Origin of the sequence: Pseudomonas sp. FP1740 (assembly GCF_030687165.1) — a bacterium.
Lineage (GTDB): Bacteria > Pseudomonadota > Gammaproteobacteria > Pseudomonadales > Pseudomonadaceae > Aquipseudomonas.
The window spans coordinates 5,348,894-5,406,564 of sequence record NZ_CP117461.1 but is presented as its reverse complement, the minus strand read 5'-3'; the positions used below and the strand labels follow the sequence as shown (position 1 = coordinate 5,406,564).

The window sequence follows — 57,671 nt, the reverse complement described above, 5'->3', positions numbered from 1 at the left end:
TCGCTGTCGAGGAACTCCGCCAGTTTGATCGGCTCACCGAAGTTCACCGCGACCTGACCGAAGCGCTGTTTGAGCGCGCCGATGACTTTGAAGATGTCGAAGATCGATTCTTTCTTCTTGCTCGCGCCACGCAATTCGCCGAGGTAGGTACGGCCTTCCAGCACGCGCTCGTAACCGATGTACACCGGCACGAACACGATCGGCATGCGCGACGAGCGCAGGAAGCTGCGCAGCGTGATCGCGAGCATCCCGGTTTTCGGTTGCAGCATACGCCCGGTGCGCGAACGGCCGCCCTCGACGAAGTACTCGACCGGGAAGCCTTTGGTGAACAGAGTGTGCAGGTATTCGTTGAACACCGAGGTATAGAGCGGGTTGCCCTTGAAGGTGCGGCGCATGAAGAACGCACCGCCGCGACGCAACAGACCGCCGATCCCCGGCATGTTGAGGTTGATCCCGGCGGCGATGTGCGGCGGGGTCAGGCCGTTGCGGAACAGCAGATAGGACAGCAGCAGGTAGTCGATGTGGCTACGGTGGCAGGGGACGTAGATCACTTCGTAACCCGGGGCGACCTTTTGCACGCCTTCGATGTTGTTGACCTTGATCCCGTCGTAGATTTTGTTCCAGAACCAGCTCAGCACCACTTCCATGAAGCGGATCGCGGTGTAGGTGTAGTCGGAGGCGATTTCGTTTCCGTAGCGCAAGGCCTGGGCCTTGGCTTTTTCCGGGGAGATGTTCTCGCGCTCGGCTTCGTCGAGGATCGCTTGCTTGACCAGCGGCTGGTTGAGCAGGCCTTTGACCAGATTGCGCCGGTGGGAAATGTCCGGGCCGATCACTGCGGCTTTCAGATTGCGGAAGTGCACCCGCAGAATCCGCTGGGCCATGCGCACCGTGCGCTCGTGGCCCTTGTTGTGTTCGATCAGTTCGCGCAGATGGATCGGTGCCGAGAACTGCACCCGGGTCTTGCGCCCCAGCACGATGATGCTCAGCAACCGGCGCAACCGTCCGGTGACCGCCCAGCTGTCGGCGAACAGCAGCTTCCATGGGCTCGACTCGCTGTCCGGCGACTGGCCCCAGAACACGCTGACCGGAATGATCTGCGCGTCTTCGGCGGCGTTCTGGCTCAGGGCGCTGACCAGACGGGTCAGGGTCGGCGGCGCACCGCGTTTGTCCTGACGGCCAAGCCAGTCGGGATCCGGTGTCAGGTAAAAGAACGCGGCGGGCTCCACCAGCGCACCCACCGATACCGGCAATACCGGACGGGGCAGGCCGGCCTTGCTGCATTCGGTATCGACCACGGCAAGGTCGGTCAGCGAAGGGTTTTGCAGGACGTAGAACACCGGCCGGCTGCGGTCGAGGTTAAGGGTGAACGACGACTGGTTGATCGTCTCTGAGCGAACCCAGAGGTACAGCAGTCGGCGCAGGGTGCCAAACACAAGACGGCGGAACGGGGAACGGGTCATACGGCTTCTGCGTGAGTGAATAAAACCGAGCGTTTGCTCGGGCGGTCGATAGTGTGCCGGATTCATCGAAAATCGGCAAAAAAGCAGCGAAGTAAACTCCTGTTGAGAGTTTTTGCACCTGTCATATACTCGGCGGTCTGTCGCCGGGGCCCTTCAATGGACGTCGGATGCAGGCTGACGTTCCTCAAGGCTTTCCTGCGAAAAGCCCGATCAATAATAAAAAGGGAGTATGAACAGATGGCAACACGCGAAACCGGCAACGTGAAGTGGTTCAACGACGCCAAGGGTTATGGCTTCATTCAGCGCCAGGACGGGGTGGACGTGTTCGTGCACTACCGCGCGATCCGTGGCGAAGGGCATCGCTCGCTGACTGAAGGTCAGCAGGTTGAATATGCGGTGGTGGAAGGGCAGAAGGGGTTGCAGGCTGAGGATGTTGTAGGTCTGTAAAGCCTAAGATCAAAAGATCGCAGCCTTCGGCAGCTCCTACAGGGGGGCACAAAACTCTGTAGGGGCTGCCGAAGGCTGCGATCTTTTCCGTTTTACGCGGTTTTCCAGGTGATCTCTTCTTCACCATCGACGCTGATGCGAATCCAGCGATCCGCTGACTCTTCACCCTCTTCCTCGACCCAGCTACCCGGCGCACAACGCACTTCGACGTTGAGCGCGGCAAATGCGGCGCGGGCGCAGGCAATGTCGTCTTCCCACGGGGTCTGGTCGCTTTCCAGGTACAGGCTGTTCCATTTGCCGACGGCTTTGGGCAGCCAGGTGACCGGCACGTTGCCGGCCTTGCACTTGTAGGTCTGACCTTTCTGGACCCAGTCGGTGCAGGGGCCTAAAGCCGCGCCGAGCCAGGCCGCGATGGCTTTGTGATCGACGTCGGCGTCTTTCAGGTAAATCTCGATGTCCGGTTGGCGCATGGATGTCCTCACTGCGGGTCTGAAAAATCCATTCGCGGATTTAGCCGGCCTTGAGCCTTTACTCAAGACCAAAAATTAAAGTTGTTCTCTAACTACTACTGCAGAACGAAATAATCGTAGCGCATTGAAACGGTGACCTCGAACGGTTCCACTTGTTCAATGACTGCTGTCCGGCGTTCGGCACTGGCGCGCCAGCCGTGAGGTGTCATCGCCAAGAGGTTCGCGCGATCCTGACCATTGACCAGCGTCAGTTTGAATTCCAGGGTTTCGCTGTGTTGCAACGCCATGCCTTCCGGCACCAGCGCCAGGTGCTTGTCGTCGGTGTACTCGCGCACTTCGTCGTACAGCCGCTCACGCAATTCCATCAGATGGCCGCTGGTCGGCCCGACTTTCATCAAGCCTCCACCGGGGCTGAGCAGACGTTTGGCTTCTTCCCAGTCCAGCGGGCTGAACACGCTGGCCAAAAACTGGCAACTGCCCGAGGCCAACGGCACTCGCGCCATGCTGGCGATCAACCAGGTCAGCGCAGGGTTGCGTTTGCAGGCGCGTTTGACGGCCTCCCGGGAAATGTCCAGGGCATAACCATCGGCGTTGGGCAAGGCTTCGGCGATTTGCGCGGTGTAATAACCCTCGCCACAGCCGATGTCCAGCCAGCGCTGGGGCGCATAACCGGCGGCCAGTTCCGCCAGACGCTTGGCCACCGGCGCGTAATGGCCGGCGTTCAGAAAGTCGCGACGGGCTTCGACCATCGCCTGATTATCCCCAGGGTCACGGCTGTTCTTGTGCTGCACCGGCAGCAGGTTCAGGTAACCCTGCCGTGCGCGGTCGAAACGGTGCCCGGCGGGGCAGGCCACGCCGTTGTCCACCGCGTTCAGCGGTTCGCTGCAGATCGGGCAGGCCAGCATCAGGCGAGCAACTTGATCAGGGTCTGGTAGTAGATTTCGGTCAGCACGTCGAGGTCGGCCGCCAGTACGCGTTCGTTGACCTGGTGGATCGTCGCGTTGACCGGGCCCAGTTCAACCACTTGGGTGCCCATGGTCGCGATGAAGCGCCCATCGGAAGTGCCGCCGCTGGTGGAGGCTTTGGTGTCACGACCGGTGATGTCCTTGATGCTCGACGACACCGCGTCGAGCAGCGCGCCCGGCTCGGTGAGGAATGGCAGGCCGGACAGCGCCCAGTCGATGTGCCAGTCCAGGCCATGCTTGTCGAGGATGTCGGCGACGCGCTTTTGCAGGCCTTCGACGGTGGACTCGGTGGAGAAGCGGAAGTTGAATACCGCCACCAGATCACCCGGAATCACGTTGGTCGCACCGGTGCCGGAATTGACGTTGGAGATCTGGAAACTGGTCGGCGGGAAGAAATCGTTGCCGTGGTCCCAGTGCTCGGCGGCAAGTTCGGCGAGCGCCGGGGCGGCGAGGTGGATCGGGTTCTTCGCCAGGTGCGGATACGCCACGTGGCCCTGCACACCGCGCACGGTCAATTTGGCGCCGAGGGAACCGCGACGGCCGTTCTTGACCACGTCACCCACCAGGCTGGTGCTCGACGGCTCGCCGACGATGCACCAGTCCAGACGCTCCTTGCGGGCGGCAAGGCGTTCGACCACTGCCTTGGTGCCGTGGTGCGCCGGACCTTCTTCGTCGCTGGTGATCAGGAACGCAACCTTGCCCTTGTGATCCGGATAGTCGGCGACGAAACGCTCGGCCGCCACGGTCATGGACGCAAGGCTGCCTTTCATGTCTGCCGCGCCACGGCCGCAGAGCATGCCGTGTTCGTCGATCACCGCGTTGAACGGATCGATCTGCCAGGCAGCCACCGGACCGGTCGGCACCACATCGGTGTGACCGGCGAAGCACAGCACCGGACCGTCATGTTTGCCGTGGGTCGCCCAGAAGTTATCCACATCTTCGATGCGCATCGGCTCCAGCATAAAACCAGCATCGCCCAGGCGCTGCATCATCTGCTTCTGGCAATCGGCGTCGACCGGCGTCACGGATGGACGACGGATCAGGTCGATGGCGAGTTGAAGGGTCGGCGAAAGGTCGGCGTGGGCCGTCATGTAAGAACTCCGAGGTGCGCACGGTAAACATGTAGGGGCTGCCGAAGCCGCTCCTACCGAGTTTGTTGGCATTGAAAAAGGCGATCATTCTAAAGCAAAACGGCGGCCCGAAGGCCGCCGTTTGACGTTATCTAATAACGGATTACGCCGGTACCGGCGCAGCTTCTACCGAAGGTTTAGGCAGCGACGACAGGAACGCCATGATCAGCGCCGCCAGGTACGGCAGCGACTGCACCAGCAACATAGTCACCCAGAAGCGCATGTCGTTGCTTGGTATACCCTGCACCAGGAAGATCCCCAGCGCCGCGCCCCACAGCAGCAGCATGATAAACAGCTCTTCGCGAGCCTCCGAAATCGCCACCCAGAAGCCGTGGTTATCGGCATTTTTCGGGGTACGGAAGAACGGAATGCTGCTGGTGAAGAAGCCGTACAGCACCGCTTTGGCGATGGTGTGCGACAACGCCAGCCCGGCCAGTGCGGCACAGAAGGCGTCCTTCAGGTTGACCCCGACCGCACGACGGTACAGGAAGATGATCTTGCCCACCTTGAACACGAACAGCGCCAATGGCGGGATCGCGAAAATCAGCAGCGGTGGATCGACCCGTTGCGGCACGATGATCATCGCCGCCGACCACAACAGCGCGCCGACGGTGAAAAAGATGTTCATGCCATCCGCCACCCACGGCAGCCAGCCCGCGAGGAAGTGGTAACGCTGGCCACGGGTCAGCTCGGTGTCCTTGCCACGCAGCAGGCTGGCGGTGTGACGCTTGATGATCTGAATCGCGCCATAGGCCCAGCGGAAACGCTGTTTCTTGAAGTCGATAAAGGTATCGGGCATCAGGCCTTTGCCGTAGCTGGTGTGGTAGTACGCCGCCGACAGACCTTTTTCGAACACGCGCAGGCCCAGTTCGGCGTCTTCACAGATACACCAGTCGGCCCAGCCCAGTTCCTCGAGCACCGAACGCCGGGTCATGGTCATGGTGCCGTGCTGGATGATCGCGTCACGGTCGTTGCGGGTGACCATGCCGATGTGGAAGAAGCCTTTGTATTCCGCATAGCAGAGCTTCTTGAAGGTGCTTTCGTTCTGGTCGCGGTAATCCTGCGGTGATTGCACCACGGCGATTTTCGGGTCGGCGAAGTGCGGCACCATGTGCTTGAGCCAGTTCGGGTCGACGCAGTAGTCCGAGTCGATCACCGCAATCACTTCGGCATCTTTGGCGGTATGTGGAATCAGGTAATTCAGTGCGCCACCCTTGAAACCAGCCAACGGTGCGACGTGGAAGAACTTGAAGCGTGGGCCAAGAGTTTCGCAATAATCACGCACCGGTTCCCAGACCGCCGGGTCCTTGGTGTTGTTGTCGATGATCAGGACTTCGAAGTCCGGATAGTCGAGATTGGCCAAGGCATTGAGGGTCTGTTTGACCATCTCCGGCGGCTCGTTGTAGCAAGGAACGTGAATTGACACCTTCGGCCGGTAGTCCGATTCGCCCACGACCGGCAGGAATTCACGCCGGCGTTTGTGGGTCCAGACCGCTTCGGCCAGTTCATGGGCTTCCGTCAGCAGAACGATAAACACCCCGAGTGCACCGAGGGCGAGCAGGAAACCCACCGTCAGGCTGAACCAGGTGCTGTATTGCTGGCTGTAGTCGTAACCGATCCATACCAGCACCGAACCGCAGAGGAACGCGATAAAGGTCAGGAAGGTACGACCACGTTGGCGCAGGGCCGAGCCGTCGATCATCAGCAAGGTCAGGGACAGCAGGGCCAACACGGCCGAGCCGATCGCCAGCACACGCCATTGCGGGATCGCGACCACCGGGCCTTCGAAGTTGAATTTCTGCTGGCGCGCGGCGTTGAACACGCCCCAGTACGCGCCTACCGAGCCTTCGTCAGTGGCCTTCCACGGTTGGTCAAACGCTTCGATCACGAAGTAGTTGAAACCCTGACGGTTGAGCTTGTTGACCAGTGTGCGCAAGTAAATGGCCTGGTCCGCCGGCGACGCATCGGCGCCACCGCGCATACGGCCGTTGCTCGGCCAGCCGACTTCGGAGAGCAGCAACGGTTTTTTCGGGAACATCTTTTTCAGGTCACGGGCGCGGTCGAGAACGAACTGGCCGGCCTTGTCTACAGGGATGAACTCCCAGTAGGGCAGAACGTGAGCTGCGATCAGGTCGACGTGCTTGGCCAGTTCCGGGTGCTCTTCCCAGACGTGCCACTGCTCAGAGGTGGTGACCGGAACCTTAACGGCTGCGCGCACGCGATCCAGGATCACGCTCAGCTCGGCAGCGGTGATTTCCTTACGGAAGATCGCCTCGTTACCGACCACGACGCGAACCACACTGCGGGAGGTGTTGGCCAGTTCGATGGCGCGCAGGATCTCGCGCTCGTTGCGTTCCTGGTCCGGGCTGATCCAGATCCCCAGGGTCACCCTCAGGCCGAATTCTTCCGCCAGTTTGGGGATATCCTCCAGCGTGCCGTCGACCGAGTAGGTCCGGATGTTGTCCGTCAGCTTGCTCATGATCTCCAGGTCGCGACGCATTTCATCGTCGGTCGGATACTGGTCTTTCTGCGGGTACTGGCCTTGTTGAAACGGCGAGTACGAGAAGCCAGAGATCTGTTCAGGCCAGTTGGGGGCGGAGACCGGGCGATTGATCAGCGCCCAGAAGCCGGTAAACAAGGCTGCGATGGCGAGCACCACGACCAGGTTGAGTCCAAATTTACGCGATGACATAGCTTTTTCGGGTTCCAAAGGCTGTGGAACGAAGGAACGGTTGGCGGCCGGCTGCCAGGTGGCAGGGGCGCGCATCCTACACTGGAGGTTCTCTGACCGTACAGCGAACAGGGAAACGCCCGACATTGGGCAATCCAGGTCGACTTAAGTTCTTCGACCGGGATGATGTAGCCCAATTCCAATAAATTTGTAGTCAATTGAAGCCGTCAGTCTGCCGTCCATAGCACCAAAGGTGCTCTTGACCGCCGACAGCCCTATAATGCGCGCCGGTTTTTGGGGTAATGGTCATGAGTACAGAAGATCCACGGTTTGCTGGTATCGCCCGCTTGTATGGCATTGAAGGCATGGAGCGCTTGCGCGCGGCCCATGTGGCGATCGTCGGCATCGGTGGTGTCGGTTCCTGGGCGGCGGAAGCGGTTGCCCGGTGTGGCGTGGGCGAGATATCGCTGTTCGACCTGGACGACGTCTGCGTCAGCAACGTCAACCGTCAGCTGCATGCGTTGGACAGCACCGTCGGCAAGCCCAAGGTCGAGGTGATGGCCGAGCGCCTGCGAGGGATCAACCCGGACTGCACGGTGCATGCGGTGGCGGATTTCGTTACCCGCGAAACCATGGCCGAATACATCACGCCGAACATCGATTGCGTGATCGACTGCATCGACAGCGTCAACGCCAAGGCGGCGCTGATCGCCTGGTGCAAGCGGCGCAAGATTCAGATCATTACCACCGGCGGTGCGGGCGGGCAGATCGACCCGACGCTGATCCAGGTCTGCGACCTGAACCGCACGTTCAACGATCCGCTGGCGTCGAAAGTGCGCTCAACATTGCGCCGCGACTATGGTTTCTCCCGTACCGTGACCCGTCACTACAGCGTGCCGTGCGTGTTTTCCACCGAGCAACTGCGCTACCCGAAACCCGATGGCAGCATTTGCCTGCAGAAGAGTTTTGTCGGGGACGGCGTGAAGCTCGACTGCGCCGGGGGCTTTGGCGCGGTGATGATGGTGACGGCGACGTTTGGCATGGTCGCGGCGACCAAGGCTGTGGATAAGATTGTGGCGGGCGTGCGGCGTCCGGCGGATCGGGTCAAACCTCAGGTTTAATGGTTGTGGTTCGATCGTTCCCACGCTCTGCGTGGGAATGCAGCCGGGACGCTCCGCGTCCCTTCCAGAGCCGAATACGGAGCGTCCGTGGAGGCATTCCCACCCGGAGCGTGGGAACGATCAGTGCGCTAGCTCACGCATCCGCTGCAACACCGCATTCAAGCCATTGCTACGGGATTGGGACAACTGGCGGCCGAGCCCCAACTGATTGAACCAATCCGCCAGATCCACCTGCCGCAACTCCACCGCCGACAACCCATTGACCCGCGCCAACAGCAACGCCACCAACCCGCGAATCAACCGCGCATCGCTGCTGGCGCTGAATTGCCAGTGCCCGTCCTGCAACGTGCCGACCAGCCAGACCTGGCTTTCACAACCATGCACGCGGTTGGCGTCGACTTTATCCACATCGCTCAACGCTGGCAGACGGTCGCCCCACTGCATCAACAGCCGCGCCCGCTGTTCCCAGCTCGCCGCCTGCTGAAACGTGTCCAGCGCTGTAATGGCATCGACGGGCAAGGTCATCGCAATAACTCCAGGGCCTGATCCAGTGCTTCGAAAAAGCGCTCAAGGTCTTCGGAATTGTTGTACAGCGCCAACGACACCCGAATCGCCCCGGCCAGTTCAAAGCTTTTGAGCAACGGCATGGCGCAATGATGACCGGCGCGCACGGCGATGCCCTGTTCAGTCAGCAAATGCGCCAAATCAGAGTTATGCACACCCTCGACAACAAAACTGGCCAGCGCCAGTTGCGGTTTGCCCAGCAGGCGAATGCCGTTGCGCGCTTCCAGGCCTTTGAGTAAATAGTCATGCAGGGCCGCTTCGTGGGCGGACACGGCGTCCTGATCCAGCCCGGCGAGATAGTCCAGCGTCGCGCCCAGACCGATCACACTGGCGATCGGCGGCGTACCGGCCTCGAACCCCAGCGGTGCGGACCGAAAACGAGCATCGTGGTAGTTGGCGTCCAGCACCATTTCGCCGCCGAACTGCCAGGGGCGCAGCTGTTGCAGCGCTTCGTTGCGTCCGAACAGCACGCCCAGGCCATCGGGGCCGTAGAGTTTGTGGCTGGAAAACACGTAGAAGTCGCAGCCCAGTGCCCGCACGTCGTGCCGACCATGAACCACGCCTTGAGCGCCATCGACCACGGTCAGCGCGTTGTGTGCCTTGGCCATCGCCAACAGCGCGGGCAACGGTTGCCAGGCGCCCAGCACGTTGGACAGCTGGCTGACCGCCAGCAAACGGGTTCGCGGACCGATCAACTGCGCGGCGACATCCAGGTCGATCAAACCATCGACATTCAGCGGCAGGATCACCAGCTTCAGGTCGCGACGGTGGGCCAGTTGCTGCCACGGCAACAGGTTGGCGTGGTGCTCCAGAGCGCTGATGACAATTTCATCGCCCGGATTGAAAAGGTGTTCCAGGCCATAGGCCAGGAGGTTCAGCGCGGAAGTCGCACCGTGGGTAAAGATAATCTGTCCGCAATCGCCGGCATTGAGCCATTGCGCAACTTTGCGGCGGCTGTCCTCGAACGCCTGGGTGGCATGGGCGCCGGGCAAGTGTTGCGCCCGATGCACGTTGGCCGCACCGTTGGTGTAGTAATGCGCCAGGGCATCCAGCAGGGCTTGAGGTTTTTGCGTGGTGGCGGCGTTGTCCAGATAGGTCTGGTCTTGCCGTTGCAGTGCGGCGATGGCCGGAAAATCGGCGCGCCAGGGAGAAGGAATCATCATGTTGTTCGGCCCTGGTGACATGGGCGGGTGTACGCCTGACCTTGTAGGAGCGAGCGATGCGGCGCTCCTACAAGGTGATCGTTTGACGCTCTGCTTAGTTGTGAGCGTGCAGCGCTTCGTTCAGTTCGATAGCCGACTTGTGGGTTTTGCACTCCACGGCACCGGTTTCCGAATTGCGGCGGAACAACAGGTCAGGTTGACCGGCCAGTTCACGGGCTTTAACCACTTTGACCAGTTTGTTGTGCTCGTCCAGCAGCGCAACCTTGGTACCGGCTGTCACGTACAGGCCCGACTCAACGGTGTTGCGATCGCCCAACGGGATACCGATACCGGCGTTGGCGCCGATCAGGCAGCCTTCGCCGACCTTGATCACGATGTTGCCGCCGCCCGACAGAGTGCCCATGGTCGAGCAACCGCCGCCCAGGTCCGAACCCTTGCCGACGAACACGCCAGCCGACACGCGGCCTTCGATCATGCCCGGGCCTTCGGTGCCAGCGTTGAAGTTAACGAAACCTTCGTGCATCACGGTGGTGCCTTCGCCCACGTAGGCGCCCAGACGAATACGTGCCGCGTCAGCGATACGCACGCCGGCCGGTACCACGTAGTCGGTCATTTTCGGGAACTTGTCCACCGAGAACACTTCCAGCAGCTCGCCGCGCAGGCGGGCTTCCAGTTGATGCTCAGCCAGTTCGGACAGGTCGATCGCACCCTGGCTGGTCCAGGCCACGTTCGGCAGCAGCGGGAAGATCCCGGCCAGATTCAGGCCATGCGGCTTGACCAGACGGTGGGACAGCAGGTGCAGCTTGAGGTAAGCCTCAGGCGTGGAGCTCAGTTGCGCGTCTTCGGCCAACAGCGTGGCGACCAGCGGCTTGTGGCTCTCGGCCAGACGTGTCAGCAGCGCAGCTTGTGCAGCGTCGACGCTTTTCAGCGCTTCAGCCAGTTGCGACGCCTGAGCAGTGCTGAACGCGATGGCCTGATTGCCTTCGGTGTAGCCCAGAACCGGTGCAATGGCAGCGACCAGTTCGGCCGACGGGTTGAGCAGTGGTTGCGCGTAAAACACTTCCAGCCATGCGCCTTGACGGTTTTGAGTGCCGACACCAAAGGCCAGGCTGAACAGGGTAGTGGACATGTTGATACCTCTAACAAAATGGAACGGGCTGCCTTACTTGAGTGCGGCCGCGTAGATATCTGGCTTGAAGCCAATCAGGGTTCTGTCACCGAGATCGAGCACCGGGCGCTTGATCATCGAGGGTTGTGCGAGCATCAGTTCGATGGCTTTCGGCTGGTCGAGATCGGCTTTGCGTTCGTCGTCGAGCTTGCGAAAGGTCGTGCCTGCACGGTTCAACACCACTTGCCAGCCGTGCTCCTCGCACCATTGGGTCAGGTGTTCACGGTCGATTCCGACCGCTTTGTAATCATGGAAGTCATAGCCGACAGCGTGTTCATCGAGCCAGGTGCGCGCCTTTTTCATGGTGTCGCAGGCTTTGATGCCGAAAAGGTGCAACGTTTTGCTTGAAACGGTCAAGGAATTGCCCCCTTTGCAGGTGCTGAAAATAAAAGGTGACGGATTATGCCATGACCGGACGGTTTCGCGTCGGCTGTGGTCGGGTTTGTCTTTTTGTCTTGGCAATCCACTGTTCTATACGACACAGGTGCAACGGTCAGCCTGCAGTCTAAGCCGCTAATATGGCACTTCAATGCTGTCGATTGCTCGTGAACCGCGCTTTATGCGCGATTTTGAGTGTACGGCCGTTTGCCCACAGCTTTGAGTAGCTGACGAGCGAGCGCTTGCGTCGAGACCTGATGGTTGAAGCAGCGTTGGCTGGGTTTTTATTGACGGTGTGGATGAAGTATAAGGCTCTATAATGTGTGGCTTTATATTGACTGTCAGAGGCAGCTTATCCACCCCTGACAGTGTTTAGGTTTATCTCCCGCTGTAAATTTCTGTCATCAGCTTTACGTCGTTTGCAGATAAGCGATTGTTACGCGCTATCGCTACACCGTCGAGAGTAAGTTCAGCCTGGATAGGGTAGTGCATGATTGAGGTGCGGTCATAAGGCGATGTTCGGGTTTTTGGTTTTTCCAGTTTTTTTAACAGGTTGGAATAGATCTCCTCTCTTGACCATTTTTGTGTTCGGCTCATGAATTCGTAAACGGCAGTTTCGTTCCAGTTAATATTGGCATCTGGATGTTGGTGCTCGTGTTTAAGCCCAAGAGCGTGACCAAACTCATGCAGCACGTTACCGAAGAAAATTTGATCTAGTCCTTGCCATTGCAAATTCATGGTCGGTTCATCTTTCGGTACAATCAGTGCGTCAGTGCCAACAACGGACCAATTCCCTGAATGGAAGTCGTCAGATATCCGGATATCACCCTCTGAACCTTCGACGAAAAGGATGCGAACGTCAAAGACGGCAGGTATCCATTGGTGGATTGCTCCTTGTGTGGCCTCGATGAACCAACGGTTGGTGCTCAGAAAAGCGACTTTTAGTGTCCGACCTTTTTTCCAGAATTTGGTGTGGTCGCCTACAGCACGTTTTTGTCGACCTCCCGGTATTGTCTGGGGCGCGTTCGCTAGGTCTTCATTGATTGCCGCATCATAAGAAGCCTGAATATCATCGGGCTCAATGCACTTGCATAAGTTCATGCTTGTCATCCTTGTGAGTGTGTTGTTTGATGTCTCCGTTATTGGAGATGCATTGGTTTGTTTATCTATGTGATTTTGTTTTGGTCTGATGTTTAGATGGGTTTTATAGTGTGTGTTGCTTAGTGTCGTCAATTGGCGAGCGAAAGCGATATGTAAGTTTGTTTTTGTTGGGGGGGGAGGGTGTTGTTGTGTGTGCTGGGTAGGGGGGGTGTTATTAAATGAATGGCTTGGTTGATGCTGCTCCGCACTACATTGCATAGTGCGGAGCTTTTATGAGTTATTTATTGCGTGTAATAAACGCGCGAATTCGCTCTGCGGCTTCAATGCATTCTGCCAACGGTGCAACCAGCGCCATACGTACTCGGCCTGCTCCGGGGTTTGAGCCGTTCACTTCGCGAGACAGGTAAGACCCTGGTACGACCGTCACGTGTTCCTCGGCAAACAGATCCCGGCAGAACACCGCGTCGTCGCCATTTACGTTTGGCCACAGATAGAAACCGCCATCCGGGCGCTGCACATCCATCACCGGGCTGAGGATTTCCAATACCGCATCGTACTTCTCACGGTACAGCGCACGGTTGGCCCGCACATGCACTTCGTCGTTCCACGCGGCAACGCTGGCCAGTTGCGTTTGAACCGGCATCGCACAGCCGTGGTAAGTGCGATACAGCAGGAAACCCTTGAGGATGTCTGCATCGCCGGCCACAAAGCCCGAACGCAGGCCTGGCAGGTTGGAACGCTTGGACAGGCTATGAAACACCACGCAACGCTTGAAATCTTTGCGGCCTAGTTCAACGCAGGCGCTGAGCAGGCCGGGTGGCGGGGTCTGTTCATCGAAGTACAGTTCGCTGTAGCACTCGTCAGCGGCGATCACGAAATCGTATTCGTCGGCCAGGGCGATCAGTTTTTTCAGGGTTTCAACCGGGATCAACGCGCCGGTCGGGTTGCCCGGCGAGCACAGGAACAGGATCTGGCAACGCTTCCAGATGTCTGGCGAAACAGCGTCGAAATCCGGGTTGAAGCCGTTTTCGTCAAGGCATGGCAGGTAATGCGGCTTGGCTCCGGCCAGGAACGCCGCGCCTTCGTAGATCTGATAGAACGGGTTCGGGCTGACCACCAGCGCGTCTTCACCACGGTTGACCACGGTCTGGGTGAATGCGAACAACGCTTCGCGGGTGCCGTTGACCGGCAGCACGTTGCGCGCGGGGTCGAGCCAGCCATTTGGAACGCTGAAACGGCGTTCGCACCATGCGGCGATCGCTTCACGCAGGGCCGGGATGCCGAGGGTGGTTGGGTATACGGCCATCTGATCCAGATTGCTTGCCAGGGCTTCGGCGACAAAGCTTGGCGAGCGATGCTTCGGTTCGCCGATGGACAGCGCGATGGCGCGTTTGTCCGGGTTTGGCGTGACGCTGCCGAGCAGGGCGCGGAGCTTTTCGAACGGATAGGGCTGCAACTGGTTCAGAGCGTTGTTCATGGAGGCCTCGTTCAATGTGGGAGCGGGCCTGTGTGGCGAGGGAGCTTGCTCCCGTTCGACTGCGCAGCAGTCGCAAGCTTTTGGGGTCGCTTCGCGACCCAGCGGGAGCAAGCTCCCTCGCCACACAAGCCCGCTCCCACAGGGGGATGGGTTGATTCAGATGCTGATGCGCGAATGTTTGATATCGGGTTCCTGGTTGACGCTCAGCTGTTTGACGATTGCATCCTGCAAACGGCTGCACAGCAACGGGTCGGACAGCGGCTGATTGTTGGCGTCGGTGATGAAAAACACGTCTTCCACGCGCTCGCCCAAGGTGGCGATCTTGGCGTTCTGCAGCGACAGGTCGAACTCGAGGAAGATCGTGCCGATCCGCGCCAGCAACCCAGGACGGTCGGGTGCGCTGAGTTCCAGCACGGTCACCGGACGCTGGGCATCGTTGTGGATCGTCACCTGTGGCGCAAAGGCAAAATGTTTGAGCTGACGCGGCACCCGACGCTGGATAATCGTTGGATAGTTGTCCGGATTGCGCAGGGCTTCGGTCAGGCCTTCACGAATCTGCTTGACCCGCGCCGGGTTGTCGCCGATCGAGTCGCCATCGGTGTCGAGCACGATATAGGTGTCGAGGGTGAACTGGCTGCTGGAGGTAATGACCCGGGCGTCGTGAATGTTCAGGTTGAGCTGGTCCATCGCCGCCACGGTCACGGCGAAGAAGTCGTGCTGGTCCGGCGCATAAATGAAGATCTGCGTACCGCCCTCGAACTCGCGCTGGGTGGTTTCCTTGATCAGCACCAGCGGGCCGCCGTCGGCCGGCTGCTGCAAGATTGCATCAGTGTGCCAGGCCACGTCGCCGGCGGTGTGACGCAGGAAGTAGTCATCGCCCAGTTGCGCCCACAGCTGCTCGACATCGTCCGGGTCGGTGCCACCGCGTACCAGAATGTCCAGCGCTGCGCTTTGGGTCTGGCGGATCTGCTCTTCGCGATCCACCGGGTTTTCCAGGCCGCGACGCAAGGCGCGCTTGGTCTCGGTGTAGAGCTGGCGCAACAGGCTCGCGCGCCAGGAGTTCCATAGCGTCGGGTTGGTTGCATTGATGTCGGCAACGGTCAGCACGTACAGATAATCGAGGCGGGTTTCATCACCGACAATCTGCGCGAAATCGTGGATCACATGCGGGTCGGACAAGTCCTTGCGCTGGGCGGTGGTCGACATCACCAGGTGATTCTGCACCAGCCAGACAATCAGTCGGCTGTCCCAGATCGGCAACTGGTGGCGTTGGCAAAAGGCTTCTGCATCCACTGCGCCGATTTCCGAGTGATCGCCATGCCGGCCCTTGCCGATGTCGTGGTACAGGCCGGCCAGGTAAATCAACTCCGGCTTGGGCAGTTTGGCCATGAGCTTGCTGGCCAGCGGGAATTTTTCCGACACCTGGGTGTACTGCAACTTACGCAGGTGCTTAATCAGGTTCAGGGTGTGCGCGTCGACCGTATAGATGTGAAACAGGTCGTGCTGCATCTGCCCGACAATAAAGCCGAACTCCGGCAGATAACGCCCAAGGATCCCGTAACGGTTCATCCGCCGCAGGTTGCGGTGGATACCGATCTTGCACTTGAACAATTCGATGAACAGGCTGGTATTGCGAATATCATTGCGGAAGTCGTCGTCGATCAAATGACGGTTCTCGCGCAGCAGGCGGATGGTGTCGGCGCGTACGCCTTTGATCTCCGGCTGCTGGGCCATCAGCACGAAGATTTCGAGCATGGCGAACGGCGTGCGGCGGAACACATTGTTGTTGCGTGCCTCGATGTAGCCGTCGTGCAGCTGGAATCGCGAGTTGATTGGCTGCGGTGGTGCTTCGTCTTCGGGGGCCAGGATCACTTCTTCGAAGTGCTGGATGATCAAGTCGCTGAGCTGGGCAATGCTCATGACCACCCGGTAGTACTGCTGCATGAAGTTTTCGATGGCGTGCTTGGCGTCATTGCCGACGAAACCCAGCAGCCCGGCAATCGTGCGCTGGTGGTCGAACAGCAGACGGTCTTCGGCGCGGCCGGCGAGCATGTGCAGCGCGTAACGCACTTTCCACAGGAATTCCTGGGACGAAGCCAGCAGGGCGTTCTCGCTCTCCACCAGGAAACCTTCGCCGGCCAGGGCCCGCAGATTGAGGGTGCCGTACTCACGACGGGCAACCCACAGAATCGTCTGGATATCCCGCAGGCCACCGGGCGAGCCCTTGACGTTGGGTTCCAGGTTGTACTCGGTGTCGTTGTACTTATGGTGACGGGCTTTCTGTTCGGCGCGCTTGGCCAGGAAAAACTCCTTGCTGGGCCACATGTGTTCTGTGCTGGTCACGTCCAGCATGCGCTGGCGCAGGCGCTCGGGACCGGCAATGGTGCGGCTTTCCATCAGGTTGGTGATCACCGTCAGGTCGGCGCGGGCTTCCTCGGCGCATTCGTCAACCGAGCGAACGCTCTGGCCGACTTCCAGGCCGATGTCCCACAGCAACGTCAGAAAACGCTCGATTGAATCACGGAAAATTTCGTGGTCGGCGCCGTCCAGCAGGATCAGCAGGTCGATGTCGGAGTAGGGGTGCAACTCGCCACGACCGTAGCCGCCGACCGCGACCAGCGCGATGTCGGCTTCGAAGTTCCAGTTGAATTGCTCCCAGGCCTTTTGCAGGATGTTATCGATGAACCAGGCACGATCCTCGATCAAACGGCGAATCTCCCGGCCGCTGCGAAACCGCTCGTCGAGCACCTCGCGGGCCTGACGGATCGCCTTCTTGAAAGCAGCGATAGGGCTTGCCTTCAGGGCCAGTTCAGCCTGGAACTGGCCGCGGTCGAAGAGTTCGGGATCCACCTGCGGCATCGATTGGCTTTCCTTTCTATAAGGCTGGGAACGGCGCGGGCGGGATCAGGCCGAAACGCGCGGGATGGTATCGTCGCTGCGCAGGGTGAAGATCTCGTAGCCGGTATCGGTCACCAGCAGAGTGTGTTCCCATTGCGCCGACAGCTTGCGGTCCTTGGTGATCGCGGTCCAGCCATCGCCCAGCACCTTGGTGTCGGCCTTGCCCTGGTTGATCATCGGCTCGATGGTGAAGGTCATGCCGGCTTTCAGTTCCATGCCGGTGCCGGCGCGGCCGTAGTGCAGGATCTGCGGTTCTTCGTGGAACACCTTGCCGATGCCGTGGCCGCAGAACTCGCGAACCACCGAGAAACCGTTCTTTTCCGCGTGCTTCTGGATCACTTCACCGATATCGCCCAGGCGGCAGCCGGGTTTGACCAGTTCGATGGCCTTGTACATGCATTCCTGCGTCACCTGGGACAGGCGCTCGGCCCAGACCGGCACGGTGCCGACGTGGAACATGCGGCTGGTATCGCCGTGGTAGCCGTCCTTGATCACCGTGACGTCGATGTTCAGCGTGTCGCCATCCTTCAACGGCTTCTCGTTCGGGATGCCGTGGCAGACCACGTGGTTGATCGAGGTGCAGATCGACTTCGGAAAGCCCTTGTAGTTGAGCGGGGCAGGAATGGCTTTCTGCTCGTTGACGATGTAGTCGTGGCAGATGCGGTCCAGCTCTTCGGTGGTAACGCCCGGCTTGACATAATCGGCAATCATTTCCAGCACATCGGCGGCCAATTTGCCGGCGATCCGCATTTTTGCGATGTCCTCTGGGGTTTTGAGGGTGACGGTCATACAGGCTCTCTCTGCGCTCAATGGCGCCTTCTAAAACGAAATGGGCATTGCGCGAACGATCGTCGCGGCCCTGAAAAACGCAATTCTACCAGACGATCAGGGCAAATCTGAGCTTCTGTGCATCGCTTCTCTCTATAGGATGGCGCATTCTTGGGGGATTCCAAGGGCGGTATCAAAAGCATTCGCCAGGTTTTCAGAATGCGGGTTCCGTTTTTTCCGGCCTTGTGATATAAAATGCGCCGCTTTCCGGGGTACCCTGAAAAGCTTAAATCCACACACGTGTCGACACGATGACCTGGGTGCCTTCAGCTGATGCTGCTGGTTGGTCATTGGGATACGTGGAGGCCAAACCCGACTTATTAAGGAACTATCATGTCCCAAGTCAACATGCGCGATATGCTGAAGGCCGGTGTGCACTTCGGTCACCAAACCCGTTACTGGAATCCGAAAATGGGTAAGTACATTTTCGGCGCGCGTAACAAGATTCACATCATCAACCTTGAAAAAACCCTGCCAATGTTCAACGAAGCTCTGACCTTCGTAGAGCGTCTGGCCCAGGGCAAAAACAAGATTCTGTTCGTCGGCACCAAGCGTTCCGCTGGCAAGATCGTTGCTGAAGAAGCAGCACGTTGCGGTTCCCCGTACGTCGATCACCGCTGGTTGGGCGGCATGCTGACCAACTTCAAAACCATCCGTGCTTCCATCAAGCGTCTGCGTGACCTTGAAGTGCAAGCCGAAGACGGTACTTTCGCCAAGCTGACCAAGAAAGAAGCGCTGATGCGCACTCGCGATCTTGAGAAGCTGGATCGTTCCCTGGGTGGTATCAAGGACATGGGCGGTCTGCCAGACGCTCTGTTCGTTATCGACGTTGATCACGAGCGCATCGCGATCACCGAAGCAAACAAGCTGGGTATCCCGGTTATCGGCGTAGTCGATACCAACAGCAGCCCGGAAGGCGTTGACTACATCATCCCAGGCAACGATGACGCAATCCGCGCTATCCAGCTGTACATGGGTTCGATGGCTGACGCTGTTATCCGTGGTCGCAACAATGTTGCTGGCGGCACTGTAGAATTCGTAGCTGAAGAAACTCAGGCTGCAGCTGAGTAATTGACGCCCTGGCGTTGACTCAGTAAGCAAAAAGGGGGCTTGGCCCCCTTTTTGCCACCTCGAAAACCATTTGTCGGCGCCCACTGCTTTATCTGTAACGTGCGGCAGCTAACAAGGGTGGTTCGGGAAGAATTGATCGCCCGTTCGATCGGGTGGAATGGTTGAAAACCTATCCAAGAGGAATTTGAAAATGGCAGAGATTACTGCAGCGTTGGTCAAAGAACTGCGCGAGCGTACCGGCGAAGGCATGATGGACTGCAAAAAGGCCTTGACCAAGGCTGGCGGCGACATCGAAAAAGCCATTGATGACATGCGCGCTTCGGGCGCCATCAAGGCTGCCAAGAAAGCCGGCAACGTTGCCGCTGAAGGCGCAATCGCTCTCAAGGAAGACGGTAAATCCGCCGTTCTGCTGGAAGTGAACTCGCAGACCGACTTCCTGGCTCTGCAGGACGACTTCAAGGCATTTGTTGCTGCCAGCATTGAAAAAGCGTTCGCTGACAAGCTGACCGATGCTGCTCCGCTGATCGAAGCGCGTGAAGCTGATCGTCTGGTTCTGGTTGGCAAGGTTGGCGAAAACGTCAACATTCGTCGCCTGGCTCGCGTTGAAGGCGATGTTGTTGGTGGCTACCTGCACGGCAACAAGATTGGTGTTGCGGTTGTTCTCAAGGGCGGCGACGTTGAGCTGGCCAAAGACATCGCTATGCACGTAGCGGCTACCAACCCTGAATTCCTGCTGCCGTCGGAAGTTTCCGCTGAAGCGATCGAGCGCGAGAAAGGCGTGTTCCTGACCCTCAACGCTGACAAGATTGCCGGCAAGCCAGAAAACATCGTTGAAAACATGGTCAAAGGCCGTATCAGCAAGTTCCTGGCTGAAGCGAGCCTGGTTGAGCAGGCGTTCGTCAAGAACCCTGAGATCAAGGTCGGCGACCTGGCCAAGAAAGCCGGTGCTGAAATCGTTTCTTTCACCTACTTCAAAGTAGGCGAAGGCATCGAGAAGCCAGTAGACAACTTCGCAGAAGAAGTTGCTGCCCAGCTGGCTGCCAGCAAGCAATAAGACGGTTTTTTAACTGTCGCCCTGAAGAGGCTGCCCGCTTACGCGCGCAGCCTCTTTTCAGATGGGGTTGCCAATTTTATTTGGTTTCCTTTTGGAACTGGCTTACAAAGCCATGTTCCGATGGCGCTGAAGCAGCGCCAAGCTAGAGTGAACGCCAGCTGTAAACAGCTCGCAAAGAATTTTTAAAATACGCCGCAGGAGAGATTCGCAATGGCTCAGCAGGGCAGTGGTTATCAGGCTCGCTATAAACGCATTCTACTCAAGCTTAGCGGCGAGGCCCTGATGGGCTCGGAAGAGTTCGGGATCGATCCGAAAGTTCTGGATCGCATGGCACTGGAAGTTGGCCAACTGGTTGGCATCGGTGTTCAGGTCGGTCTGGTGATCGGCGGGGGTAACCTGTTCCGCGGCGCAGCGCTCAGCGCAGCCGGCATGGATCGGGTCACTGGCGACCACATGGGCATGCTGGCCACTGTGATGAACGCCCTTGCGATGCGCGATGCGCTGGAACGTGCCAATATCTCGGCCATCGTGATGTCGGCCATTTCCATGGTTGGCGTGACCGATCACTATGATCGCCGCAAAGCCATGCGCCACCTGAACTCCAAGGAAGTCGTGATTTTCGCGGCCGGTACTGGCAACCCGTTCTTCACTACGGACTCGGCTGCCTGCCTGCGCGCAATCGAAATCGATGCCGATGTGGTGCTCAAGGCAACGAAGGTTGATGGCGTCTACACCGCTGACCCGTTCAAAGACCCGCATGCCGAGAAGTTCGATCATCTGACCTACGATGAAGTGCTGGATCGCAAGCTGGGTGTGATGGATCTGACGGCCATTTGCCTGTGCCGCGACCACAAGATGCCGCTGCGCGTGTTTAATATGAACAAACCCGGTGCCCTGTTGAATATCGTACATGGCGGCGCTGAAGGAACCCTGATCGAGGAAGTTCAACAATGATCAACGAAATCAAGAAAGACGCTAAAGAGCGCATGCAGAAATCCGTAGAATCGCTGGCGCACAACTTCGGGCGTATCCGTACCGGCCAGGCGCACCCAAGCATTCTGGAGGGCGTGATGGTTCCGTACTACGGCGCCGACACTCCGATCAAACAAGTGGCGAACATCACCGTTAAAGACGCCCGTACCCTGCAAGTCGTTGCCTTCGAGCGCAACATGCTGGGCGCGGTCGACAAGGCTATCGGTAGCGCTGGCCTGAATCTCAACCCGACCAACCTGGGTGAGTTGCTGCTGATCTCCATGCCAGCCCTGACCGAAGAAACCCGCCGGGGTTTCACCAAGCAGGCTCGTGATGTCGCTGAGGATGCCCGTGTTGCCGTGCGCAACATCCGTCGCGATGCAAACAGCTCGCTGAAGGACCTGGTCAAGGAAAAGGAAATCAGCGAAGACGAAGAGCGTCGTGCCACTGGCGAGATCGACGATCTGACCAAGAAATTCGTGGCTGAAATCGACGCTAAGTTGGCGGAGAAAGAAAAAGACCTGATGGCCGTATAAGGGTCGAGTTTCAAATGGACAAGACCAAGCAGACTGCGCCGTCCGCGGTGCCGCGCCATGTCGCGATCATCATGGATGGTAATAATCGTTGGGCGAAAAAACGCTTTATGCCGGGTGTCGCCGGGCATAAAGCGGGTGTGGATGCTGTTCGTGCGGTCATCGAGGTGTGTGCGGAGTCCGGGGTTGAGGTATTGACCCTGTTTGCGTTCTCCAGTGAGAACTGGCAACGCCCGGCCGATGAGGTCAGTGCCTTGATGGATCTGTTCTTCAGGGCGCTGCGTCGCGAGGCCAAGCGCCTGAACGACAACAACATCAGTTTGCGCATCATCGGCGACCGTTCGCGTTTTCATCCGGAGCTTCAAGCTGCCATGCGTGAAGCTGAGGCGATGACTGCCGGCGTCAATCGCTTTATCCTGCAGATCGCCGCCAACTACGGTGGTCAGTGGGACATCGCGCAAGCTGCGCAGCGTCTGGCGCGCGAAGTTCAGGCCGGGCATCTGCGTCCTGAAGACATCACTCCCGAGCTGTTGCAAACCTGTCTGGCGACCGGCGATCTGCCGTTGCCGGACTTGTGCATCCGTACCGGTGGCGAGCATCGCATCAGTAACTTCCTGCTGTGGCAACTGGCTTACGCCGAGTTGTACTTCTCCGACCTGTTCTGGCCGGACTTCAAACACGACGCCATGCGCAATGCGCTGGCTGATTTCGCTTCTCGCCAGCGTCGCTTCGGTAAAACGAGCGAGCAGGTCGAGTCTGGAGCCCGGGTTTAATGCTTAAACAACGAATCATCACGGCACTGATTCTGCTGCCGATTGCCCTGTGCGGGTTTTTCCTGCTTGAAGGGTCCGGTTTTGCACTGTTTATCGGGCTGGTGGTGACGCTGGGGGCATGGGAATGGGCGCGTCTGGCGGGTTTCGCTGGCCAGGCGATCCGTGTTGCTTTTGCAGCTGTGGTCGCGCTGATGCTGTTTGTCATGCACATCCTGCCGGGGCTTGCGCCTTGGGTGCTGGGTGCCTCGGTGCTCTGGTGGGGCGTGGCCACCTATCTGGTGCTGACTTATCCACGGTCCAGCGAACACTGGGCCAGCGCTGCCTGCAAGCTGGCGATCGGTTTGTTGATTCTGTTGCCAGCCTGGCAAGGTCTGATCCTGATCAAGCAGGAGCCCTTGGGCAACTGGCTGATCATGGCCGTGATGGTGCTGGTCTGGGGCGCCGATATCGGTGCGTACTTTTCCGGCCGAGCCTTCGGCAAGCGCAAGCTGGCACCACAGGTCAGCCCTGGCAAGAGCTGGGAAGGCGTGTATGGCGGCTTGCTGCTGAGCCTGGTGATCACGGCAATCGTCGGTTTTGCGCGGGACTGGAGTTTCGCTCAGATGCTGATGGGCCTGTTCGGTGCCGCGATCATCGTGTTCATTTCGGTGGTGGGCGACCTCACCGAAAGTATGTTCAAGCGCCAGTCGGGGATCAAGGACAGCAGTAATCTGCTGCCGGGGCACGGCGGTGTGCTGGACCGCATCGACAGTCTGACAGCGGCGATTCCGGTGTTCGCCGTGCTGCTGTGGATGGCGGCATCGTGAGTCGCCCACAACAGATTACCGTGCTGGGGGCGACCGGCTCGATCGGTCTGAGCACTCTGGACGTCATCGCCCGTCACCCCGAACGCTATCAGGTATTCGCCTTGAGCGGTTTCACTCGTTTGAGTGAGCTGCTGGCGCTTTGCGTGCGTCATGCGCCACGTTTCGCGGTCGTGCCGGAATCAGGCGCTGCCCGGGGCTTGCAGGACGAATTGCAGGCGGCTGGCCTGTCGACCCGTGTTCTGGTGGGAGAGGAGGGCTTGTGTCAGATCGCCTCGGATCCAGAAGTCGATGCGGTAATGGCGGCGATCGTCGGGGCGGCGGGTTTGCGTCCGACCCTGGCGGCGGTCGAGGCCGGCAAAAAGATTCTTTTGGCCAATAAAGAAGCGCTGGTGATGTCCGGTGCGCTGTTCATGCAGGCCGTGCGTAAAAGCGGTTCGGTACTGCTGCCGATCGATAGCGAACACAACGCGATTTTCCAGTGCATGCCGCAGGATTTCTCCCGTGGTTTGGGCGCGGTCGGTGTACGGCGGATTTTACTGACAGCCTCTGGTGGCCCGTTCCGGCAGACGCCCCTGGCCGAACTGGCGCATGTTACCCCTGAACAAGCGTGTGCTCACCCGAATTGGTCCATGGGACGCAAGATTTCGGTGGATTCGGCCAGCATGATGAACAAAGGGCTCGAGCTGATCGAGGCCTGCTGGCTGTTCGACGCTACGCCCTCTCAGGTCGAAGTGGTGATTCACCCGCAAAGCGTGATTCATTCGCTGGTCGACTATATCGATGGTTCGGTGCTGGCGCAGTTGGGTAATCCGGATATGCGCACGCCGATTGCCAATGCCCTGGCCTGGCCAGAGCGGATCGACTCGGGTGTTGCGCCGTTGGACCTGTTCGCCATCGCTCGCCTGGATTTCCAGGCACCCGATGAAGAGCGCTTCCCTTGCCTGCGCCTTGCGCGTCAAGCCGCCGAGGCTGGTAACAGCGCGCCGGCCATGCTCAACGCCGCGAATGAGGTGGCTGTGGCGGCCTTTCTCGACGGACGGGTTCGCTATCTGGAAATCGCGAGTATTATCGAGGAAGTATTGAACCTCGAGCCTGTGGTTGCGGTTGATGATCTCGAGGCAGTGTTTACGGCCGATGCGAAAGCACGGGTACTGGCCGGGCAATGGTTGAGTCGTCACGGCCGATAAGTGCTGCAATACGTTGGCCCATGCAGCACCGATAGGATTGCGGAGAAAGTAGATGAGCGCGCTCTATATGATTGTCGGCACCCTGGTAGCGCTGGGCGTGCTGGTCACCTTCCACGAATTCGGCCATTTCTGGGTCGCACGTCGCTGTGGGGTCAAAGTGCTGCGTTTCTCCGTGGGCTTCGGCATGCCGCTGCTGCGCTGGCACGACAGCAAAGGCACTGAATTCGTGGTTGCCGCCATCCCGCTGGGTGGCTACGTGAAAATGCTCGACGAGCGCGAAGGTGAGGTGCCGGCCGATCAGCTCGATCACGCCTTCAATCGCAAGTCCGTCCGTCAGCGCATTGCTATCGTGGCAGCCGGTCCGATTGCCAACTTTCTATTGGCGATGGTGTTTTTCTGGGCATTGGCAATGCTGGGCAGCGAGCAAGTGCGCCCGGTTATTGGCGCGGTCGAATCCGGCAGTATCGCCTCCAGGGCAGGTTTGAGCCCGGGGCAGGAAATTATTGCCATCGATGGCGAGCCCACTTCCGGCTGGGCTGCGGTGAACCTGCAACTGGTCCGCCGCCTGGGCGAGAGCGGTTCCCTGCAAATGCTGGTCCGCGAGCAGGGCTCCACCGTGGATTCGCCTCGTGAGCTGGTGCTGGACAAGTGGCTCAAGGGGGCTAACGAGCCGGATCCCATTCACTCGCTGGGTATTCGCCCCTGGCGTCCGGCATTGCCGCCGGTGCTGGCCGAAATTGATCCAAAAGGGCCAGCAAAGGCCGCGGGTCTGAAGGCCGGTGACCGCCTGTTGGCCCTTGATGGCAAGGCACTGGATGACTGGCAGCAAGTAGTCGACATCGTCCGTTTGCATCCGGATACCAAAATCATGCTGCGCGTTGAGCGCGACGGTGCTCAAATCGACGTCCCTGTGACGCTGGCCGCGCGCGGCGAGAGCAAGGCACCCAGTGGCTATCTTGGCGCAGGGGTGAAAGCGGTCGATTGGCCACCAGAGATGATTCGCGAAGTCAGTTATGGTCCGGTGGCCGCGATTGGGGAGGGTGCCCGACGCACCTGGACCATGAGCGTACTGACCCTCGACTCGCTCAAGAAAATGTTGTTCGGCGAGCTCTCGGTAAAAAACTTGAGTGGACCGATAACCATTGCTAAAGTGGCGGGCGCTTCTGCCCAGTCGGGCATCGCTGATTTCCTGAATTTCCTTGCTTATCTGAGTATTAGCCTGGGTGTTCTGAATTTGCTGCCCATTCCTGTACTGGATGGGGGGCATTTGTTGTTTTATCTGATCGAGTGGGCGCGTGGTCGTCCCTTGTCGGATCGGGTGCAAGGTTGGGGGATACAGATCGGTATCAGTTTGGTGGTCGGGGTGATGTTGCTTGCTCTGGTCAATGATCTGGGTCGACTGTAACGCTTCGCTGAATTGCGAATCTGCCGCATTTTGCGGCAGTTTTTATTGCCAGTTGGAATAAGAAAGGACTTCATGAAACGTCTGCTGCTAACTGCGGTTCTCACCGTATTGATGATCGCCGAAGTTCACGCCGAGTCCTTCACTATCTCTGATATTCGCGTCAATGGCCTCCAGCGGGTCTCCGCGGGTAGTGTCTTTGGTGCCTTGCCGTTGAACGTCGGCGAGCAGGCGGATGATCGTCGCCTGGTGGAATCCACTCGTGCGCTGTTCAAAACCGGGTTCTTTCAAGATATCCAGCTGGGCCGTGAAGGCAACGTCCTGGTCATCACTGTAGTCGAGCGTCCGTCGGTCGCCAGTATCGAGATCGAAGGCAACAAGGCGATCTCCACTGAAGACCTGATGAAGGGCCTCAAACAGTCCGGTCTGGCCGAAGGCGAGATCTTCCAGCGCGCAACCCTCGAAGGTGTGCGTAACGAACTGCAGCGTCAATACGTCGCTCAGGGTCGCTACTCGGCTACCGTCGACACCGAAGTGGTGCCGCAGCCGCGTAACCGCGTTGCCCTGAAGGTCAACATCAACGAAGGCACAGTAGCGGCGATCCAGCACATCAACGTGGTGGGCAACACTGTCTTTCCTGACGAAGACCTGATCGACCTGTTCGAACTCAAGACCAGCAACTGGCTGTCGTTCTTCAAGAACGATGACAAGTACGCCCGTGAAAAACTCTCCGGTGACCTGGAGCGTCTGCGCTCCTATTACCTGGATCGTGGCTATATCAATATGGATATCGCTTCGACCCAGGTGTCCATCACCCCGGACAAGAAACACGTCTATATCACCGTCAACGTCAACGAAGGCGAGAAGTACACCGTTCGTGACGTGAAACTCAGTGGCGACCTGAAAGTGCCTGAAGACCAGGTCAAGTCCCTGCTGCTGGTGCAGAAAGGCCAGGTGTTCTCGCGCAAGCTGATGACCACCACCTCCGAACTGATCACCCGCCGCCTGGGTAACGAGGGTTACACCTTCGCTAACGTCAACGGCGTGCCTCAGCCTCACGATGAAGATCATACGGTCGATATCACGTTCGCTGTCGATCCGGGCAAGCGTGCTTACGTGAATCGCATCAACTTCCGTGGCAACACCAAGTCCGAAGACGAAGTGCTGCGCCGTGAAATGCGTCAGATGGAAGGTGGCTGGGCTTCGACCTACCTGATCGACCAATCCAAGACCCGCCTGGAACGTCTGGGCTTCTTCAAGGAAGTCAACGTTGAAACGCCGGCCGTGCCGGGTGTCGATGATCAGGTTGACGTGAACTACAGCGTTGAAGAGCAGGCGTCCGGTTCGATTACCGCCAGCGTCGGTTTCGCCCAGAGCGCCGGTCTGATCCTTGGTGGTTCGATCACTCAGAACAACTTCCTGGGTACCGGTAACAAGGTCAGCATCGGCTTGACTCGCAGTCAGTATCAAAGCCGTTATAACTTCGGTTATGTCGACCCCTACTGGACAGCTGACGGTGTGAGCCTGGGTTACAACGCTTTCTATCGTACGACCGACTACAAAGACCTCGATGTCAACGTAGCCAGCTACGCCGTAGACAGCCTGGGTGCAGGTGTCAGCGTTGGTTACCCGATCAGCGAGACTTCGCGTCTGACGTTTGGTTTGTCTGCACAACAAGACAAGATCAAGACGGGTCTTTACACCGTCGACGAAATCTTCGACTTCGTTAACAAGGAAGGTGATCAGTACCTCAACTTCAAGGCGTCGGCCGGTTGGTCTGAATCCACCTTGAACAAAGGGGTACTGGCGACCCGTGGTCACTCCCAGAGCTTGACCGCGGAAGCCACGACACCGGGCAGCGACTTGTCGTTCTTCAAGCTCGATTATCGCGGTCAATTGTTCCAGCCGTTGTCTGAAAACTACACCATGCGCCTCCACACCGAGCTGGGTTATGGCGACGGTTATGGTTCGACCGACGGCTTGCCGTTCTATGAAAACTATTACGCCGGTGGTTTCAACTCGGTTCGTGGCTTCAAGGACAGCACTCTGGGGCCTCGTAGTACTCCGAGCCGGGGCGTGAACCCGGGCACCGCAACCGACCCGGACCAGGATCCACTACCGTTTGGTGGTAACGTCCTGATTCAGGGTGGTGTAGAAGTTCTGTTCCCTCTGCCGTTCGTGAAAGATCAGCGTTCCTTGCGCACTTCGGTATTCTGGGATGTGGGTAATGTGTTCGATTCGACTTGCAAGCAGAGCACCAACGCCGATGGTTCCAAGTCCAACACTCAGTGTAACGACGTCAGCCTGAGCAATATGGCCAGTTCGGTGGGTGTCGGTGTGACATGGGTTACCGCCCTTGGTCCGTTGAGCTTCGCCTTGGCGATGCCAGTCAAAAAACCGGACAGCAATGCCGAGACTCAAGTGTTCCAATTCTCCCTCGGCCAGACGTTCTAAGCGTCTGACCCAAGATAATGACAATGGATTTTGTAGGAGTGCATCGTGCGTAAGTTGACTCAATTGGTTCTCCTGGCGACCGTGCTGGTTGCAGGTCCGGCTTTTGCCGACATGAAAATCGCCGTTCTGAACTATCAGATGGCACTGCTGGAATCCGATGCGGCGAAGAAATACGCCGTGGATGCCGAGAAAAAATTCGGCCCACAACTGACCAAGCTCAAGAGCCTGGAAAGCAGCGCCAAGGGTATCCAGGACCGTTTGATGGCCGGTGGCGACAAGATGCAGCAAGGCGAGCGTGAACGTCTGGAGCTCGAGTTCAAGCAAAAGGCCCGTGATTTCCAGTTCCAGTCCAAGGAGCTGAACGAAGCCAAAGCCGTTGCCGACCGTGAAATGCTGAAGCAGCTCAAGCCGAAACTGGACAGCGCTGTGGAAGAAGTCATCAAGAAAGGTGCTTATGACCTGGTCTTCGAGCGTGGCGCAGTGATTGATGTCAAGCCTCAGTACGACATCACTCGCCAGGTTATCGAGCGCATGAATCAGCTGAAGTAACCCATGACAGCGACTATAAAGCTCGGCCAGCTGGCCGAGTTCCTCGGCGCCACCTTACGTGGCGACCCGGAGAAAGAAATTACTGGGCTGGCCACTTTGCAAGAGGCTGGCCCAGCTCAGTTGAGCTTTCTGGCAAATCCTCAATACCGTAAATACCTGGCTGACAGTCAAGCCGCAGCCGTGCTGCTGAAGGCCGCTGACGCTGAAGGTTTTGCCGGTGATGCGTTGGTGGTGGCTGATCCGTATGTGGCTTATGCGCGCATTTCCCATCTGTTCGATCCCAAGCCCAAGGCGCCGGCCGGTATTCATCCGACAGCGGTAGTGGCAGCGGATGCGGTGGTCGATCCGGCGGCGAGCATCGGTGCCTTTGCGGTCATCGAAAGTGCAGCGCGTATTGGCGCCGGTGTGACCGTTGGTGCGCATTGCTTCATCGGTGCGCGCTGCGAAATTGGCGAGGGCGGCTGGTTGGCCCCGCGCGTCACGCTGTATCACGACGTGCGCATCGGCAAACGGGTGGTGATTCAATCCGGTGCCGTGCTAGGTGGTGAAGGCTTCGGTTTTGCCAACGAGAAAGGTGTCTGGCAGAAAATTGCCCAGATCGGCGGCGTCTCGATCGGAGACGACGTGGAAATAGGCGTAAATACCGCTATCGATCGTGGCGCGCTGGCCGATACCGTCATTGGTAATGGTGTGAAGCTCGACAATCAGATTCAGATTGCCCACAACGTCCAGGTTGGTGACCACACGGCCATGGCCGCGTGCGTGGGAATTTCCGGCAGCACCAAAATCGGCAAGCATTGCATGCTCGCCGGTGGCGTAGGGCTGGTGGGGCATATCGACATTTGCGACAACGTTTTCCTGACCGGGATGACCATGGTGACCCACTCGATTACCGAGCCGGGTTCCTATTCTTCCGGTACGGCGATGCAGCCGGCAGCCGAATGGCGCAAAAGCGCGGCACGTATCCGTCAGCTCGATGACATCGCGCGTCGTCTGCGACAGCTGGAAAAGCGTGTAGGGGACGTGACCCCTGACGGTAATGCTTCATCAGATGGCTGATACCATTTCCATATCAAGTGTGCACAGCCGCTAGACTGCCTCCCTTGATTTGCTAGAGGAGTGCGCGTCAGTCGCGCGCTCCCAATCTTTACATAGGCTTCCCCCCGAAATGATGGACATCAACGAGATTCGCGAATACCTGCCTCACCGTTACCCGTTCCTGCTGGTGGACCGGGTCGTGGATCTGGATGTGGAAGGCAAGCGCATTCGCGCCTACAAGAATGTCAGCATCAACGAACCGTTCTTCAATGGTCACTTCCCTGCGCATCCAATCATGCCGGGCGTACTGATCATCGAAGCGATGGCTCAGGCTGCCGGGATCCTTGGTTTCAAAATGCTCGACGTGAAACCGGCCGATGGCACGCTTTACTACTTCGTCGGTTCCGACAAACTGCGCTTCCGTCAGCCGGTGCTGCCGGGCGATCAATTGATCCTTGAAGCCAAGTTCATCAGCTGCAAGCGTCAGATCTGGAAGTTCGAATGCCAGGCTTCGGTCGATGGCAAGCCAGTCTGCTCCGCTGAAATCATCTGTGCGGAACGCAAACTATGAGTTTGATTGACCCTCGCGCAATCATCGATCCGAAGGCCATCCTGGCCGACGACGTCGAAGTCGGCCCTTGGTCGATTGTCGGCGCAGGTGTGGAAATCGGCGAGGGGACAGTGATCGGGCCGCATGTGATTCTCAAGGGCCCGACCCGAATCGGTAAGCACAACCGCATCTACCAGTTTTCTTCGGTAGGTGAGGACACGCCCGATCTGAAATACAAGGGCGAGGAAACCCGTCTGGTCATCGGTGACCACAACGTCATCCGTGAAGGCGTGACGATTCACCGCGGGACCATTCAGGACCGTTCGGAAACGACCCTGGGCGATCACAACCTGATCATGGCCTATGCCCACATCGGTCACGACAGCGTTATTGGCAATCATTGCATCCTGGTCAACAACACCGCGTTGGCGGGGCATGTGCACGTTGAAGACTGGGCGATCCTGTCCGGCTTCACCCTGGTTCACCAGTATTGCCACATTGGCGCCCACAGCTTTTCCGGCATGGGCACTGCCATTGGCAAAGACGTTCCAGCGTACGTCACGGTATTCGGCAACCCCGCTGAAGCTCGCAGCATGAACTTCGAAGGCATGCGCCGTCGCGGCTTCAGCGAAGAGGCGATCCACGCGTTGCGTCGTGCCTACAAGGTGGTTTACCGCCAGGGCCTGACAGTCGAGCAAGCGCTCGCCGAGCTGGCCGAACCCTCGCTGCAGTTCCCGGAAGTCGCGGTGTTCCGTGATTCCATCCAGTCTTCGACCCGCGGCATCACCCGCTAATCATGGCCAATCTGCGTATTGCGCTGGTGGCGGGTGAGGCTTCCGGTGACATTCTGGGTGCAGGTCTCATGCGTGCGCTCAAGGCACAGCATCCGGCGGTCGAGTTCATTGGTGTCGGCGGTCCGCTGATGCAGGCCGAAGGCCTGACCTCGTATTTCCCGATGGAACGCCTTTCTGTCATGGGGTTGGTGGAAGTACTGGGCCGTTTGCGCGAGCTGTTGGCCCGTCGCAAGAAACTGGTTGCGGACCTGATCGCCGCGAAGCCGGACGTGTTCATCGGTATCGATGCCCCGGACTTCAACCTCAATATCGAACTCAAGCTGCGTCAGGCCGGGATCAAGACCGTGCATTACGTCAGCCCGTCGGTCTGGGCCTGGCGACAGAAGCGGGTGCTGAAGATTCGCGAAGGTTGCGACCTGATGCTGACGCTCTTCCCGTTCGAAGCTAAATTTTATGAAGAGAAGGGCGTGCCGGTACGGTTTGTCGGGCATTCCCTGGCCGATGCGATTCCGCTGGAGGCCGATCGCGCCGCCGCGCGGGCTGAACTCGGTTTGCCGGACGGGCCACTGGTCGCGCTGATGCCGGGCAGCCGTGGCGGTGAAGTCGGGCGCCTCGGTGCGTTGTTCCTCGACACTGCTCAGCGCTTGCGAGCCATGCGTCCGGGCGTGCGATTCGTTATGCCGTGCGCCAGCGCGGAACGCCGGGCCCAGCTTGAAGAGCTGTTGGCTGGTCGCGATCTGCCGCTGACCTTGCTCGACGGCAAATCCCATCTGGCGCTGGCGGCGTGCGACGCGGTGTTGATCGCTTCGGGCACCGCCACGCTGGAAGCATTGCTGTACAAGCGGCCGATGGTGGTCGCTTATCGCTTGGCACCGCTGACGTTCTGGATTCTCAAACGGATGGTGAAGAGTCCCTACGTCTCGTTGCCGAATTTGCTGGCCCAGCGCCTGCTGGTGCCAGAGTTGTTGCAGGACGATGCGACAGTCGAAGCCCTGGCCCAGACTCTGTCGCCGCTGATCGAAGGTGGCGAGGAGCAGACCCGAGGCTTTGACGAAATCCACCGAACCCTGCGACTGGACGCCTCCAATCAGGCAGCGGACGCGGTACTGAACCTGATTGGCAGAGCATAATGAGCAAAGCAAGCAAGCAGCTGGGCCTGGATTTTATGCTGGTCGATGAAGTTGAAGATCTGGTGGCGGGTGTTGATGAAGTCGGTCGCGGCCCGCTGTGCGGTGCCGTGGTGACGGCGGCGGTGATCCTTGACCCAAGCCGGCCGATCCTTGGCCTCAATGATTCGAAGAAGCTCACCGAAGCCCGTCGCGAAGCGCTTTACGATGAAATCTGCGAAAAAGCCCTGAGCTGGTGCATCGCTCGTGCCGAAGTCGAAGAAATCGACGAGTTGAATATTCTCCATGCCACCATGCTGGCTATGCAGCGTGCGGTCGAAGGGCTACACATTCAGCCGAAACTGGCGATGATTGATGGCAACCGGTGCCCGAAGCTTTCGATGCGTGCCGAAGCGGTTATCCAGGGGGATGGCAAGGTCCCGGCCATTGCGGCGGCGTCAATTCTGGCCAAGGTCAGCCGTGACCGTGAGATGGCGGCGTTCGAACTGATTTACCCCGGTTACGGTATCGGTGGCCACAAAGGCTACCCGACGCCCGTTCATCTGGAGGCGCTGACGCGTCTGGGGCCGACACCGATTCACCGCCGCTCGTTCGCCCCGGTACGCCTGGCGTATGAAGCGCGGGAAAACCTGATCGAGGGTTAGTCGCAGGCTGATGTTTTACTCAAGGCCCGGTACAATCCGGGCCTTGTTGTCTTCACGTTTCTAGTTTCTAGACAGGATCACTATGCCGGCTTCATTCGTTCATCTACGCCTGCACACTGAATATTCCCTGGTCGACGGTCTGGTGCGGATCAAACCGCTGGTCAAGACCCTGGTCGGCATGAACATGCCTGCCGTGGCGGTCACTGACCAGAACAACATGTGTTCCCTGGTCAAATTCTATAAAGCCGCCATGGGCGCCGGGATCAAGCCGATCTGTGGCGCCGACCTGTGGCTGTCGAACAAGGATCCGGACAACCCCTTGAGCCGGATCAGCCTGCTGGCGATGAACGCCACGGGTTATCGCAACCTCACCGAACTGATCTCCCGTGGTTTCATCGACGGCCAGCGCAATGGTTCGATCATCATCGAGCGCGAGTGGGTGGCCGAAGCCAGCGAAGGCTTGATCATGCTGTCGGCGGCGAAAGAGGGCGAAATCGGTCTGGCGATGCTCGGCGGCAACCCGGACGAAGCCGAAACCCTGGCTCGCGAGTGGATGGCGGTGTTCCCGGATCGTTTCTACCTGGAAATCCAGCGCACCAATCGCCCCAACGACGAAGAGCAGCTGCATGGCGCAGTGGCCCTGGCCGAGAAAATCGGCGCGCCGCTGGTGGCGACCAACGACGTGCGCTTCATCAAGCAGGAAGACTTCGAAGCCCACGAAACCCGCGTTTGCATCGGTGAAGGCCGCGCCCTCGACGATCCGCGGCGTTCGAAGAATTACAGCGATCAGCAATACCTCAAAAGCGCCGAGGAAATGGCCGAGCTGTTCAGCGACCTGCCTGAGGCGCTGGAGAACACGGTCGAGATCGCCAAGCGCTGCAACATCGAAGTAAAGCTGGGCAAGCACTTCCTGCCCAACTTCCCGATTCCCGATGGCATGACCATCGACGAATATTTCCGCAAGGTTTCCTTCGACGGTCTGGAAGAACGCCTCAGCGTTCTGCTGCCCAAGGACACCACCGAAGACTACGACGCCAAGCGTCAGGTCTATGTCGACCGGCTGAATTTCGAGCTGGATATCATCATCCAGATGGGCTTCCCCGGTTACTTCCTGATCGTGATGGACTTTATCCAGTGGGCCAAGAACAACGGCGTACCGGTGGGGCCTGGCCGTGGGTCGGGTGCCGGGTCGCTGGTGGCTTATGTACAGAAGATCACTGACCTCGACCCGCTGGAATATGACCTGCTGTTCGAACGTTTCCTTAACCCGGAACGGGTTTCCATGCCTGACTTCGACGTCGACTTCTGCATGGACGGTCGCGACCGCGTGATCGATTACGTGGCCGAGAAATACGGCCGTAACGCGGTGAGCCAGATCATCACCTTCGGTTCCATGGCGGCCAAGGCTGTGGTCCGTGACGTGGCGCGGGTGCAGGGCAAGTCCTACGGCCTGGCGGATCGTCTGTCGAAGATGATTCCGTTCGAAGTCGGCATGACCCTGGAAAAAGCCTACGAACAGGAAGAAATCCTGCGCGACTTCATCAAGGTCGATGAAGAAGCCGCGGAAATCTGGGAAATGGCGCGCAAGCTCGAAGGCGTTGTGCGTAACGTCGGTAAACACGCCGGTGGTGTGGTCATCGCGCCGACCAAGCTGACCGACTTCTCGCCGATCTATTGCGACGAAGCGGGCGACGGTCTGGTAACCCAGTTCGACAAGGATGACGTCGAGGCTGCCGGTCTGGTGAAGTTCGACTTCCTGGGGCTTCGGACCCTGACGATCATCGACTGGGCACTGAAGACCATCAACCGTGACCGCGCCAAGGTCAACGAACCGCCGCTGGACATCGCGTTCATCCCGCTGGACGACAAACCGACTTACACGCTGCTGCAAAAAGCCGAAACCACCGCGGTGTTCCAGCTCGAGTCGCGCGGCATGAAAGAGCTGATCAAAAAGCTCAAGCCCGACTGCCTGGAAGACTTGATCGCACTGGTGGCCCTGTTCCGTCCGGGCCCGCTGCAATCGGGCATGGTGGACGACTTCATCAACCGTAAGCACGGTCGCGCCGAACTCGCGTACCCGCACTCGGACTACCAGTACGACGGCCTCAAGCCGGTATTGGCGCCGACTTACGGCATCATCCTGTATCAGGAACAGGTGATGCAGATTGCCCAGGTCATGGCCGGTTACACCCTTGGCGGCGCGGACATGCTGCGTCGAGCCATGGGTAAGAAAAAACCCGAAGAAATGGCCAAGCAGCGCGGCGGTTTCATTGAAGGTTGCGCCACCAACAATATCGACGCTGACCTTGCCGGTAACATTTTCGACCTCGTAGAAAAATTCGCCGGTTACGGCTTCAACAAATCCCACTCCGCTGCCTACGGCCTGGTGTCGTACCAGACCGCGTGGCTGAAAGCCCACTATCCGGCGCCGTTCATGGCCGCGGTACTGTCGGCGGATATGCACAACACCGACAAGGTCGTGACCTTGATCGAAGAAGTGCGGACCATGAAGCTGCGCCTCGACGCGCCGGACGTGAACACCTCGGAGTTCAAGTTCACGGTGAACGACGAAGGCCGCATCATCTACGGTCTGGGTGCGATCAAGGGCGTGGGCGAAGGCCCGGTCGAAGCGATTACCGAAGCGCGGCAAGACGGGCCGTTCAAGGACCTGTTCGATTTTTGCGCGCGGGTCGACCTCAAGCGTATTAACAAACGCACCCTCGACGGCTTGATCCGCAGTGGTGCCCTGGACCGCCTAGGCCCATATTTCCACGATGAGCAGAAAGCCTATCAGGCCAACATCGACCGCAACCGCGCGGTGTTGTTGACGGCCATGGAAGAGGCGATCAAGGCGGCCGAACAAACCGCTCGTACCCACGACAGTGGGCATGCCGATCTGTTTGGCGGTCTGTTCGTTGAAGAAGATGCCGACGTCTACGCCAATCACCGCAAGGCCAAGGAGCTGACCCTCAAGGAACGCCTGAAGGGCGAGAAAGATACCTTGGGCCTGTACCTCACCGGCCACCCGATCGACGAATACGAAGGCGAGATCCGTCGCTTCGCCCGTCAGCGCATCATCGACCTGAAGCCGGCTCGCGATACGCAAACGGTCGCGGGCATGATCATCGCCCTGCGAGTGATGAAGAACAAAAAGGGCGACAAGATGGGCTTCATCACCCTCGACGACCGCTCCGGGCGGATCGAAGCCTCGTTGTTCGCCGATGCGTTCCATTCCGCGCAGTCGCTGTTGCAGACCGATGCGATGGTGGTGGTCGAAGGCGAAGTCAGCAACGACGACTTCTCCGGTGGCCTGCGGTTGCGGGTCAAGCGGGTGATGAGCATGGAAGATGCGCGCACCAACCTGGCCGAAAGCCTGCGCCTGAAGTTGCATGCCAAGGACCTCAAGGGCGATCAGCTACGCTGGCTGGGCGAGTTGTTGAAGCGTCATCGCGGTGCGTGCCCGATCACCATGGACTACACCAGCCCCGATGCGAAGGCCTTGTTGCAGTTTGGCGAGACCTGGCGGATCGACCCGGCGGATGCCTTGATTCAAGCCCTGCGTGACCAGTTCGGGCGAGACAACGTCTTCCTCCAATACCGTTGACGGTCAGGCGCCATTCCTTACCATGGGAACGCGCCTGATCCCGACCCGAATTTTTAATCTCGACCTGAACGCGCCTGTCCCTTAAGGTAGGGCGCGAATAGACAACCGGCCGGCCCAAGCTCTCTTGGACGCGACCCTAGACGGACGCCTATGAACCCGAATTTTCTAGATTTCGAACAGCCGATCGCCGACCTGCAAGCCAAGATCGAAGAGTTGCGCTTGGTCGGTAATGACAATTCGCTGAATATCGGCGATGAGATCTCCCGCCTACAGGACAAGAGCAGCACGCTGACCGAAGACATCTTCGGCAAGCTGACCAGCTGGCAGATCGCGCGTCTGGCGCGTCACCCGAAACGTCCGTACACCCTGGACTACATCGAACACATCTTCACCGAGTTCGATGAGCTGCACGGCGACCGTCACTTCTCCGACGACGCTGCCATCGTTGGTGGTGTTGCCCGTCTGGACGACCAGCCGGTGATGGTTATCGGTCACCAGAAAGGCCGTGAAGTGCGCGAGAAGGTTCGCCGCAACTTCGGCATGCCGCGCCCTGAGGGTTACCGCAAGGCGTGTCGCCTGATGGAAATGGCCGAGCGTTTCAAAATGCCGATCCTGACCTTCATCGACACCCCGGGCGCTTACCCTGGCATCGACGCCGAAGAGCGCAACCAGAGCGAAGCGATTGCCTGGAACCTGCGCGTCATGGCTCGCCTGAAAACCCCAATCATCGCCACCGTGATCGGTGAGGGTGGTTCCGGTGGTGCGCTGGCAATCGGCGTTTGCGATCAGCTGAACATGCTGCAATATTCGACCTACGCGGTGATTTCGCCGGAAGGTTGCGCCTCGATTCTGTGGAAAACTTCCGAGAAAGCTCCGGATGCCGCTGAAGCGATGGGCATCACTGCCGAGCGTCTGAAGGGCCTGGGCATTGTCGATAAAGTGATCGGCGAGCCGTTGGGCGGCGCTCATCGTGATCCGGCGGCTGCCGCTGCCTCGATCCGCGCCGAGCTGAGCTCGCAACTGGCGATGTTGAAGAAGTTCGACAACGACGCGCTGCTGGCCCGTCGTTACGAGCGTCTGATGAGCTACGGTCTCTGATCTGATCGCGCTATAGCCTTGTGGGAAGAGCCGGGCGACGTTCGTCTGCTCGCGATTGCGGTATAACAATCAACAAATATGTTGAATGTTAAGCAGCCTTCGCGAGCAGGCTCGCTCCCACAATGGGTCTATGTGAAGCGACTGACGTCTATGAGCCCTAAGACGATTGATCTGCCAGCCAGGCTTCTCCAGGGGCTGGTTCCGTGGCGTAACGCCACAACTTGGCGCATCGCCTTCTCCGGTGGTCTCGATTCCACCGTCCTGCTGCATCTTCTCGCACACCTCGAAAAAACCGAATCCTTGCCGGCGTTGACCGCCATTCACGTCCACCATGGCCTGCAGGCTGCGGCTGATGCGTGGCCGGAACATTGTCAGTCGGTCTGTGATGCGTTGGGTGTGCCGCTGGAGGTTGTGCGTGTTCAGGTTGAGCGCGGCGCGAGCCTTGAGCGTGCGGCGCGGGATGCGCGTTACGGCGCTTTCATCGCGGCGACTCACGCCGGTGAAGTACTGCTCACAGGTCAGCACCGTGACGATCAAGCGGAAACCCTGTTGTTTCGGCTGATGCGCGGGGCAGGGGTGAGAGGTTTGTCGGGGATGCCGAGTGAGCGTCCTTTGGGGCGTGGGCATCTGCTGCGACCACTGCTTGATGTCACTCGCGCCGAGCTTGAGGCCTACGCCATTGAATATCAGCTGAACTGGATCGAAGATCCGTCGAATCAGGACCGGCAGTTCTCGCGCAATTACCTGCGTCATCAGGTGTTCCCCGTGTTGACCGCGCGTTGGCCGCAAGCAGTGGCGACCATAGCTCGCAGCGCTGCGCATCTGAGTGAGGCGCAGGGGTTGCTCGACGACCTGGCGCAAATTGATCTGGCCCAGGCCGGCACCGTCAGTGATTTCGATTGGCTGGGGTTGCCGTCGCTGGAACTGGCGCCCCTGGAAAAGCTCTCTGATGCACGCCAGCGCAATGCCCTGAGTCATTGGCTCAAACCACTGACGTCTTTGCCGGACAGTGACCATTGGTCGGGTTGGCAGGATTTGCGCGATGCGACTGGCGACGCACGTCCGGTCTGGCGATTGGCGGCGGGCGAACTGCATCGCGCTGCTGGGCGTCTCTGGTGGTTGTCAGGTGGATGGTTGCGCACTCCGCCATCCCCGGTGTCCTGGGCTGACCCCTCGGTATCACTGGGGTTGCCGGGTAATGGCGTGGTGTCACTCGCCGGTCGGATCCCCGATGGCCCGTTGCAGATCCGCTATCGTCAGGGCGGCGAAGTCATGAATTTGCCCGATCGCGGTCACCGTGACTTGAAGCGTTTGCTCAACGAAAGCGGTGTGCCGGGCTTCGCCCGTGGCAGATTGCCGCTGGTCTACAGGGGCGAGCAATTGCTGGCGGTGGCGAACCTGCGGGGGCTAAATGGCAGTACGCACGGTGGCTGGTATTTGCATTGGCAGCCGCCGATCGAAGATCAAGGTTTGAGCTGAAAGGGGCTTTCCGGTAGACTACGCTCCCTTCTTGATACAACTTCTGTGGATTCGCCTGAATCGCAGGAGTTGCCGATTACCAAGCAGTCTTTGCTGGGCGATTCCAAAAAATGTGTAGCGAGCAACCTACCGGTGTTTCATCTTCCGGTCTGTCCCAACGCGGCGGTTTTTTTGAAAGGTGCACTGTGATTAATGCAGGTGGTCGGGGGCTTCGGCCTTCCTTCGCTTTCCCCGGCGGCTCGGACCGCTTTAACGCAGACTTCTAGGGTTTTTCATGACGCGCTACATATTCGTCACGGGCGGTGTTGTTTCTTCATTGGGGAAAGGCATTGCCTCGGCTTCATTGGCGGCCATCCTGGAGGCGCGGGGACTTAAGGTCACCATGCTGAAGCTGGACCCGTACATCAACGTTGACCCGGGCACCATGAGCCCGTTCCAGCACGGTGAAGTGTTCGTCACCCACGACGGCGCCGAGACCGACCTGGACCTGGGCCACTACGAGCGGTTCATCCGCACGACCATGACCCAGAACAACAACTTCACCACTGGCCGTGTCTACGAACACGTCCTGCGCAAAGAGCGCCGTGGTGATTACCTGGGCGCAACCATTCAGGTGATCCCGCACATCACCGACGAAATCAAGCGCCGGATCATCAAGGGCGCCGGCGATGCCGACGTGGCCATGGTCGAGATCGGTGGCACCGTGGGTGACATCGAGTCGCAACCGTTCCTCGAGGCGATCCGTCAATTGCGTTTCGAAGTCGGTGCCAAGCGCGCGATGCTGATGCACCTGACACTGGTGCCGTACATCGCCACTGCCGGCGAAACCAAAACCAAGCCAACCCAGCACTCGGTCAAGGAACTGCGTTCCATCGGCCTGCAGCCTGATGTGCTGGTGTGCCGCTCCGATCACCCGATCGACATTTCTTCGCGTCGCAAGATCGCGCAGTTCACCAACGTTGAAGAGCGTGCGGTGATTGCGCTGGAAGACGCTGACACCATCTACAAGATCCCGGGCATTCTGCACTCCCAGGGCCTGGATGATTTCGTCGTCGAGCGTTTCGGCCTGCAATGCGACAGCGCCGATCTGTCCGAGTGGGAAGCGGTGGTTGATGCCAAGCTGAACCCGGAACACGAAGTCACCATCGCCATGGTCGGCAAGTACATGGAACTGCTGGACGCCTACAAGTCGCTGATCGAAGCAATGAGTCACGCCGGCATCAGCAACCGCACCAAGGTCAACCTGCGCTACATCGATTCCGAAGACATCGAAAATCAGGGCACTGCTCTGCTGGAAGGCGTCGACGCGATTCTGGTACCAGGCGGCTTCGGTCTGCGTGGTGTTGAAGGCAAGATCACTGCCGTTCAATACGCTCGCGAAAACAAGGTTCCTTACCTGGGTATCTGCCTGGGCATGCAAGTGGCCGTTATCGAGTTCGCTCGTAACGTCATGGGCTGGAAAGATGCCAACTCCACTGAGTTCGATCGCACCAGCGGTCACCCGGTGGTCGGTCTGATCACCGAGTGGGAAGATGCCACCGGCGCCGTCGAAACCCGTACCGAATCGTCCGATCTGGGCGGCACCATGCGCCTTGGCGCTCAGGACTGCCTGCTTGAGCCAGGTTCCCTGGTGCACGATTGCTACGCCAAGGATGTGATCGTCGAGCGTCACCGTCATCGCTACGAAGTGAACAACAACCTGCTGCCGCAAATCATCGAGGCCGGCCTGAAAATCTCCGGTCGTTCCGGTGATGGCGCGCTGGTTGAAGTGGTTGAAGCACCGGATCACCCATGGTTCGTCGCTTGCCAGTTCCACCCAGAGTTCACCTCGACGCCACGCGACGGTCACCCGTTGTTCAGCGGTTTCGTTAAAGCCGCTTTGGCTCAACACCAGAAGAAGGCGTAATCCTGATGGCGCAGAAGATCATCCGCGTAGGCGATATCGAGATTGCCAACGACAAGCCAATGGTGCTGTTCGGTGGCATGAACGTGCTGGAAAGCCGTGACATGGCGATGCAGGTCTGCGAAGAGTACGTAAAGGTCACCGAAAAACTCGGTATCCCTTACGTGTTCAAGGCCAGTTTCGACAAGGCGAACCGTTCTTCTGTGACCTCTTACCGTGGCCCTGGCCTGGAAGAGGGCATGCGGATTTTCCAGGACATCAAGCAAGCCTTTGGCGTACCGATCATCACCGACGTCCACGAGCCTGATCAGGCCGCGGTCGTCGCTGAAGTCTGCGACATCATCCAGCTGCCGGCCTTCCTGTCGCGCCAGACCGACCTCGTGGTCGCGATGGCCAAGACCGGCGCGGTGATCAACATCAAGAAAGCCCAGTTCCTCGCGCCTCAGGAAATGAAACACATCCTGAACAAATGCGTGGAAGCCGGTAACGATCAGTTGATTCTCTGCGAGCGTGGTTCGAGCTTCGGCTACAACAATCTCGTGGTCGACATGCTCGGCTTCGGCATCATGAAGCAGTTTGAATACCCGGTGTTCTTCGACGTGACCCACGCGCTGCAAATGCCCGGCGGTCGCTCCGATTCCGCCGGCGGTCGTCGTGCCCAGGTCACTGACCTGGCCAAGGCCGGCATGAGCCAGTCGCTGGCCGGGCTGTTCCTCGAAGCCCACCCGGACCCGGACAACGCCAAATGCGACGGCCCTTGCGCCCTGCGTCTGGACAAACTGGAGCCATTCCTGGCCCAGCTCAAAGCACTGGACGAACTGGTGAAGAGTTTTCCGACGGTAGAAACCGCGTAAACCTCAATTCTCCGGTAAAGTACCGCACGGTTTAAATGCTCAGGCCCTCGGGCTTGAGCCTTATCGTCCGCAAGCCTGCCCGCTGTCTGTCACTTGCCGACGATAAAAGATTTCCTTCAGCTGCGTCGTTTTCGTCAACTTTGGAGTGTTTACAACAATGGCAAAAATCGTCGACATCAAAGGTCGTGAAGTTCTCGACTCCCGTGGCAATCCCACTGTGGAAGCAGACGTGCTTCTCGATAACGGCATCATCGGCAGCGCTTGCGCGCCATCCGGTGCTTCCACTGGCTCGCGTGAAGCGCTCGAGCTGCGTGATGGCGACAAGAGCCGTTACCTGGGCAAAGGCGTGCTCAAGGCCGTAGCCAACATCAACGGTCCGATCCGTGACCTGTTGCTGGGCAAAGACCCAAGCGACCAGAAAGCGCTGGATCACGCGATGATCAAGCTCGATGGCACTGAAAACAAAGCGACCCTGGGCGCCAACGCAATCCTCGCCGTTTCCCTGGCCGCGGCCAAGGCAGCAGCACAGGACCAGGACCTGCCGCTGTACGCTCACATTGCCAACCTGAACGGTACCCCGGGTGTTTACTCGATGCCGGTTCCGATGATGAACATCATCAACGGTGGCGAGCACGCCGATAACAACGTCGACATCCAGGAATTCATGGTTCAGCCGGTTGGCGCCAAGTCTTTCTCGGAAGGTCTGCGCATGGGCACCGAGATTTTCCATCACCTCAAAGCCGTTCTGAAGGCACGTGGCCTGAGCACAGCGGTCGGTGACGAAGGTGGTTTCGCGCCGAACCTGGCTTCCAACGAAGACGCTTTGAAAGTGATCTCCGAAGCCGTGGCCAACGCCGGTTACAAGCTGGGCACCGACGTGACCCTGGCCCTGGACTGCGCGGCCAGCGAATTCTATGAAGATGGCAAGTACAACCTGTCCGGCGAAGGCCAGGTGTTCACTGCTGAAGGTTTCGCCGACTACCTGAAAGGTCTGACCGAGCGTTACCCGATCATCTCCATCGAAGACGGTCTGGACGAGTCCGACTGGGCTGGCTGGAAAATCCTCACCGACAAGATCGGCGAGAAGACTCAGCTGGTAGGCGACGACCTGTTCGTGACCAACACCAAGATCCTGAAAGAAGGCATCGATAAAAAGATCGCCAACTCGATCCTGATCAAGTTCAACCAGATCGGCACCCTGACCGAAACCCTGGAAGCCATCCAGATGGCCAAGGCCGCTGGTTACACTGCCGTGATCTCGCACCGCTCCGGCGAAACCGAAGATTCGACCATTGCCGACCTGGCCGTGGGCACCTCGGCTGGCCAGATCAAGACCGGTTCGCTGTGCCGTTCCGACCGCGTTTCCAAGTACAACCAACTGCTGCGTATCGAAGAGCAGTTGAATGGCAAAGCCAAGTACAACGGCCGTAGCGAATTCCGCGGCTGAGTGGTAAACGATAAAAAGACACCGGATTGTGTCGGAAAAATCGCGACAGCGACGGATTTGCCACTAATCTGATGCCTTAAGAGCACAAGCCTGGTTCTTCCAGGCTTCGTGCTATCAGAAGCTTCAAAGTTTGGCATGGCTGTCTTTTTTCACTGGATACCTGATATTCGATGCGCAGTCCCAATTGGTTGTTCCTCGTCTTGCTCTTGCTGCTGGCCGGCCTGCAGTATCGCCTGTGGGTGGGTAATGGCAGTCTGGCGCAAGTGGCCGAGCTGAAGCAGCAGATTGCGGATCAACACGCCGAGAACGAGGTGTTGCTGGAGCGCAATCGGGTGATGGACGCCGAAGTCAGTGAGTTGAAAAAGGGCATGGAGACCGTTGAAGAACGGGCTCGCCATGAGTTGGGCATGGTCAAGGATGGTGAAACCCTTTACCAGTTGGCCCAATGATTGAGTCGTTACCGGCCTTCTGGGCCGTGATTCCTGCCGCGGGCGTCGGTGCCCGTATGGCCGCGGACCGTCCCAAGCAATACTTGCAACTGGGCGGGCGCACTATTCTCGAACACAGCCTTGGCTGTTTCCTCGATCATCCTGCCCTGAAGGGGTTGGTGGTCAGTCTTGCCATCGACGATCCTTACTGGCCGAATCTGGCCTGTGCTGCCGATCCACGTATTCAGCGGGTTGAAGGCGGCGCCGAGCGTTCCGGATCAGTGCTCAACGCTTTGCTGCATCTGCATGCCCAGGGCGCTGACGATGAGGATTGGGTGTTGGTTCACGATGCCGCGCGACCGAATCTGGCGCGCGATGATCTTGATAAATTGCTCAGTGAACTGGCTGACGACCCGGTGGGCGGCCTATTGGCGGTGCCTGCGCGCGACACCCTCAAACGGGTCGACAAGCACGGGCGTGTGCTGGAAACAGTGGATCGCAGTGTGATCTGGCAGGCTTATACACCGCAGATGTTTCGCCTTGGAGCATTGCATCGGGCGTTGGCGGATAGCCTGGTGGCGGATGCTGTCATCACCGATGAAGCCTCGGCGATGGAGTGGGCAGGTATGGCACCCCGTTTGATCGAAGGTCGATCCGACAACATCAAAGTCACTCGCCCCGAAGACCTTGAGTGGTTGCGCCAGCGCTGGGCGAACCGCCGTTAAAAGATCGCCGCCTATGCAGGCTGTGATCTTTTGCTCTTAAACCCGATATTCCGGCCGTTCGGCCAACCCTTCCTTCAAATAATCCACTAACTTGCGTACTTTCGGTGACAGATGCCGCTGCTGTGGATAAAGCGCCCAAACCGCTGTGTTCGGCGGTTGGTGGGCTTCCAGCAGCGAGATCAATTCGCCGTTTTTCAGGTGCTCCAGCACGTAGTAATCCGGCAGCTGACACAATCCAACCCCTTGTAGCGCGGCATCCAGCACCGCCTGCCCACTGTTGCAACGCCAGTTTCCCTGTACTCGCTGGGAAAATTCCCGCCCGTTCTGTTCCAGTTGCCAGATATCCGAGCTGCCGATGAGGCAGTTGTGGCGACTCAGTTCCGACAAACTGTGTGGGCGACCATACCGTTCCAGGTAGGACGGCGAGGCGCACAGGTACATGCGCCGTGGTGCCAAACGAGTCGCGACCAATCTTGAATCCTGCAGGCGGCCGAGGCGGATGGCCAGGTCCAGCCCTTCGTGCACCAGATCGAGCGGGCGGTTGCTCAGTTCGATGTCGACACGCAGTTGCGGATACAGCCCCATGAAACGAGTCACCAGCGGCACAATGAATCGTTCGCCGTAGGCCACGGCACAGGTCATGCGCAGCATGCCCTTGGGTTCGCTGGTCAGGTCGCCGACAGCGCGCAACGCTTCTTCGCGGCCGTCCTGCAACCGTTGGCAATGTTGCAGAAAGGTTTGCCCGGCTTCGGTCAGCGTGACCCGGCGGGTGCTGCGATAGAGCAGGCGGGTTTGCAGTCGCTCTTCCAGTCGTACGATTTGGCGACTGATGTGGGAGGAAGACACCCCAAGGCGTTCAGCCGCGGCGGTGAATTGGTTGCACTCGGCGACGGCGACGAACTCGTCGATGCCTTCCCAGCGGTTTTCGGACATCAGGATTATCCCTGCATGGCAATAATGTTTTGCTTTTGTCCCGATTATTCATCGTATGCCGCTGTATTACACTCCCTGTCTCGTTTTTATTCACTGGAGAGTCAGCATGATCAAGTCGCGCGCCGCCGTTGCCTTCGAGGCCAAGAAGCCCCTCGAGATCGTTGAAGTCGATGTCGCCATGCCCAAGGCGGGCGAAGTCCTGCTGCGCGTCGTCGCTTCCGGTGTCTGCCATACCGACGCCTACACCCTCTCGGGTGCGGACCCGGAAGGTATCTTCCCGTCGATCCTGGGCCACGAAGGTGGCGCGGTGGTCGAAGCGATCGGCGAGGGCGTGACTTCGGTTGCCGTCGGTGACCATGTGATCCCGCTGTACACCCCGGAATGTGGCAAGTGCAAATTCTGTCTGTCGGGCAAAACCAACCTCTGCCAGGCGATTCGTGCAACCCAGGGCAAAGGCCTGATGCCGGATGGCACTTCGCGTTTTTCCTACAAGGGCGAAACGATTTTCCACTACATGGGCACCTCGACGTTTTCCGAGTACACCGTGCTGCCGGAAATCTCCGTCGCCAAAATTCCTAAAGAAGCACCGCTGGAAAAAGTCTGCCTGCTGGGCTGTGGCGTCACCACCGGCATCGGTGCAGTGATCAACACTGCCAAGGTCAAACCGGGTGACACCGTCGCCATCTTCGGTCTGGGCGGCATCGGACTGTCTGCCGTGATCGGCGCGGTCAAAGCCAAGGCTGGCCGGATCATCGCCATCGACATCAACCCGGCCAAGTTCGAAATCGCCAGGCAATTGGGCGCCACCGACTGTGTAAACCCGAAAGACTTCGATCGTCCGATCCAGGAAGTGATCGTCGACATGACCGATGGTGGCGTCGACTTCTCGTTCGAATGCATCGGCAACGTGCAGTTGATGCGTGCCGCACTTGAGTGCTGCCACAAGGGTTGGGGCGAGTCGGTAATCATCGGTGTGGCCGGCGCAGGCCAGGAAATCTCCACCCGTCCATTCCAGTTGGTCACCGGTCGCGTCTGGCGCGGTTCGGCGTTCGGTGGCGTGCGTGGCCGTACCGAGTTGCCAAGCTATGTCGAAATGGCCCAGACCGGCGAGATCCCGCTGGATACCTTCATCACCCACACTATGGGCCTGGAAGATATCAACAAGGCGTTTGACTTGATGCATGAAGGCAAAAGCATTCGTAGCGTCATTCATTTCTGAGGTCGCTCATGAGCCTGGAAAATATTTCTTGCCAGAAAAGCTTCGGCGGCTGGCACAAGCGTTACCGGCACCGCTCCGACGTGCTCGGTTGCGACATGGTGTTTGCCGTGTACCTGCCGCCGCAAGCGGAGCAGGGCGGTAAACTGCCAGTGTTGTACTGGTTGTCAGGCCTGACCTGTACCGACGAGAACTTCATGCAGAAGGCCGGTGCCATGCGCATGGCCGCCGAGCTGGGGCTGATTATCGTCGCACCGGACACCAGCCCACGCGGTCCCGAAGTGCCGGGCGATCCGGATGGTGCCTGGGACTTCGGTCTCGGTGCCGGGTTTTATCTCAATGCCACGCAGGAACCATGGTCACGGCACTATCGGATGCATGACTACGTCGTGCAGGAATTGCCGGCATTGGTCGAAGCGCATTTTCCGGCGTCGGACAAACGCGGCATCAGTGGCCATTCCATGGGTGGCCACGGTGCGCTGGTCTGCGCCTTGCGCAATCCGGGGCGTTATCAATCGGTGTCGGCGTTCTCGCCGATCAACAATCCAATCGATTGCCCATGGGGGCAGAAAGCCTTTTCCCGCTACTTGGGTGAAGACCGGTCGAAATGGCGCGAGTGGGACGCCTGTGCATTGATCGCCGAAGCCGACGAGAAACTGCCGCTGCTGGTGGATCAGGGTGATCGCGACGATTTTCTCGCCACCCAGCTCAAGCCTGAAGCCTTGCAACAGGCGACCAAACAGGCTGGTCATCCGCTGACGTTGCGCTTGCAACCGGGCTACGACCACAGCTATTTCTTCATCGCCAGTTTCATCGACGACCACTTGCAGCATCACGCGCGCGCTCTAAGCGCCTAATGTCCGACAAAGCAGGTAGAATCACGCCCTGACAAAAATCGGGGCGTTTTTTTATGCGTATTGGCCACGGCTATGATGTGCACCGTTTCGGTGAGGGCGATTTCATCACGCTGGGCGGTGTGCGGATTGCACACAGCTTCGGGCTGCTTGCCCATTCCGACGGTGATGTCCTGCTGCACGCCTTGAGCGATGCGTTGCTCGGCGCTGCCGCGCTGGGTGATATCGGCAAGCATTTTCCGGACACCGACCCGCAATTCAAGGGCGCCGACAGCCGTGCGCTGTTGCGTCATGTCGTCGCACTGATCCACGCCAAGGGCTGGAAAGTCGGCAACGTCGATAACACCATCGTCGCCCAGGCCCCGAAAATGGCCCCGCATATCGAATCGATGCGCGCGCTGATTGCCGCGGATCTTCAAATTGAGTTGGATCAAGTGAACGTGAAAGCTACCACCACCGAAAAGCTTGGCTTTGTCGGTCGCGAAGAAGGTATTGCCGTGCACTCCGTTGCCTTGTTGCTGCGCGCATGAACGAGGCGCAATTGCTCGGCCCACGGGCCTATGGTGACGCTCTCGGCAGCGCGGTGCTGAAAGCCACGGCGGAAGATTTCCAGGTTGATGAAGTCCTCGATATTCCCCTGAGCGGCGACGGCGAACACCTATGGATCTGGGTGGAAAAGCGCGGTCTGAATACCGAAGAAGCGGCGCGGCGGATTGCCAAGGCCGCGGGCGTGCCATTGCGTACTGTCAGCTACGCGGGCCTCAAGGACCGTCAGGCGTTGACTCGCCAGTGGTTCAGCGTGCAACTGCCCGGCAAGGCTGATCCGGATCTGTCGGCAGCGGAAAACGACACGCTGAAGATTCTCAAGACCGGTCGGCACAGACGCAAGCTGCAACGCGGTGCCCATTCGGCCAACGGCTTCACGTTGCGCCTGACCCAGTTCGCTGGCAACAAGGCAGCGATCGAAGAGCGTCTGCAACTGATCGCCAGGCAAGGTATTCCCAATTATTTCGGCGCCCAGCGTTTCGGGCATGACGGCGGCAACGTCGTCGACGCCCGTGCCTGGGCAGCGCGCAAGGCCCTGCCGGAACAACGCAACGTGCGTTCGCGCCTGCTCTCCACCGCGCGTAGTTTTCTGTTTAATCAGGTGCTGGCGGCACGTGTCGCCGATGGTACCTGGCAGCGCGCTCAGGTCGGCGATCTGCTGGCATTCACTGACAGCCGCAGTTTCTTCCCGGCAGGTGAAGCCGAGTGCAGTGACCCGCGTCTGGCGATTCTCGACTTGCACCCGACCGGCCCGCAGTGGGGCGAAGGTGACTCGCCGGCGTCGGGGGCTGTCCATGAACTGGAGCAGGCAATCGCCGCGCGCGAAGCGGATCTGCGCGATTGGTTGATTAACGCCGGAATGAGCCACGAACGTCGCATCCTGCGGCTGCCCATTGGCGGGTTGACGTGGCATTATCCCGAGCCTGACATTCTGCAACTGGAATTCGTCCTCCCGGCCGGATGCTTCGCCACCGTATTGGTGCGTGAACTCGTCGATCTGGTGCCGGTGGGGCAGACGGACAGCCCATGCGTATTCTGATTTCTAACGACGATGGGGTAACCGCACCCGGTCTCGCCGCGCTTTATGCTGCGCTGGCGGATTACACCGAATGCGTGGTTATCGCCCCGGACCAGGACAAAAGCGGCGCCAGCAGCTCGCTGACGCTCGACCGTCCGTTGCACCCGCATACCTTGGCCAATGGCTTTATCAGCCTCAACGGAACGCCCACCGATTGCGTGCACCTGGGTCTTAACGGCTTACTGGAGTTTGAACCGGACATGGTGGTTTCCGGTATTAACCTGGGTGCGAACCTGGGGGACGACGTGCTGTATTCCGGTACTGTGGCGGCGGCCCTTGAGGGACGTTTCCTGGAGCGTCCTTCGTTTGCCTTTTCGTTTGTCTCACGGCAAGTGGAGAACCTTCCCACGGCGGCCTATTTTGCGCGCAAACTGGTAGAGGCCCACGCGGACCTCGATCTGCCACCGCGCACGGTACTGAACGTGAACATTCCCAACTTGCCGCTGGAGCATATCCGCGGTATCCAGCTGACCCGCCTGGGCCATCGCGCCCGGGCCGCTGCGCCGATAAAAGTGGTCGATCCGCGTGGTAAATCCGGTTACTGGATCGCTGCGGCGGGGGACGCCGAAGATGGCGGCCCGGGCACCGATTTCCATGCGGTGATGCAAGGCTATGTTTCAATCACGCCACTGCAACTGGATCGCACCTTTAATGATGCCTTCAGAAGTCTCGATGGCTGGCTGGAGGGGCTGCGCTAATGGCTCGTGAACAAGACGATATTCTGCACCGCGGCATCGGGATGACCTCCCAGCGGACTCGTGAGCGTCTGATTCAGCGCCTCTATGAAGAAGGGGTGTCCAACGCCAAGGTGCTGGAAGTCATCCGCCGCACACCACGTCACCTGTTCGTCGATGAGGCGCTGGCCCACCGCGCTTATGAAGATACGGCGCTACCGATTGGCCATAACCAGACCATCTCCCAGCCTTATATGGTGGCGCGCATGAGCGAGCTGCTGCTGGAAGCCGGCCCGTTGGACAAGGTGCTGGAAATCGGTACTGGTTCGGGTTACCAGACAGCGGTGCTGTCGCAACTGGTCGAGCGGGTTTTTTCCGTCGAACGCATCAAGGTTCTGCAAGATCGAGCCAAGGAGCGCCTGGTGGAGCTGAACCTGCGCAATGTGGTATTTCGCTGGGGCGATGGCTGGGAAGGCTGGCCGGCGCTGGCGCCGTACAACGGCATCATTGTGACCGCCGTAGCCACCGACGTGCCTCAGGCGCTGCTCGATCAATTGGCACCGGGCGGGCGATTGGTGATTCCGGTCGGCTCTGGTGAAGTTCAACAATTGATGCTGATCATCCGTGAAGAACAGGGCTTTTCCAGGCGTGTTCTGGGGGCAGTGCGCTTTGTGCCACTACTCAACGGGCCGCTGGCCTGAGCATTTGTTTCAGCGCGCTGAATTCTCTTCGATTGCCCGGGTCTTACAGCGGCATCGATGGGTTAAACAGAATTCATCGTCAGGCAGCAAACGTGTGCGTGAAGCGAATCCGCTTCATTAAAGGTAAAGCCTGTTCGGCCCGTTATACTTGCGACATTTCGTGCCGAAACACGGCAATTCATATTTTCAGCCACCACAAAGGGAGCGGCGGGTGAGTCTCACAGTCGTTGCGCAGCGAATGGGTATAACGAGCTTTCAGCGTCTGGTGACTGGTCTTGTCTTGAGTACCTTGCTGGTCGGTTGCTCCAGCACCAAATCGAGTAATGTGGGAGTTGTCGATCGCAACAATGCGGTCGCCCAGCGTCCGGCCGTAACCACCGGCCAGTACGTTGTTCGACCCAAGGACACGTTGTTTTCCATCGCCTTTCGCTACGGCTGGGACTACAAAGCCCTCGCGGCAAGGAACAATATTCCTACGCCTTACACGATCCATCCGGGTCAGACGATTCGCTTCGACGGTCGCAACGATTCAACACCGGCGGCGGTGGTGAGTTCGTCCAGTTCCTCGCCTTCGTCGTCGAGCAAAACCACGGTAATTCGGCGTCAGGCAAATGGCACAACGACCAGCACAACGGTGCTCGCACCGTCCGTCGCCAGCAAACCGGCACCCGCTCCACTGCCTCCTGCCGGTCCGGCCCCGACGGGCTGGGGGTGGCCTTCTAATGGCATTCTGATTGGAAAATTCTCTTCAAACGGTAGTTTGAATAAAGGAATTGATATCGCCGGAGATTTGGGACAGCCTGTTTTAGCTGCGTCTGATGGGACGGTGGTATACGCCGGGAGTGGCTTAAGGGGCTACGGCGAATTAGTCATCATCAAACACAGCGATACCTACGTCAGTGCCTACGGTCACAACCGCAGGCTGTTGGTTCGGGAGGGGCAGCAGGTCAAAGTCGGACAGACAATTGCCGAAATGGGGTCAACGGGTACAGACCGGGTGAAACTGCATTTTGAGATTCGCCGACAAGGTAAACCTGTAGATCCGCTGCAGTTCCTGCCACGTCGTTGATTTGTTAGCCAAGCCTGTTCCGTCACGTAGAGGGAACAGGCTCCAGCGTTGCCAGGGATCAAGGCGCCGCTTGAGCTTGAGGTCGAACTCACCAAAGGACTATAACAATGGCTCTCAGTAAAGAAGTGCCGGAGTTTGACATCGACGATGAGGTTCTCCTTATGGAGACCGGCATCGCTATGGATTCGATGTCGAATGATGAAGGGGATGCACCACCTTCCGTTCGTGCCAAATCCAGACACTCCGCTTCGTTAAAGCAACACAAGTACATCGACTACACCCGGGCACTCGATGCCACGCAGCTGTACCTCAACGAAATCGGCTTTTCCCCATTGCTCTCCCCGGAAGAAGAAGTTCATTTTGCACGCCTGTCGCAAAGTGGTGATCCGGCCGGACGCAAGCGCATGATTGAAAGCAACCTGCGGCTGGTGGTGAAAATCGCCCGGCGTTACGTCAATCGTGGGCTGTCGCTGCTGGACCTGATCGAAGAGGGTAACCTCGGCCTGATCCGGGCAGTGGAAAAGTTCGATCCAGAACGCGGCTTCCGCTTTTCGACCTACGCCACCTGGTGGATTCGTCAGACCATCGAACGCGCGATCATGAATCAGACCCGGACCATCCGGCTACCTATTCATGTGGTCAAAGAGCTCAACGTGTACTTGCGGGCTGCACGGGAGCTGACTCAAAAGCTCGACCATGAACCCTCACCCGAAGAAATTGCCAACCTGCTGGAGAAACCGGTAGGCGAGGTCAAGCGCATGCTTGGCCTGAACGAGCGGGTTTCTTCGGTCGACGTCTCGCTGGGTCCAGATTCGGATAAAACCCTGCTGGACACCCTGACCGACGACCGCCCGACCGATCCATGTGAGCTGTTGCAGGATGACGACCTGTCGCAGAGCATCGATCAATGGCTTTCGGAGCTGACCGACAAGCAACGCGAGGTGGTCGTACGCCGCTTCGGCTTGCGAGGTCACGAGAGCAGTACGCTTGAAGATGTTGGCCTGGAAATCGGCCTTACCCGGGAGCGGGTCAGGCAAATCCAGGTTGAAGGCCTCAAGCGTCTTCGGGAGATTCTCGAGAAAAACGGCCTGTCGAGTGAGTCGCTGTTCCAATAAGCCATTCGCTCAACCGGCAACCAAAAGCCCCGACTGGTTCGGGGCTTTTTGCTGTCGGGAAGATGAGAGCTGCGTTGGTATTGGCGCCACCTCAGGTTTGTAGTCTTGCGGTGTAAGTCTTTGCTTACTCTTTCGTAAGTGTTCATTATTTTTACACCCTGGTAGTTGTCTATTCGAAGAATGCTGTAATTATAAGTTATTGATTTATATGCTTATTTTATTAAGTTAACAGCATATTACAGATGATTTCAGCCATGGAGGCCGATTGCTCTTGGTGGGGAATCCTCTAGTATTTGAACTGTGTCGACGGATAGACACGCCCTTCAAGGAAGAGGGGAACGGACATCGCAGGATGCGATTCATCAGGACGATGAAAAGGAATACATGGAATAGGGAAAAAATGTGGGCGGGTCAAACCGCCCCTTTTTTTGCCTGCAGAAAAGCAAAAAGGCCCGCAAGGGGCCTTTTCGGGAACGCGAGGGAAATCAGCGTTCGAGGTGTTCGATCTTGCCTGGCTTGCCATCCCATTCAGCGGAATCGGGCAATGGATCTTTCCGTTCAGTGATGTTTGGCCATACCTCGGCCAATTCCATGTTCAGCTGAATGAAGTTTTCCATACCGGCGGGAACTTCATCTTCAGAGAAGATGGCCACGGCAGGGCATTCTGGTTCGCACAGTGCGCAGTCGATGCACTCATCCGGGTGAATCACCAGGAAGTTCGGGCCTTCGTAAAAGCAGTCCACCGGACAGACTTCTACGCAGTCGGTGTACTTGCACTTGATGCAGTTGTCGGTGACGACGAAGGTCATTTCTAATTTTCTCCTCAGGCGGCGGCAGCGGAGCCCCTTCAGGACGGGGTCGCCAGGTTCGGGAGCGATAGTCTGCAGGCCAGGCTATGAGCCTGCAGCATCCCAAACCGCGCGAGATTCTAACAGCTTGCAGGCAAGTGCGTTAGATCCGTGTCTTTAATGTATAGAGCATTTCCAAAGCCCTGCGCGGTGTCAGGTCATCCAGATCAAGTTTGGCCAGTTCATCCAGCACCGGATGCGGCAGGCTGGCGAACATGTCGCTCTGCTGCGGCGCAACGGATTTGCCTTTGGCCGGCGTCGGCACTTCATGGGGCAGCGCCGTGGATTCCAGCCGGCTCAAGTGTTCACGGGCACGCACGATCACTTCGCTAGGCACCCCGGCCAACTGTGCAACCGCCAGGCCATAGCTCTGGCTGGCAGGCCCAGGCAGCACGTGGTGCAGGAACACGATGCGTTCGTTGTGCTCGGTGGCATTGAGGTGCACGTTGGCTACTAGCGGTTGGGCTTCCGGCAGCACCGTCAGCTCGAAATAGTGAGTGGCGAACAGTGTATAGGCCCGCAGTTGCGCCAGACGTTCGGCCGCGGCCCACGCCAGGGACAGGCCGTCGAAGGTGCTGGTGCCGCGACCGACTTCGTCCATCAGCACCAGGCTGCGCTCGGTGGCGTTGTGCAGGATGTTCGCGGTTTCGCTCATTTCGACCATGAAGGTCGAACGCCCGCCCGCCAGGTCGTCGCTGGAACCGATCCGGGTGAAGATCCGGTCGACCAGGGACAATTCGCAACTGGCCGCCGGCACGAAGCTACCGATGTGCGCCAGCAGCACGATCAACGCGGTCTGGCGCATGTAGGTGGATTTACCGCCCATGTTCGGACCGGTGATCACCAGCATGCGGGTGCTGTCATCGAGGCTCAGGTCGTTGGCCACGAACGGTGTGGTGAGTACTTGCTCGACCACCGGGTGACGACCCTGGCTGATGCGCATGCATGGCTCGCTGACGAAGCGCGGGCAGTTCAGGTCCAGATTCAGTGCGCGCTCGGCGAGGTTGCTCAGAACGTCCAGTTCGGCCAGTGCGGCAGCGGTGTCCTGCAAGGGTGGCAACTGGGCGATCAGGTCTTCGAGCAGTGCTTCGTAGAGCATCTTCTCGCGCGCCAGGGCGCGGCTCTTGGCTGACAGCGCCTTGTCTTCGAACGCTTTCAGTTCCGGGGTGATGAAGCGCTCGGCACCCTTGAGGGTCTGGCGACGGATATAGTCCGCCGGTGCCGACTCGGCCTGCTTGCTCGGCAACTCAATGAAGTAGCCGTGAATGCGGTTGTAACCGACTTTCAGGTTGGCCAGGCCGGTGCGGGCCTTCTCCCGGGCTTCCAGATCGATCAGGAACTGCCCGGCGTTTTCGCTGAGCGATTGCAGCTCGTCGAGTTCGCTGTCGTAACCGGTTTTCAACACGCCGCCGTCACGGATCACCGCTGGCGGGTTGTCGATGATGGCTTTTTCCAGCAGCGCCGCGAGTTCCGGATAGGTGCTGGTGGTCGTCGCCAATTGCATGATGTGCGGAGCTTCAAGCTCGGCCATCGCCACCTGCAACTCTGGCAGTGCGCCGAGGGCATCGCGCAGGCGCGCCAGGTCACGAGGACGGGCATTGCGCAGGCCGATCCGCGCCAGAATCCGCTCGATGTCGCCGATTTCCTTGAGCTGCGGCTGCAATTTCTCGAAACGATAACGGTCCAGCAGGCAGGTGATCGACGTCTGGCGCGCCAGCAATACGGTCAAATCCCGCAGCGGACGGTTCAGCCAGCGGGTCAGCAAACGGCTGCCCATGGCGGTCTGGCAGCGGTCGACCACCGATTGCAAGGTGTTGTCGCGGCCGCCGGCCAGGTTGGTGTCCAGTTCCAGGTTGCGCCGGCTCGCGCCGTCCAGCACCACGGTGTCGTCCAGGCGTTCATGACGCAGGCTGCGCAAGTGCGGCAGGGCGGTGCGCTGGGTTTCCTTGGCGTAGCTGAGCAGGCAGCCAGCAGCGCCGATGGCCAGGGTCAGGTTCTCGCAACCGAAACCTTTCAGGTCCTGGGTGGAAAACTGCTGGCAAAGACTTTTCAACGCCGAGTCGCGCTCGAAATCCCACGGCGCACGGCGACGAACCCCGCGACGTTTCTCCGCCGGCAGGTCCTTCGGCCAGTCGTCCGGGATCATCAGCTCTACCGGATTGACCCGCTCCAGCTCTGCCAGCAGGTTTTCCCAGCCTTTGATCTCCAGCACGGTGAAGTTGCCGCTGGTGATGTCCAGCACCGCCAGGCCGAACAGACGCTCGTCACCCAGCACCGCAGCGATCAGGTTGTCCCGACGCTCATCCAGCAGCGCTTCATCGCTGACCGTGCCGGGCGTGATGATGCGCACCACCTGACGATCCACCGGGCCTTTGCTGGTGGCCGGGTCGCCGACCTGCTCGCAGATCACCACCGATTCGCCAAGCTTCACCAGTTTCGCGAGGTAACCTTCCGCAGCGTGGTAAGGAATCCCACACATCGGAATCGCCTGACCCGCCGATTGCCCGCGAGCCGTCAGGGTGATGTCCAGCAACTTGGCGGCCTTCTTCGCGTCTTCATAGAAGATCTCGTAGAAGTCGCCCATGCGATAGAACATCAGCTGGTCGGGGTGCTGGTTCTTCAGGCGCCAGTATTGCTGCATCATTGGCGTGTGGGAGGACAGATCGGAGACGGCTTTATTCATCGGATATAGGCAAATTCGTTGAAAGGTGTGGGGCAAAGGAGGGGCATCGGCCCGGCTTTTCCGCGATGGGCGCAAGGTTACCATGGGCGGTCCGCCCTACGCAGGCATGAAAGCCTCAAGGCTATTTTTCGTGGGGCTATGCACAAATTATGCAATTTGGCATTTGTCTTCCGAAAAAAGATCAAGCACTATGCGCGTTATGCAAAAACGCAATGTTTCTACCGTCTTAAGAGCGCTGCTCGATCAGCACGGGATCTCCCCCACGGAGCTTCACCGTCGCACCGGCGTGCCTCAATCCACTCTCTCGCGCATCCTCAGCGGGAAAATCGTCGATCCTTCGGATAAACATATCTCGAAGATTGCCGAATACTTTGCTGTGAGCACCGATCAATTGCGGGGCCGCGCGGATGTCGCGCCGGCCGCCAGCGCCGGGCGCGATCAATTGCATTCGGAACTCAAGGACATAAGCCTGTGGGACGACGATACGCCTGTCGATGACGACGAGGTGTCGGTCCCCTTTCTTCGCGAGGTTGAATTGGCTGCTGGATCAGGAAGATTCGTCATCGAAGAGAGCGAGCGCTCTAGCCTGCGCTTCGGCAAGCGCAGCTTGCGCCACAACGGTGTGCAGTTTGACCAGGCCAAATGTGTGACCGTGCGTGGCAACAGCATGTTGCCGGTACTGCGCGACGGCGCCACGGTGGGGGTGAATGCCGGTAAATGCGGGATTGGCGACATCATCGACGGCGACCTGTACGCCATCAACCACAACGGCCAGTTGCGGGTGAAACAGCTTTATCGCCTGCCGACCGGGATTCGCCTGCGCAGCTTCAATCGCGATGAGCATCCGGACGAGGACTACAGCTTCCAGGAAATCCAGGAAGAGCAAATCGTCATCCTTGGTCACGTCTTCTGGTGGGGCATGTACGCCCGCTAACCTCACCGCTGTCAGATAAAACCCGTCGCCCGACGGGTTTTTTTTCGCCTGCCGGAAACCGCCAACGCCTTTGTCTGTGGGGCTTTCATGCGCCTGTGCATTTCTGACGCATAAATAAATGCATTTATGCATTGACTGTATATGCATCCATGCATATTCTTTGTCTCAAGCCGCTCAACAAAGCGGCTCGAAACGAAGCTCTTTAGTTCCACCACAAAGGCAGCGATGAACCGGCCTCAACGGTTCAGAGGGTTGGCAACTGACCCGGGTGTGCAGCGTAAAGCACCAGAAGCAGTTATCCGGCGGGCAGGGACCGCGGTCGGAAAAACAATTTGAATGGACTCGTACCGCGCCAGTAGCGCCGAAAAGTCAGCTTCCTTTTTGACACAGGATTAAAGGAAGGCGAAGGAGCGCATTACTGAAAAGCCCGGAATGCTCCGGGCTTTTTGGAATGCCTACCTCAAGAGACATCGATTGAATCCAACACACATCACTCATCAATCACACCAGGAGGCGTGACATGACAAACGAGCAACAAGCGTTGCTGGACATGCCGATCTGGCTCGTCATCCTCCTCGCGGTAGCGGGCGGGGTGTCTGGCGAAATGTGGCGCGCCGACAAGGAGGGCGCCCGTGGCTGGTCACTGCTGCGGCGCCTGGCCCTGCGGTCCGGGGCCTGCATGATCTG

51 protein-coding genes (2 of these 51 running past the window's edge) are annotated in these 57,671 nt (G+C 58.8%); 35 read left to right on the top strand and 16 right to left on the bottom strand.

Annotated features, from left to right (window positions below):
* Nucleotides 1-1,460, bottom strand: partial view of a glycerol-3-phosphate 1-O-acyltransferase PlsB gene (gene plsB, locus PSH69_RS24200; protein WP_305410047.1) — the 5' portion only. It extends 1,045 nt beyond the left edge of the window; 1,460 of the gene's 2,505 nt are visible here — the first part of the coding sequence; the start codon lies at nucleotides 1,458-1,460; its stop codon lies beyond the left edge, outside the window.
* A 237-nt stretch (nucleotides 1,461-1,697) separates the two neighbouring features.
* Here plsB and PSH69_RS24195 point away from each other — a divergent pair, with 237 nt between their 5' ends.
* Complete coding sequence (locus PSH69_RS24195) at nucleotides 1,698-1,907, top strand: cold shock domain-containing protein (RefSeq protein ID WP_007940478.1); 210 nt, start codon at nucleotides 1,698-1,700, stop codon at nucleotides 1,905-1,907.
* 92 nt (nucleotides 1,908-1,999) lie between these two features.
* On the opposite strand, the gene PSH69_RS24190 is transcribed toward PSH69_RS24195, so the two are convergent.
* The 4 genes from PSH69_RS24190 to PSH69_RS24175 all read right to left on the bottom strand — a co-directional run bounded on the left by PSH69_RS24190 (nucleotide 2,000) and on the right by PSH69_RS24175 (nucleotide 7,164).
* The gene (locus PSH69_RS24190; protein WP_007940479.1) at nucleotides 2,000-2,377 is read right to left on the bottom strand and encodes a hypothetical protein; all 378 of its coding nucleotides are present in this window, start codon (nucleotides 2,375-2,377) and stop codon (nucleotides 2,000-2,002) included.
* 95 nt (nucleotides 2,378-2,472) lie between these two features.
* Nucleotides 2,473-3,282, bottom strand: coding sequence for a putative RNA methyltransferase (locus PSH69_RS24185; protein ID WP_018927030.1), 810 nt, complete (start codon nucleotides 3,280-3,282; stop codon nucleotides 2,473-2,475).
* Nucleotides 3,282-4,433, bottom strand: a complete 1,152-nt coding sequence (dapE, locus tag PSH69_RS24180; protein ID WP_305410046.1) for a succinyl-diaminopimelate desuccinylase — start codon at nucleotides 4,431-4,433, stop codon at nucleotides 3,282-3,284. Before dapE ends, PSH69_RS24185 begins: the two co-directional genes overlap by 1 nt.
* A gap of 142 nt (nucleotides 4,434-4,575) precedes the next feature.
* Nucleotides 4,576-7,164: a glycosyltransferase gene (locus PSH69_RS24175; protein ID WP_305410045.1), complete on the bottom strand. Its 2,589-nt coding sequence runs from the start codon at nucleotides 7,162-7,164 to the stop codon at nucleotides 4,576-4,578.
* Between the two features lie 287 nt (nucleotides 7,165-7,451).
* Between PSH69_RS24175 and tcdA the strand changes: the two genes are divergently transcribed.
* Nucleotides 7,452-8,264: a tRNA cyclic N6-threonylcarbamoyladenosine(37) synthase TcdA gene (tcdA, locus tag PSH69_RS24170; protein WP_305410044.1), complete on the top strand. Its 813-nt coding sequence runs from the start codon at nucleotides 7,452-7,454 to the stop codon at nucleotides 8,262-8,264.
* Between the two features lie 120 nt (nucleotides 8,265-8,384).
* Here the strand turns inward: tcdA and PSH69_RS24165 are convergent, their stop codons facing one another.
* From PSH69_RS24165 to map, 8 genes are all read right to left on the bottom strand, one after another.
* Nucleotides 8,385-8,789, bottom strand: a complete 405-nt coding sequence (locus PSH69_RS24165) for a SufE family protein (protein ID WP_305410043.1) — start codon at nucleotides 8,787-8,789, stop codon at nucleotides 8,385-8,387.
* Nucleotides 8,786-9,991 (bottom strand): aminotransferase class V-fold PLP-dependent enzyme, encoded by a 1,206-nt coding sequence (locus tag PSH69_RS24160; protein WP_305410042.1) that lies wholly within the window; start codon nucleotides 9,989-9,991, stop codon nucleotides 8,786-8,788. The genes PSH69_RS24165 and PSH69_RS24160 overlap by 4 nt, the downstream gene beginning before the upstream one ends.
* A gap of 94 nt (nucleotides 9,992-10,085) precedes the next feature.
* A complete protein-coding gene (gene dapD / locus PSH69_RS24155; RefSeq protein WP_305410041.1) occupies nucleotides 10,086-11,120 on the bottom strand; it encodes a 2,3,4,5-tetrahydropyridine-2,6-dicarboxylate N-succinyltransferase in 1,035 nt (344 codons plus the stop codon).
* A 33-nt stretch (nucleotides 11,121-11,153) separates the two neighbouring features.
* A complete protein-coding gene (locus PSH69_RS24150) occupies nucleotides 11,154-11,462 on the bottom strand; it encodes an arsenate reductase (protein ID WP_230139376.1) in 309 nt (102 codons plus the stop codon).
* A 453-nt stretch (nucleotides 11,463-11,915) separates the two neighbouring features.
* Nucleotides 11,916-12,638 (bottom strand): M12 family metallopeptidase, encoded by a 723-nt coding sequence (locus tag PSH69_RS24145; protein ID WP_305410040.1) that lies wholly within the window; start codon nucleotides 12,636-12,638, stop codon nucleotides 11,916-11,918.
* A gap of 277 nt (nucleotides 12,639-12,915) precedes the next feature.
* Entirely contained in the window at nucleotides 12,916-14,115 is a 1,200-nt protein-coding gene (dapC, locus tag PSH69_RS24140; protein ID WP_305410039.1) for a succinyldiaminopimelate transaminase, read from the bottom strand.
* Nucleotides 14,116-14,271: 156 nt separating this feature from the next.
* Complete coding sequence (locus PSH69_RS24135) at nucleotides 14,272-16,974, bottom strand: [protein-PII] uridylyltransferase (RefSeq protein ID WP_305410038.1); 2,703 nt, start codon at nucleotides 16,972-16,974, stop codon at nucleotides 14,272-14,274.
* A 45-nt stretch (nucleotides 16,975-17,019) separates the two neighbouring features.
* Entirely contained in the window at nucleotides 17,020-17,802 is a 783-nt protein-coding gene (gene map, locus PSH69_RS24130; protein WP_018927020.1) for a type I methionyl aminopeptidase, read from the bottom strand.
* A gap of 372 nt (nucleotides 17,803-18,174) precedes the next feature.
* On the opposite strand from map, the gene rpsB reads away from it, so the two are divergent.
* The 23 genes from rpsB to ispD all read left to right on the top strand — a co-directional run bounded on the left by rpsB (nucleotide 18,175) and on the right by ispD (nucleotide 44,333).
* Nucleotides 18,175-18,912 (top strand): 30S ribosomal protein S2, encoded by a 738-nt coding sequence (rpsB, locus tag PSH69_RS24125; protein ID WP_018927019.1) that lies wholly within the window; start codon nucleotides 18,175-18,177, stop codon nucleotides 18,910-18,912.
* A 190-nt stretch (nucleotides 18,913-19,102) separates the two neighbouring features.
* Nucleotides 19,103-19,966, top strand: coding sequence for a translation elongation factor Ts (gene tsf / locus PSH69_RS24120; protein ID WP_018927018.1), 864 nt, complete (start codon nucleotides 19,103-19,105; stop codon nucleotides 19,964-19,966).
* A 210-nt stretch (nucleotides 19,967-20,176) separates the two neighbouring features.
* Nucleotides 20,177-20,920 carry a UMP kinase gene (pyrH, locus tag PSH69_RS24115; RefSeq protein ID WP_003198235.1) on the top strand — a complete coding sequence of 248 codons (744 nt, stop codon included), beginning with the start codon at nucleotides 20,177-20,179 and terminating at the stop codon, nucleotides 20,918-20,920.
* Nucleotides 20,917-21,474, top strand: coding sequence for a ribosome recycling factor (gene frr, locus PSH69_RS24110; protein WP_007940501.1), 558 nt, complete (start codon nucleotides 20,917-20,919; stop codon nucleotides 21,472-21,474). The genes pyrH and frr overlap by 4 nt, the downstream gene beginning before the upstream one ends.
* Nucleotides 21,475-21,488: 14 nt before the next feature.
* Entirely contained in the window at nucleotides 21,489-22,244 is a 756-nt protein-coding gene (gene uppS, locus PSH69_RS24105) for a polyprenyl diphosphate synthase (RefSeq protein ID WP_018927017.1), read from the top strand.
* Nucleotides 22,244-23,050: a phosphatidate cytidylyltransferase gene (locus PSH69_RS24100; protein ID WP_018927016.1), complete on the top strand. Its 807-nt coding sequence runs from the start codon at nucleotides 22,244-22,246 to the stop codon at nucleotides 23,048-23,050. The genes uppS and PSH69_RS24100 overlap by 1 nt, the downstream gene beginning before the upstream one ends.
* Entirely contained in the window at nucleotides 23,047-24,237 is a 1,191-nt protein-coding gene (ispC, locus tag PSH69_RS24095) for a 1-deoxy-D-xylulose-5-phosphate reductoisomerase (protein WP_305410037.1), read from the top strand. Before PSH69_RS24100 ends, ispC begins: the two co-directional genes overlap by 4 nt.
* Before the next feature lie 52 nt (nucleotides 24,238-24,289).
* A complete protein-coding gene (gene rseP, locus PSH69_RS24090) occupies nucleotides 24,290-25,642 on the top strand; it encodes a sigma E protease regulator RseP (protein ID WP_305410036.1) in 1,353 nt (450 codons plus the stop codon).
* Nucleotides 25,643-25,714: 72 nt separating this feature from the next.
* On the top strand, nucleotides 25,715-28,093 hold the full coding sequence (gene bamA, locus PSH69_RS24085) for an outer membrane protein assembly factor BamA (RefSeq protein ID WP_305410035.1): 2,379 nt from the start codon (nucleotides 25,715-25,717) through the stop codon (nucleotides 28,091-28,093).
* A gap of 45 nt (nucleotides 28,094-28,138) precedes the next feature.
* Nucleotides 28,139-28,642, top strand: a complete 504-nt coding sequence (locus tag PSH69_RS24080; protein WP_007940508.1) for an OmpH family outer membrane protein — start codon at nucleotides 28,139-28,141, stop codon at nucleotides 28,640-28,642.
* Between the two features lie 3 nt (nucleotides 28,643-28,645).
* Complete coding sequence (gene lpxD / locus PSH69_RS24075; RefSeq protein ID WP_305410034.1) at nucleotides 28,646-29,701, top strand: UDP-3-O-(3-hydroxymyristoyl)glucosamine N-acyltransferase; 1,056 nt, start codon at nucleotides 28,646-28,648, stop codon at nucleotides 29,699-29,701.
* A gap of 109 nt (nucleotides 29,702-29,810) precedes the next feature.
* Nucleotides 29,811-30,251: a 3-hydroxyacyl-ACP dehydratase FabZ gene (fabZ, locus tag PSH69_RS24070; RefSeq protein WP_007940511.1), complete on the top strand. Its 441-nt coding sequence runs from the start codon at nucleotides 29,811-29,813 to the stop codon at nucleotides 30,249-30,251.
* A complete protein-coding gene (lpxA, locus tag PSH69_RS24065) occupies nucleotides 30,248-31,024 on the top strand; it encodes an acyl-ACP--UDP-N-acetylglucosamine O-acyltransferase (protein ID WP_305410033.1) in 777 nt (258 codons plus the stop codon). Before fabZ ends, lpxA begins: the two co-directional genes overlap by 4 nt.
* Before the next feature lie 2 nt (nucleotides 31,025-31,026).
* Nucleotides 31,027-32,154 carry a lipid-A-disaccharide synthase gene (lpxB, locus tag PSH69_RS24060; protein ID WP_305410032.1) on the top strand — a complete coding sequence of 376 codons (1,128 nt, stop codon included), beginning with the start codon at nucleotides 31,027-31,029 and terminating at the stop codon, nucleotides 32,152-32,154.
* Nucleotides 32,154-32,795 carry a ribonuclease HII gene (gene rnhB, locus PSH69_RS24055; protein ID WP_019581018.1) on the top strand — a complete coding sequence of 214 codons (642 nt, stop codon included), beginning with the start codon at nucleotides 32,154-32,156 and terminating at the stop codon, nucleotides 32,793-32,795. The genes lpxB and rnhB overlap by 1 nt, the downstream gene beginning before the upstream one ends.
* 82 nt (nucleotides 32,796-32,877) lie before the next feature.
* A complete protein-coding gene (dnaE, locus tag PSH69_RS24050; RefSeq protein WP_305410031.1) occupies nucleotides 32,878-36,399 on the top strand; it encodes a DNA polymerase III subunit alpha in 3,522 nt (1,173 codons plus the stop codon).
* A 150-nt stretch (nucleotides 36,400-36,549) separates the two neighbouring features.
* The gene (locus tag PSH69_RS24045) at nucleotides 36,550-37,497 is read left to right on the top strand and encodes an acetyl-CoA carboxylase carboxyltransferase subunit alpha (protein WP_018927007.1); all 948 of its coding nucleotides are present in this window, start codon (nucleotides 36,550-36,552) and stop codon (nucleotides 37,495-37,497) included.
* Between the two features lie 150 nt (nucleotides 37,498-37,647).
* Nucleotides 37,648-38,976 (top strand): tRNA lysidine(34) synthetase TilS, encoded by a 1,329-nt coding sequence (tilS, locus tag PSH69_RS24040; RefSeq protein WP_305410030.1) that lies wholly within the window; start codon nucleotides 37,648-37,650, stop codon nucleotides 38,974-38,976.
* Between the two features lie 274 nt (nucleotides 38,977-39,250).
* Complete coding sequence (locus tag PSH69_RS24035) at nucleotides 39,251-40,882, top strand: CTP synthase (protein WP_258671050.1); 1,632 nt, start codon at nucleotides 39,251-39,253, stop codon at nucleotides 40,880-40,882.
* Nucleotides 40,883-40,887: 5 nt separating this feature from the next.
* Nucleotides 40,888-41,733 carry a 3-deoxy-8-phosphooctulonate synthase gene (kdsA, locus tag PSH69_RS24030; protein ID WP_015093773.1) on the top strand — a complete coding sequence of 282 codons (846 nt, stop codon included), beginning with the start codon at nucleotides 40,888-40,890 and terminating at the stop codon, nucleotides 41,731-41,733.
* Between the two features lie 157 nt (nucleotides 41,734-41,890).
* The gene (eno, locus tag PSH69_RS24025; RefSeq protein WP_007940523.1) at nucleotides 41,891-43,180 is read left to right on the top strand and encodes a phosphopyruvate hydratase; all 1,290 of its coding nucleotides are present in this window, start codon (nucleotides 41,891-41,893) and stop codon (nucleotides 43,178-43,180) included.
* 170 nt (nucleotides 43,181-43,350) lie between these two features.
* Nucleotides 43,351-43,629 (top strand): cell division protein FtsB, encoded by a 279-nt coding sequence (gene ftsB / locus PSH69_RS24020; RefSeq protein ID WP_305410029.1) that lies wholly within the window; start codon nucleotides 43,351-43,353, stop codon nucleotides 43,627-43,629.
* Nucleotides 43,626-44,333, top strand: a complete 708-nt coding sequence (gene ispD / locus PSH69_RS24015; protein ID WP_019581012.1) for a 2-C-methyl-D-erythritol 4-phosphate cytidylyltransferase — start codon at nucleotides 43,626-43,628, stop codon at nucleotides 44,331-44,333. The genes ftsB and ispD overlap by 4 nt, the downstream gene beginning before the upstream one ends.
* A gap of 36 nt (nucleotides 44,334-44,369) precedes the next feature.
* Here ispD and PSH69_RS24010 read toward each other — a convergent pair whose 3' ends face one another.
* Nucleotides 44,370-45,266: a LysR substrate-binding domain-containing protein gene (locus tag PSH69_RS24010; RefSeq protein ID WP_018927003.1), complete on the bottom strand. Its 897-nt coding sequence runs from the start codon at nucleotides 45,264-45,266 to the stop codon at nucleotides 44,370-44,372.
* Nucleotides 45,267-45,372: 106 nt separating this feature from the next.
* Here PSH69_RS24010 and PSH69_RS24005 point away from each other — a divergent pair, with 106 nt between their 5' ends.
* From PSH69_RS24005 to rpoS, 8 genes are all read left to right on the top strand, one after another.
* Complete coding sequence (locus PSH69_RS24005) at nucleotides 45,373-46,485, top strand: S-(hydroxymethyl)glutathione dehydrogenase/class III alcohol dehydrogenase (RefSeq protein ID WP_018927002.1); 1,113 nt, start codon at nucleotides 45,373-45,375, stop codon at nucleotides 46,483-46,485.
* 8 nt (nucleotides 46,486-46,493) lie between these two features.
* Nucleotides 46,494-47,339 carry an S-formylglutathione hydrolase gene (fghA, locus tag PSH69_RS24000; RefSeq protein ID WP_305410028.1) on the top strand — a complete coding sequence of 282 codons (846 nt, stop codon included), beginning with the start codon at nucleotides 46,494-46,496 and terminating at the stop codon, nucleotides 47,337-47,339.
* A 53-nt stretch (nucleotides 47,340-47,392) separates the two neighbouring features.
* Nucleotides 47,393-47,866, top strand: a complete 474-nt coding sequence (gene ispF, locus PSH69_RS23995; RefSeq protein ID WP_019581009.1) for a 2-C-methyl-D-erythritol 2,4-cyclodiphosphate synthase — start codon at nucleotides 47,393-47,395, stop codon at nucleotides 47,864-47,866.
* On the top strand, nucleotides 47,863-48,921 hold the full coding sequence (gene truD, locus PSH69_RS23990; RefSeq protein WP_305410027.1) for a tRNA pseudouridine(13) synthase TruD: 1,059 nt from the start codon (nucleotides 47,863-47,865) through the stop codon (nucleotides 48,919-48,921). Before ispF ends, truD begins: the two co-directional genes overlap by 4 nt.
* Nucleotides 48,909-49,658, top strand: coding sequence for a 5'/3'-nucleotidase SurE (surE, locus tag PSH69_RS23985; RefSeq protein ID WP_018926998.1), 750 nt, complete (start codon nucleotides 48,909-48,911; stop codon nucleotides 49,656-49,658). The genes truD and surE overlap by 13 nt, the downstream gene beginning before the upstream one ends.
* A gap of 41 nt (nucleotides 49,659-49,699) precedes the next feature.
* A complete protein-coding gene (locus PSH69_RS23980) occupies nucleotides 49,700-50,335 on the top strand; it encodes a protein-L-isoaspartate(D-aspartate) O-methyltransferase (RefSeq protein ID WP_173861137.1) in 636 nt (211 codons plus the stop codon).
* Nucleotides 50,336-50,546: 211 nt separating this feature from the next.
* Nucleotides 50,547-51,404, top strand: coding sequence for a peptidoglycan DD-metalloendopeptidase family protein (locus tag PSH69_RS23975; protein ID WP_305410026.1), 858 nt, complete (start codon nucleotides 50,547-50,549; stop codon nucleotides 51,402-51,404).
* Between the two features lie 107 nt (nucleotides 51,405-51,511).
* Nucleotides 51,512-52,519, top strand: a complete 1,008-nt coding sequence (gene rpoS, locus PSH69_RS23970; RefSeq protein ID WP_007940534.1) for an RNA polymerase sigma factor RpoS — start codon at nucleotides 51,512-51,514, stop codon at nucleotides 52,517-52,519.
* A 485-nt stretch (nucleotides 52,520-53,004) separates the two neighbouring features.
* Here rpoS and fdxA read toward each other — a convergent pair whose 3' ends face one another.
* Together fdxA and mutS are read right to left on the bottom strand one after the other, a co-directional pair.
* Nucleotides 53,005-53,328 (bottom strand): ferredoxin FdxA, encoded by a 324-nt coding sequence (gene fdxA / locus PSH69_RS23965; protein ID WP_007940535.1) that lies wholly within the window; start codon nucleotides 53,326-53,328, stop codon nucleotides 53,005-53,007.
* Between the two features lie 142 nt (nucleotides 53,329-53,470).
* Nucleotides 53,471-56,050: a DNA mismatch repair protein MutS gene (gene mutS / locus PSH69_RS23960; protein ID WP_026286487.1), complete on the bottom strand. Its 2,580-nt coding sequence runs from the start codon at nucleotides 56,048-56,050 to the stop codon at nucleotides 53,471-53,473.
* A 199-nt stretch (nucleotides 56,051-56,249) separates the two neighbouring features.
* Between mutS and PSH69_RS23955 the strand changes: the two genes are divergently transcribed.
* Together PSH69_RS23955 and PSH69_RS23950 are read left to right on the top strand one after the other, a co-directional pair.
* Nucleotides 56,250-56,984 (top strand): XRE family transcriptional regulator, encoded by a 735-nt coding sequence (locus tag PSH69_RS23955; protein WP_026331839.1) that lies wholly within the window; start codon nucleotides 56,250-56,252, stop codon nucleotides 56,982-56,984.
* A 520-nt stretch (nucleotides 56,985-57,504) separates the two neighbouring features.
* Nucleotides 57,505-57,671, top strand: the 5' end (the start) of a protein-coding gene (locus tag PSH69_RS23950) for a phage holin family protein (protein ID WP_019581003.1). It continues 181 nt past the right edge of the window; only the first 167 of its 348 coding nucleotides appear in the window; it begins with the start codon at nucleotides 57,505-57,507; the stop codon falls past the right edge of the window.

Coding starts and splice junctions, on each gene's coding strand:
- dapC (WP_305410039.1), bottom strand. CDS start 14,115: ATGAACAACGCTCTGAACCAGTTGCAGCCCTATCCGTTCGAAAAGCTC.
- rpsB (WP_018927019.1), top strand. CDS start 18,175: ATGTCCCAAGTCAACATGCGCGATATGCTGAAGGCCGGTGTGCACTTC.
- uppS (WP_018927017.1), top strand. CDS start 21,489: ATGGACAAGACCAAGCAGACTGCGCCGTCCGCGGTGCCGCGCCATGTC.
- fdxA (WP_007940535.1), bottom strand. CDS start 53,328: ATGACCTTCGTCGTCACCGACAACTGCATCAAGTGCAAGTACACCGAC.
- eno (WP_007940523.1), top strand. CDS start 41,891: ATGGCAAAAATCGTCGACATCAAAGGTCGTGAAGTTCTCGACTCCCGT.
- PSH69_RS24145 (WP_305410040.1), bottom strand. CDS start 12,638: ATGAACTTATGCAAGTGCATTGAGCCCGATGATATTCAGGCTTCTTAT.
- PSH69_RS24100 (WP_018927016.1), top strand. CDS start 22,244: ATGCTTAAACAACGAATCATCACGGCACTGATTCTGCTGCCGATTGCC.
- rpoS (WP_007940534.1), top strand. CDS start 51,512: ATGGCTCTCAGTAAAGAAGTGCCGGAGTTTGACATCGACGATGAGGTT.
- rnhB (WP_019581018.1), top strand. CDS start 32,154: ATGAGCAAAGCAAGCAAGCAGCTGGGCCTGGATTTTATGCTGGTCGAT.
- PSH69_RS23955 (WP_026331839.1), top strand. CDS start 56,250: ATGCAAAAACGCAATGTTTCTACCGTCTTAAGAGCGCTGCTCGATCAG.
- frr (WP_007940501.1), top strand. CDS start 20,917: ATGATCAACGAAATCAAGAAAGACGCTAAAGAGCGCATGCAGAAATCC.
- bamA (WP_305410035.1), top strand. CDS start 25,715: ATGAAACGTCTGCTGCTAACTGCGGTTCTCACCGTATTGATGATCGCC.
- tsf (WP_018927018.1), top strand. CDS start 19,103: ATGGCAGAGATTACTGCAGCGTTGGTCAAAGAACTGCGCGAGCGTACC.
- lpxD (WP_305410034.1), top strand. CDS start 28,646: ATGACAGCGACTATAAAGCTCGGCCAGCTGGCCGAGTTCCTCGGCGCC.
- surE (WP_018926998.1), top strand. CDS start 48,909: ATGCGTATTCTGATTTCTAACGACGATGGGGTAACCGCACCCGGTCTC.
- PSH69_RS24035 (WP_258671050.1), top strand. CDS start 39,251: ATGACGCGCTACATATTCGTCACGGGCGGTGTTGTTTCTTCATTGGGG.
- kdsA (WP_015093773.1), top strand. CDS start 40,888: ATGGCGCAGAAGATCATCCGCGTAGGCGATATCGAGATTGCCAACGAC.
- PSH69_RS24045 (WP_018927007.1), top strand. CDS start 36,550: ATGAACCCGAATTTTCTAGATTTCGAACAGCCGATCGCCGACCTGCAA.
- dapD (WP_305410041.1), bottom strand. CDS start 11,120: ATGTCCACTACCCTGTTCAGCCTGGCCTTTGGTGTCGGCACTCAAAAC.
- rseP (WP_305410036.1), top strand. CDS start 24,290: ATGAGCGCGCTCTATATGATTGTCGGCACCCTGGTAGCGCTGGGCGTG.
- ispD (WP_019581012.1), top strand. CDS start 43,626: ATGATTGAGTCGTTACCGGCCTTCTGGGCCGTGATTCCTGCCGCGGGC.
- PSH69_RS24195 (WP_007940478.1), top strand. CDS start 1,698: ATGGCAACACGCGAAACCGGCAACGTGAAGTGGTTCAACGACGCCAAG.
- PSH69_RS24010 (WP_018927003.1), bottom strand. CDS start 45,266: ATGTCCGAAAACCGCTGGGAAGGCATCGACGAGTTCGTCGCCGTCGCC.
- mutS (WP_026286487.1), bottom strand. CDS start 56,050: ATGAATAAAGCCGTCTCCGATCTGTCCTCCCACACGCCAATGATGCAG.
- fghA (WP_305410028.1), top strand. CDS start 46,494: ATGAGCCTGGAAAATATTTCTTGCCAGAAAAGCTTCGGCGGCTGGCAC.
- map (WP_018927020.1), bottom strand. CDS start 17,802: ATGACCGTCACCCTCAAAACCCCAGAGGACATCGCAAAAATGCGGATC.
- pyrH (WP_003198235.1), top strand. CDS start 20,177: ATGGCTCAGCAGGGCAGTGGTTATCAGGCTCGCTATAAACGCATTCTA.
- PSH69_RS24175 (WP_305410045.1), bottom strand. CDS start 7,164: ATGTCATCGCGTAAATTTGGACTCAACCTGGTCGTGGTGCTCGCCATC.
- dnaE (WP_305410031.1), top strand. CDS start 32,878: ATGCCGGCTTCATTCGTTCATCTACGCCTGCACACTGAATATTCCCTG.
- PSH69_RS24185 (WP_018927030.1), bottom strand. CDS start 3,282: ATGCTGGCCTGCCCGATCTGCAGCGAACCGCTGAACGCGGTGGACAAC.
- truD (WP_305410027.1), top strand. CDS start 47,863: ATGAACGAGGCGCAATTGCTCGGCCCACGGGCCTATGGTGACGCTCTC.
- tilS (WP_305410030.1), top strand. CDS start 37,648: ATGAGCCCTAAGACGATTGATCTGCCAGCCAGGCTTCTCCAGGGGCTG.
- fabZ (WP_007940511.1), top strand. CDS start 29,811: ATGATGGACATCAACGAGATTCGCGAATACCTGCCTCACCGTTACCCG.
- PSH69_RS24150 (WP_230139376.1), bottom strand. CDS start 11,462: ATGAAAAAGGCGCGCACCTGGCTCGATGAACACGCTGTCGGCTATGAC.
- PSH69_RS24165 (WP_305410043.1), bottom strand. CDS start 8,789: ATGACCTTGCCCGTCGATGCCATTACAGCGCTGGACACGTTTCAGCAG.
- PSH69_RS23980 (WP_173861137.1), top strand. CDS start 49,700: ATGACCTCCCAGCGGACTCGTGAGCGTCTGATTCAGCGCCTCTATGAA.
- ftsB (WP_305410029.1), top strand. CDS start 43,351: ATGCGCAGTCCCAATTGGTTGTTCCTCGTCTTGCTCTTGCTGCTGGCC.
- lpxA (WP_305410033.1), top strand. CDS start 30,248: ATGAGTTTGATTGACCCTCGCGCAATCATCGATCCGAAGGCCATCCTG.
- ispF (WP_019581009.1), top strand. CDS start 47,393: ATGCGTATTGGCCACGGCTATGATGTGCACCGTTTCGGTGAGGGCGAT.
- tcdA (WP_305410044.1), top strand. CDS start 7,452: ATGAGTACAGAAGATCCACGGTTTGCTGGTATCGCCCGCTTGTATGGC.
- PSH69_RS24005 (WP_018927002.1), top strand. CDS start 45,373: ATGATCAAGTCGCGCGCCGCCGTTGCCTTCGAGGCCAAGAAGCCCCTC.
- lpxB (WP_305410032.1), top strand. CDS start 31,027: ATGGCCAATCTGCGTATTGCGCTGGTGGCGGGTGAGGCTTCCGGTGAC.
- dapE (WP_305410046.1), bottom strand. CDS start 4,433: ATGACGGCCCACGCCGACCTTTCGCCGACCCTTCAACTCGCCATCGAC.
- PSH69_RS24135 (WP_305410038.1), bottom strand. CDS start 16,974: ATGCCGCAGGTGGATCCCGAACTCTTCGACCGCGGCCAGTTCCAGGCT.
- PSH69_RS24190 (WP_007940479.1), bottom strand. CDS start 2,377: ATGCGCCAACCGGACATCGAGATTTACCTGAAAGACGCCGACGTCGAT.
- PSH69_RS24160 (WP_305410042.1), bottom strand. CDS start 9,991: ATGATGATTCCTTCTCCCTGGCGCGCCGATTTTCCGGCCATCGCCGCA.